The 46,947-nt window shown below is 71.6% G+C and carries 45 protein-coding genes and 1 pseudogene; 24 read left to right on the top strand and 22 right to left on the bottom strand.

Annotation, left to right across the window (positions count from 1 at the left end):
* The first annotated feature begins 78 nt into the window (after window positions 1-78).
* From ACH65_RS15665 to ACH65_RS15650, 4 genes are all read left to right on the top strand, one after another.
* The gene (locus ACH65_RS15665) at window positions 79-1,287 is read left to right on the top strand and encodes a DUF1501 domain-containing protein (protein ID WP_049623552.1); all 1,209 of its coding nucleotides are present in this window, start codon (window positions 79-81) and stop codon (window positions 1,285-1,287) included.
* Window positions 1,288-1,292: 5 nt separating this feature from the next.
* The gene (locus ACH65_RS15660; RefSeq protein ID WP_049623559.1) at window positions 1,293-2,867 is read left to right on the top strand and encodes a DUF1800 domain-containing protein; all 1,575 of its coding nucleotides are present in this window, start codon (window positions 1,293-1,295) and stop codon (window positions 2,865-2,867) included.
* Between the two features lie 128 nt (window positions 2,868-2,995).
* Window positions 2,996-3,382 (top strand): hypothetical protein, encoded by a 387-nt coding sequence (locus tag ACH65_RS15655; RefSeq protein ID WP_082190360.1) that lies wholly within the window; start codon window positions 2,996-2,998, stop codon window positions 3,380-3,382.
* Between the two features lie 664 nt (window positions 3,383-4,046).
* Complete coding sequence (locus tag ACH65_RS15650; protein ID WP_161805619.1) at window positions 4,047-5,201, top strand: glycosyltransferase family 9 protein; 1,155 nt, start codon at window positions 4,047-4,049, stop codon at window positions 5,199-5,201.
* A gap of 164 nt (window positions 5,202-5,365) precedes the next feature.
* On the opposite strand, the gene ACH65_RS15645 is transcribed toward ACH65_RS15650, so the two are convergent.
* Together ACH65_RS15645 and ACH65_RS15640 are read right to left on the bottom strand one after the other, a co-directional pair.
* The gene (locus ACH65_RS15645; RefSeq protein WP_049623550.1) at window positions 5,366-6,289 is read right to left on the bottom strand and encodes a sensor domain-containing protein; all 924 of its coding nucleotides are present in this window, start codon (window positions 6,287-6,289) and stop codon (window positions 5,366-5,368) included.
* Complete coding sequence (locus ACH65_RS15640; RefSeq protein WP_049623549.1) at window positions 6,289-6,651, bottom strand: PadR family transcriptional regulator; 363 nt, start codon at window positions 6,649-6,651, stop codon at window positions 6,289-6,291. Before ACH65_RS15640 ends, ACH65_RS15645 begins: the two co-directional genes overlap by 1 nt.
* Before the next feature lie 252 nt (window positions 6,652-6,903).
* On the opposite strand from ACH65_RS15640, the gene ACH65_RS15635 reads away from it, so the two are divergent.
* On the top strand, window positions 6,904-7,341 hold the full coding sequence (locus ACH65_RS15635; protein ID WP_049623557.1) for a VOC family protein: 438 nt from the start codon (window positions 6,904-6,906) through the stop codon (window positions 7,339-7,341).
* A 104-nt stretch (window positions 7,342-7,445) separates the two neighbouring features.
* Here the strand turns inward: ACH65_RS15635 and ACH65_RS15630 are convergent, their stop codons facing one another.
* Complete coding sequence (locus tag ACH65_RS15630; protein ID WP_049623548.1) at window positions 7,446-7,973, bottom strand: GNAT family N-acetyltransferase; 528 nt, start codon at window positions 7,971-7,973, stop codon at window positions 7,446-7,448.
* Between the two features lie 158 nt (window positions 7,974-8,131).
* Here ACH65_RS15630 and ACH65_RS15625 point away from each other — a divergent pair, with 158 nt between their 5' ends.
* The 6 genes from ACH65_RS15625 (at window position 8,132) to trxC (ending at window position 15,951) form a co-directional block, all read left to right on the top strand.
* On the top strand, window positions 8,132-9,055 hold the full coding sequence (locus ACH65_RS15625; protein WP_049623547.1) for a peptidylprolyl isomerase: 924 nt from the start codon (window positions 8,132-8,134) through the stop codon (window positions 9,053-9,055).
* Window positions 9,056-9,245: 190 nt separating this feature from the next.
* Window positions 9,246-10,172, top strand: a complete 927-nt coding sequence (locus ACH65_RS15620; protein ID WP_049623546.1) for an oxygenase MpaB family protein — start codon at window positions 9,246-9,248, stop codon at window positions 10,170-10,172.
* Between the two features lie 226 nt (window positions 10,173-10,398).
* On the top strand, window positions 10,399-12,276 hold the full coding sequence (locus ACH65_RS15615) for a 3'-5' exonuclease (RefSeq protein WP_049623545.1): 1,878 nt from the start codon (window positions 10,399-10,401) through the stop codon (window positions 12,274-12,276).
* Window positions 12,277-12,595: 319 nt separating this feature from the next.
* Window positions 12,596-14,008, top strand: a complete 1,413-nt coding sequence (locus ACH65_RS15610) for a glycosyltransferase family 2 protein (protein WP_082190358.1) — start codon at window positions 12,596-12,598, stop codon at window positions 14,006-14,008.
* A complete protein-coding gene (locus ACH65_RS15605; RefSeq protein ID WP_049623544.1) occupies window positions 14,005-15,420 on the top strand; it encodes a hypothetical protein in 1,416 nt (471 codons plus the stop codon). The genes ACH65_RS15610 and ACH65_RS15605 overlap by 4 nt, the downstream gene beginning before the upstream one ends.
* Window positions 15,421-15,513: 93 nt before the next feature.
* Complete coding sequence (trxC, locus tag ACH65_RS15600) at window positions 15,514-15,951, top strand: thioredoxin TrxC (RefSeq protein ID WP_049623543.1); 438 nt, start codon at window positions 15,514-15,516, stop codon at window positions 15,949-15,951.
* 363 nt (window positions 15,952-16,314) lie between these two features.
* Here the strand turns inward: trxC and ACH65_RS15595 are convergent, their stop codons facing one another.
* The 3 genes from ACH65_RS15595 to ACH65_RS15585 form a co-directional block, all read right to left on the bottom strand.
* Window positions 16,315-17,880 carry a protein adenylyltransferase SelO gene (locus tag ACH65_RS15595; protein WP_049623542.1) on the bottom strand — a complete coding sequence of 522 codons (1,566 nt, stop codon included), beginning with the start codon at window positions 17,878-17,880 and terminating at the stop codon, window positions 16,315-16,317.
* Window positions 17,881-18,035: 155 nt separating this feature from the next.
* Entirely contained in the window at window positions 18,036-18,743 is a 708-nt protein-coding gene (locus tag ACH65_RS15590; protein WP_049623541.1) for a pseudouridine synthase, read from the bottom strand.
* A complete protein-coding gene (locus ACH65_RS15585; RefSeq protein ID WP_049623540.1) occupies window positions 18,740-19,810 on the bottom strand; it encodes a class I SAM-dependent methyltransferase in 1,071 nt (356 codons plus the stop codon). The genes ACH65_RS15590 and ACH65_RS15585 overlap by 4 nt, the downstream gene beginning before the upstream one ends.
* Window positions 19,811-19,941: 131 nt before the next feature.
* Here ACH65_RS15585 and ACH65_RS15580 point away from each other — a divergent pair, with 131 nt between their 5' ends.
* On the top strand, window positions 19,942-21,129 hold the full coding sequence (locus ACH65_RS15580; RefSeq protein ID WP_049623539.1) for a GGDEF domain-containing protein: 1,188 nt from the start codon (window positions 19,942-19,944) through the stop codon (window positions 21,127-21,129).
* 26 nt (window positions 21,130-21,155) lie between these two features.
* Here ACH65_RS15580 and egtD read toward each other — a convergent pair whose 3' ends face one another.
* Together egtD and egtB are read right to left on the bottom strand one after the other, a co-directional pair.
* The gene (gene egtD / locus ACH65_RS15575; protein WP_049623538.1) at window positions 21,156-22,139 is read right to left on the bottom strand and encodes an L-histidine N(alpha)-methyltransferase; all 984 of its coding nucleotides are present in this window, start codon (window positions 22,137-22,139) and stop codon (window positions 21,156-21,158) included.
* A 16-nt stretch (window positions 22,140-22,155) separates the two neighbouring features.
* Window positions 22,156-23,391 (bottom strand): ergothioneine biosynthesis protein EgtB, encoded by a 1,236-nt coding sequence (gene egtB, locus ACH65_RS15570; RefSeq protein WP_049623537.1) that lies wholly within the window; start codon window positions 23,389-23,391, stop codon window positions 22,156-22,158.
* A 208-nt stretch (window positions 23,392-23,599) separates the two neighbouring features.
* On the opposite strand from egtB, the gene ACH65_RS15565 reads away from it, so the two are divergent.
* Window positions 23,600-24,049 carry a DUF6491 family protein gene (locus ACH65_RS15565; RefSeq protein WP_049623536.1) on the top strand — a complete coding sequence of 150 codons (450 nt, stop codon included), beginning with the start codon at window positions 23,600-23,602 and terminating at the stop codon, window positions 24,047-24,049.
* Between the two features lie 226 nt (window positions 24,050-24,275).
* Here ACH65_RS15565 and ACH65_RS15560 read toward each other — a convergent pair whose 3' ends face one another.
* The 3 genes from ACH65_RS15560 to ACH65_RS15550 form a co-directional block, all read right to left on the bottom strand.
* Entirely contained in the window at window positions 24,276-24,701 is a 426-nt protein-coding gene (locus tag ACH65_RS15560; protein WP_049623535.1) for a hypothetical protein, read from the bottom strand.
* A gap of 65 nt (window positions 24,702-24,766) precedes the next feature.
* Window positions 24,767-26,953: a bifunctional 23S rRNA (guanine(2069)-N(7))-methyltransferase RlmK/23S rRNA (guanine(2445)-N(2))-methyltransferase RlmL gene (gene rlmKL, locus ACH65_RS15555; RefSeq protein WP_049623534.1), complete on the bottom strand. Its 2,187-nt coding sequence runs from the start codon at window positions 26,951-26,953 to the stop codon at window positions 24,767-24,769.
* Window positions 26,950-27,468, bottom strand: coding sequence for an alpha/beta fold hydrolase (locus ACH65_RS15550; RefSeq protein ID WP_049623533.1), 519 nt, complete (start codon window positions 27,466-27,468; stop codon window positions 26,950-26,952). Before ACH65_RS15550 ends, rlmKL begins: the two co-directional genes overlap by 4 nt.
* 66 nt (window positions 27,469-27,534) lie before the next feature.
* Here ACH65_RS15550 and ACH65_RS15545 point away from each other — a divergent pair, with 66 nt between their 5' ends.
* From ACH65_RS15545 to ACH65_RS15530, 4 genes are all read left to right on the top strand, one after another.
* Window positions 27,535-28,101, top strand: coding sequence for an N-acetylmuramoyl-L-alanine amidase (locus ACH65_RS15545; protein WP_049623532.1), 567 nt, complete (start codon window positions 27,535-27,537; stop codon window positions 28,099-28,101).
* A 51-nt stretch (window positions 28,102-28,152) separates the two neighbouring features.
* A complete protein-coding gene (gene tesB / locus ACH65_RS15540) occupies window positions 28,153-29,019 on the top strand; it encodes an acyl-CoA thioesterase II (RefSeq protein WP_049623531.1) in 867 nt (288 codons plus the stop codon).
* 46 nt (window positions 29,020-29,065) lie between these two features.
* Window positions 29,066-29,452 carry a putative signal transducing protein gene (locus tag ACH65_RS15535; RefSeq protein ID WP_049623530.1) on the top strand — a complete coding sequence of 129 codons (387 nt, stop codon included), beginning with the start codon at window positions 29,066-29,068 and terminating at the stop codon, window positions 29,450-29,452.
* Window positions 29,453-29,553: 101 nt separating this feature from the next.
* Entirely contained in the window at window positions 29,554-30,267 is a 714-nt protein-coding gene (locus ACH65_RS15530) for an arginyltransferase (RefSeq protein WP_049623529.1), read from the top strand.
* A 67-nt stretch (window positions 30,268-30,334) separates the two neighbouring features.
* On the opposite strand, the gene ACH65_RS15525 is transcribed toward ACH65_RS15530, so the two are convergent.
* Window positions 30,335-30,568 (bottom strand): hypothetical protein, encoded by a 234-nt coding sequence (locus tag ACH65_RS15525; protein WP_049623528.1) that lies wholly within the window; start codon window positions 30,566-30,568, stop codon window positions 30,335-30,337.
* Window positions 30,569-30,761: 193 nt separating this feature from the next.
* Window positions 30,762-31,943: a formate-dependent phosphoribosylglycinamide formyltransferase gene (gene purT / locus ACH65_RS15520; protein WP_049623527.1), complete on the bottom strand. Its 1,182-nt coding sequence runs from the start codon at window positions 31,941-31,943 to the stop codon at window positions 30,762-30,764.
* A gap of 109 nt (window positions 31,944-32,052) precedes the next feature.
* Here purT and ACH65_RS15515 point away from each other — a divergent pair, with 109 nt between their 5' ends.
* The 3 genes from ACH65_RS15515 (at window position 32,053) to ACH65_RS15505 (ending at window position 34,769) form a co-directional block, all read left to right on the top strand.
* On the top strand, window positions 32,053-33,564 hold the full coding sequence (locus ACH65_RS15515) for a transglutaminase-like domain-containing protein (protein WP_049623526.1): 1,512 nt from the start codon (window positions 32,053-32,055) through the stop codon (window positions 33,562-33,564).
* A gap of 65 nt (window positions 33,565-33,629) precedes the next feature.
* Entirely contained in the window at window positions 33,630-34,490 is an 861-nt protein-coding gene (locus tag ACH65_RS15510) for an SPFH domain-containing protein (RefSeq protein ID WP_049623525.1), read from the top strand.
* A 90-nt stretch (window positions 34,491-34,580) separates the two neighbouring features.
* Window positions 34,581-34,769, top strand: a complete 189-nt coding sequence (locus tag ACH65_RS15505) for a type II toxin-antitoxin system antitoxin (RefSeq protein ID WP_049623524.1) — start codon at window positions 34,581-34,583, stop codon at window positions 34,767-34,769.
* A gap of 248 nt (window positions 34,770-35,017) precedes the next feature.
* Here the strand turns inward: ACH65_RS15505 and ACH65_RS15500 are convergent, their stop codons facing one another.
* Both ACH65_RS15500 and ACH65_RS15495 read right to left on the bottom strand, forming a co-directional pair.
* Window positions 35,018-35,413: a hypothetical protein gene (locus ACH65_RS15500; RefSeq protein WP_053096283.1), complete on the bottom strand. Its 396-nt coding sequence runs from the start codon at window positions 35,411-35,413 to the stop codon at window positions 35,018-35,020.
* Window positions 35,414-35,456: 43 nt separating this feature from the next.
* Window positions 35,457-35,879 carry a DUF423 domain-containing protein gene (locus ACH65_RS15495; RefSeq protein WP_049623523.1) on the bottom strand — a complete coding sequence of 141 codons (423 nt, stop codon included), beginning with the start codon at window positions 35,877-35,879 and terminating at the stop codon, window positions 35,457-35,459.
* Between the two features lie 82 nt (window positions 35,880-35,961).
* On the opposite strand from ACH65_RS15495, the gene ACH65_RS15490 reads away from it, so the two are divergent.
* Window positions 35,962-36,588 carry an SCO family protein gene (locus tag ACH65_RS15490; protein WP_049623522.1) on the top strand — a complete coding sequence of 209 codons (627 nt, stop codon included), beginning with the start codon at window positions 35,962-35,964 and terminating at the stop codon, window positions 36,586-36,588.
* Window positions 36,585-37,043: a copper chaperone PCu(A)C gene (locus ACH65_RS15485; protein ID WP_049623521.1), complete on the top strand. Its 459-nt coding sequence runs from the start codon at window positions 36,585-36,587 to the stop codon at window positions 37,041-37,043. The genes ACH65_RS15490 and ACH65_RS15485 overlap by 4 nt, the downstream gene beginning before the upstream one ends.
* Window positions 37,044-37,141: 98 nt before the next feature.
* Here the strand turns inward: ACH65_RS15485 and ACH65_RS15480 are convergent, their stop codons facing one another.
* From ACH65_RS15480 to ACH65_RS15450, 7 genes are all read right to left on the bottom strand, one after another.
* Window positions 37,142-38,014, bottom strand: a complete 873-nt coding sequence (locus tag ACH65_RS15480) for a cytochrome c oxidase assembly protein (protein ID WP_049623520.1) — start codon at window positions 38,012-38,014, stop codon at window positions 37,142-37,144.
* Between the two features lie 79 nt (window positions 38,015-38,093).
* Window positions 38,094-39,977 carry a GldG family protein gene (locus tag ACH65_RS15475; RefSeq protein ID WP_049623519.1) on the bottom strand — a complete coding sequence of 628 codons (1,884 nt, stop codon included), beginning with the start codon at window positions 39,975-39,977 and terminating at the stop codon, window positions 38,094-38,096.
* Window positions 39,977-40,711 (bottom strand): ABC transporter permease subunit, encoded by a 735-nt coding sequence (locus ACH65_RS15470; protein WP_049623518.1) that lies wholly within the window; start codon window positions 40,709-40,711, stop codon window positions 39,977-39,979. The genes ACH65_RS15475 and ACH65_RS15470 overlap by 1 nt, the downstream gene beginning before the upstream one ends.
* Window positions 40,712-40,853: 142 nt before the next feature.
* On the bottom strand, window positions 40,854-41,792 hold the full coding sequence (locus ACH65_RS15465) for an ABC transporter ATP-binding protein (protein WP_049623517.1): 939 nt from the start codon (window positions 41,790-41,792) through the stop codon (window positions 40,854-40,856).
* Between the two features lie 184 nt (window positions 41,793-41,976).
* On the bottom strand, window positions 41,977-43,371 hold the full coding sequence (locus ACH65_RS15460) for an SRPBCC family protein (RefSeq protein ID WP_049623516.1): 1,395 nt from the start codon (window positions 43,369-43,371) through the stop codon (window positions 41,977-41,979).
* Between the two features lie 365 nt (window positions 43,372-43,736).
* The gene (locus ACH65_RS15455) at window positions 43,737-44,378 is read right to left on the bottom strand and encodes a response regulator (protein WP_049623515.1); all 642 of its coding nucleotides are present in this window, start codon (window positions 44,376-44,378) and stop codon (window positions 43,737-43,739) included.
* 109 nt (window positions 44,379-44,487) lie between these two features.
* The gene (locus tag ACH65_RS15450) at window positions 44,488-45,705 is read right to left on the bottom strand and encodes a sensor histidine kinase (RefSeq protein ID WP_049623554.1); all 1,218 of its coding nucleotides are present in this window, start codon (window positions 45,703-45,705) and stop codon (window positions 44,488-44,490) included.
* A 203-nt stretch (window positions 45,706-45,908) separates the two neighbouring features.
* On the opposite strand from ACH65_RS15450, the gene ACH65_RS15445 reads away from it, so the two are divergent.
* Together ACH65_RS15445 and minC are read left to right on the top strand one after the other, a co-directional pair.
* A complete protein-coding gene (locus tag ACH65_RS15445) occupies window positions 45,909-46,532 on the top strand; it encodes a GNAT family N-acetyltransferase (protein WP_049623514.1) in 624 nt (207 codons plus the stop codon).
* Window positions 46,529-46,947, top strand: a pseudogene (gene minC / locus ACH65_RS15440) (septum site-determining protein MinC); the annotation flags it as partial. The gene ACH65_RS15445 and the pseudogene minC, both read left to right, overlap by 4 nt.

Raw genomic sequence — 46,947 nt, 5'->3', positions numbered from 1 at the left:
CCAAGGCCGCCACGCCGGCGGAGTGGAACACCTACCTGCTCGCCTCGCCCGACTTCAACTACCGCTGAGGGATTTCCCATGAAGCGTCGCCAGTTCCTGCTCGCCGCCGCCAGCGCCGCCGCCCTGCCCGCGCTCTCCTTCTCCGGCCGCCTGTTCGCCGCGCCGGCAGGCTCGCCGCGCTTCCTGTTCGTGTTCCTGCGCGGCGGCTACGACTGCAACAACCTGCTGGTGCCGCACGGCAGCGATTTCTACTACGCCTCGCGGCCCACGCTCGCCATCGCCCGGCCCGCCGCCAACGATCCGAACAGCGCCATCCCGCTCGATGCGAACTGGGGCCTCAACCCGGTGCTGCGCGAGTCGATCTACCCGCTGTGGCAGAAGAAGCAGCTGGCCTTCATCCCCTTCGCCGGCACCGACGATCTCTCGCGCAGCCACTTCGAGACACAGGACGACATCGAGCGCGGCGAGCCGCAGCAGCCGGGCGCCAACTACCGCTCCGGCTTCATGGCGCGACTCTCGGGCCTACTCACCGGCACGCCGGCGATCGCCTTCACCGGCAACCTGCCGCTGAGCTTCCAGGGCAGCGCGCGCGACGTACCCAACATCTCGCTCAAGGGCGACACCAAGGCGCGCTTCGACGAGCGCCAGTCGGCGATCCTGGCCGGCATGTACCAGGGCACGCCGCTGGCCGCCGCCGCCACCGACGGCCTGGCCCTGCGCCGCGCCGTCTCCAGCCACCTGCAAGGGCTGGAGGACGAGATGATGCGCGCCAGCCGCGGCGCGCCCAGCGCGCGCAGCTTCGCCACCGAGACGCGCCGCATCGCCACGCTGATGCGCGACCAGTACCGGCTCGGCTTCGTCGACGTCGGCGGCTGGGACACGCACGTGAACCAGGGCGGCGCCAACGGCCAGCTCTCCAACAACCTGCGCAACCTCGGCGAGGGCCTGGCCGCCTATGCCCAGACGCTGGGGGACGCCTGGAACGACACCACCGTGGTGGTGCTCTCCGAGTTCGGCCGCACCTTCCGCGAGAACGGCGACAAGGGCACCGACCACGGCCACGGCACCGTGCACTGGGTGCTGGGCGGCAAGGTCAACGGCGGGCGCATCGCCGGCGAGCAGGTGGCCGTCACCCAGGCCAACCTGCTGCAGAACCGCGACTACCCGGTGCTCAACAACTACCGCGACGTGCTCGGCGGCCTGCTCGGCCGGCTGTGGGACTTGAACGCCGGCCAGTTGCAGGCGGTGTTCCCGCAGGCCAGGCCGCGCAACCTGCAACTGGTGTGACCACCATGGCATGCAGGAAGCCGGCACGTACGCATGGAGCGCCCACTGCAAAGGCACCGCGCACGCGGCGGCGTGCCGGCCTCGCCCTCGCGCTGGCGCTGCTGCCCCTGCTCGCTAGCGCACGCGGCGACGCGCCGCTCGCGCGCGAGGACATCGCCTGGCTGCGCCGCGACGGCTTCGGCCTGGATGCCGCGGCGGTGGCCCGCTACCACGAACTCGGCCGCAGCCGCCTGCTGGCCGCGCAGCTCGACGACCGCGTGGACGGCGCGCTGCCGCCTGCCATCGCCGCGCTGCTCGCCGGCTATCCCGCGCAAAGCACCTCCGCCGCGCAGCGGCTGGCCGACTTCGCCGCCGCGCAGGCACGCATCAAGGCCATGCCCGACGGCGACGCCAGGCTGGCCGCCCGCAACGACGTGCAGAAGCAGGGCAACCAGCTGATGCAGCAGGCGCAGCAGGCCGCGCTGCTGCACGCCGTCTACGGGCCCAACCAGCTCAAGGAGCAACTGGTGTGGTTCTGGCTCAACCACTTCAGCGTGTACGCGCCCAAGGGCCGCGTGCGCTGGGAGGTAGCCGACTACGCCGAGCGCGCCATCCGCCCGCACGCACTGGGCAAGTTCCGCGACCTGGTGATGGCCACGCTGCAAAGCCCGGCCATGCTGGAGTTCCTCGACAACGCGCAGAACGCCAAGGGCCACGTCAACGAGAACTACGCGCGCGAGCTGATGGAGCTGCACACGCTGGGCGTGAACGGCGGCTACACCCAACAAGACGTGCAGCAGCTGGCCTTGATCCTCACCGGCGTGGGCATCGCGCCGGTGGACGGCAAGCCCGAGCGCTTCAACCCGAAGATGGCGCCGCTGGTGGTGCACGATGGGCTGTTCGAGTTCAACCCCAACCGCCACGACTTCGGCGACAAGACCTTCCTCGGCCACCCGATCAAGGGCAGCGGCTACGACGAGGTGAGGCAGGCGGTGGACCTGATCGTGCGCCAGCCCTCCTGCGCCCAATTCGTCTCGCACCGGCTGGCCGAGTACTTCGTGGCCGACCAGCCGCCGCCGAAGCTGGTGGAACGCATGGCGCGCACGTTCCGGCGCAGCGACGGCGACATCGCCAAGGTGCTGCGCACGCTGTTCGAATCGAAGGAACTGACGGCGGGCGCCGGCGCCAAGTTCAAGGACCCGACCCAGTTCGTGGTCTCGGCCATGCGCCTGGCCTACGACGGCAAGCCCATCGCCAATGCGCTGCCGCTGGTGAACTGGCTCAACCAGCTGGGCGAGCCGCTGTACGGGCGCATCACGCCGGACGGCTGGCCGCTGGACGGTGCCGCCTGGTCCAGTTCCGGGCAGATGGAGGCGCGCTTCGAGATCGCCCGCTCCATCGGCTACGGCAACAACCAGCTCTTCACGCCCCCCGGCGCCACGCAGCAACTGCCCGGCTTCCCGCTGCTCACCACGCGGCTCTACTACGAGGCGGTGGAACCGGGCCTGGGCGACGCCACCCGCAACGGCCTCGCCCAGGCCCGCTCGCAGCAGGAGTGGAACGCCTTCCTGCTGGCCTCGCCGGACTTCAACCACCGCTGAGGCCGCACGGCCGCCTACCGGCCACGGCGCACACCGGCTTGACCGCGCGATGCCGGCGCTCCGAGGATACGGCGCAGGCCGACATCCACGCCGCCGCCCGAGGCGGCGCTGCCCACGGAGCGCATGCCATGAACGCCGACCGGACCGCTGGACGCCGCCGCTTGCCGCCCCTGCTCGCCGCCGCCGCGCTGCTGCTTCCGCTCGCCGCCATCGGCCAGGGCGCGCAGACGCTGGACACCGCCTCCTTCACCGTCCGCATCGTGCCGCACTGCGAGGAGGGCGAGGTGGCCTGCAACCGGGTCGAGTACCTCGGCACCAGCAAGAAGACCGGCAAGTCGCTGCGCCTCGCCGGCAGCACCCGGCACGCCCCCTGCGCCGACGGCGTCACGCCCTGCCGCTTCCTGGGCTACGTGTTCCGCAACCGCGGCGTGACGTACTTCGTCGGCGAGGACGGCCAGCTGCTGGTCACCCGGGGCGACCAGGTGCTGGTGAAGGAGAGCGGGACTTGGCGGTAAAGACGTCCGTCATGTGCCTTGGCATAGCGCCGATGGCGTGCAGGCTTGGGAAGCTTTCTCCCGCCTGGTCGGCGTCGAAGCCAGACAGTGGCCGGGGGGATCGTCGCCGGCTGACGCCTGGCAGGTTCCTGACCAGGACACCGGCGTGGTGGATGTCCGGCGTTCCGGGCGAACCCTCATCCGCCTGCCGGCACCTTCTCCCGGAGGGAGAAGGATTCCAGCCTGGAAGGGTGAGGTCATGAAGGCGCCCGTGGGGCCCGCCCTGCCGAAGCCCCGTCATGCCGGCGCAGGTTGGCATCCAGCGACGGCACACCGAGCGGTAGCGCGAAGTCCCCGCAGCTCTCCGCAGCTCTCCGCAGCTCTCCGCGGCTCTCTGCGCCGCCCCGCACCACCCCGAACCCGACCGCCCTCGAAACCTTCCCACCCGCCGACATCGAGTTAATGAAGATTTCTTCATGCTTTGGCGAAGGGTGGTTTATGGGTCGAGCCCTAGCGTGTCGCAGGGCTTAGCCATGCGTTGGCGACCGTGCCGGCGCCTCGCCGCCGAGCCCGGGCGGCAGGGCGGCTCGGCGCGTCATCCGTCTCGCCGGCATGGATGCCGGCGCCACCGTTCCGGCGCGGCGATTGCGGAGGCCGCATCGGCACGCGACTCAAAGGTCAGGTCATGCGGTTGAATGCTGGGTCCAGGCACTGGCGGCGCGCCATCGAACGGGTGCGCCGGCGCTGGTTGTCGAATCTGTTCGCCGCCCTCTTCCGCGGCGGCGCCGAATCGGAGCGCCTGCCCGGCGCCGGCATCCATCGCATCCTGCTGATCCGCCCGAACCACCGGCTCGGCAACACGCTGCTGCTGACGCCGCTGGTGGACGAGCTGGAGCGCGCCTACCCCGGCGCCGAGATCGACATCCTCACCGCGGGCCCGGCCGCGGCGGACGTTTTCCGCGGATTCGAATCCGTGCGCCATGTCTTCGCGCTGCCGGCCAAGGTGGTGCGCCACCTGCCGCGCCTGTTCGGGTTGCTGCGATACCTTCGCCGCAGCCGCTACGACCTGGCGATCGACCCCAGCAAGGGTTCCGGCAGCAGCCGCCTGCTGCTGCTCTTCGCCAGGGCGAACCACAAGCTCGGCTTCGTCGGCGCGCGGACGTATGGACGTCTGACCTGCGGCATCGCCGCGCCCGGGCATCCGCAGCACATGGCGCAGCAGGCGGTGTACCTGCTGCGCGCGGCGCGCGGCGAGGGCGTCGAGGGCCGTTTCCCGCGCCTGGACATCCGCCTGTCGGGGGCCGAGCGCTGCCAGGGCCAGGAACGCCTGCGGCACCTGTTCGCCCCCGAAAGTCCGGACGGCCCGGTGATCGGCCTCTACGGCACCGCCACCGGCGCCAAGGCCTACGGCCCGGCATGGTGGACGGCGCTCATCGAGTACCTGGCCGCGGCCCTGCCCGCGGCGCGCTTCGTCGAGATGGTGCCGGCCGACGGCGTCTCCCGCTTTGGCGACCGCTTTCCGGCCTACTTCTCCACCTCGGTGCGCGCCATGGCCGGCGTGATGGCGGCCATGGACTGCGTGGTGAGCGCGGACTGCGGCGTGATGCACCTCGCCTGCGCCTCCGGCGCCACCACCGTCGGCGCCTTCAAGGTCACCGACAGCCAGCGCTACGGGCCCTACGGCGACGGCAACGTCGCGATCGACGCCGACGACCGCTCGGCACAAGCCGTGGCCGAGGCGGCCCTGCACGCGCTGCACAGCCCCGCGCAACGCACGGACCCGGCCCCGGACACCACCCGGCTCACCGCCGGCACCCGACCGACCGGCCGCCTCCGCTGAAAACCGCGACGCCGCATTGCCGGCGTCGCGCAACGCGTGACGATCAAGGAGCGCGGCGTGGACGAAGGCGGCGCAACGCGGCGAGCGGAGCGCCTGGAAGACCTCGGGATGCGTCCGCGCCTCGACGCCCCACGGCGGACCACGCCGCATGCCTTCACCGCGCCTCACACCGCCGCGCTGCGCACCAGCAGGTGCTTGGCGAACAGGCCGTGCAGCTTGCCCAGGCCCCGCACCAGGTGCAGCGTGGCGAACAGCAGCGCGATGCCGAGCAGGCACGATGCGATCGCCTCGATCCAACCCGGCTCATGCGATCCCGTGCCCCAATTGACCAGGAACGTGCCGCCCACGAAGGCATCCCCCAGGCCGGCGCCGTGCAGCGCCACCACCACGGGCAGGCCGATCAGGCCGAGCGACGTGGCGAGCAGGGTCACCGCGATGCTGAAGTACGCCACGCCCAGCGGCAGCATCAGCAGCATGTAGAGCAGCGTGGTCCAGGTGCGCGCGTCGGTGAACATCGCCCCGATGCGCTTGAGCAGCGGCAGGCTCTTCGCCGGATACGGCGGCCGCCGCGGCATGCGCACGCCGAGCATCGCCTCCACCAGCCGCCCCTCCAGCAGCGACAGCGCGCGCACCGTGGCGAAGAACAGCACGATGAAGGGAATGCCGACGATCAGCACCGACAAGCCCGCCGACAGGCTGAGCCCGGCCACCACCCAGGTGAAGTAGACGATGCCGGTGCCGAGCCCGAACAGCATGTAGAACAGCGCGCCCCAGGTGTGGGCGTCGGCCGCCACGCCGAAGAAGCGGCCCAGCGCGGAATGGCGCCTGGGCGGCGGCGGCGGGCGCAGCGCGCGCTGGATCTTGATCTCCTGGTCGCGGTAGATGTCCGCCACCTCTTCCGGCGCGCCGTAGCTGCCCACCACGCGGGCCAGCATCTCGGCCTCGCTGCGACCGGGCTGTTCGGCAAGCTCGGCGCGCAGGTGTTCCTCCGCGTCGTAGAGCGCGTCCTGCACCAGTGCGGGGTCGGCCCCGCGCAGCGCGGTGCGCAGCTGCTCCAGGTATTGGGCAATCGTGCGTGGCGTGTCCATCACACCCCTCCTCTGAGAACCTTGTCGACGGAATCGCGGGTGGCTGCCCAGGCCGCGCGCCATGCGCGCAGCGCCTCGCGGCCCGCCCTGGTGATGCGGTAGTAGCGGCGCGGCGGGCCGCTCACCGAGGGCTCCACCTCGCTGGCCAGCAGGCCCGCGCCCTCCAGGTTGCGCAGCACCGGATACAGCGCGCTCTGCTTGCCCGCCAGCGCGCCCTCCCCCTCCGCCTCCAGCCGCTTGGCGATCTGGTAGCCGTACATCGGCTGCCGCGCCTGCCCGAGCACCGCCAGCAGCACCAGCGACACGGTGCCGGCCGACAGCTCCTTCTGGAATTTCTTCAGCTGGGCATCGAGCTCGTCCACGCGCTGGCCTGCACTGCCATCTGTATAGGCATGCACAGTAGTGCCAAGTTATGCATAGTGCATGGGCAGGAAGTCACGCCGGCGGGCTGGGCCATGCGCGGGCACGACGTTCCCCCGCTTACGCCTGATCGAACCAGGCAAGCCAGCGATGAGCGATGCAATAGCCAGGTAGAGCCCTGCGTTGACACGGCTTTTGAACGGCTCCCCCGGTCCGTTGTCAGAATGATGGCCACCTGCAGGTTGGACACACCCATGGCGCTCAAGCGGATGGACAACGTGGGAATCGTCGTCGATGACCTCGAAGCGACGATCGCTTTCTTTCGCGAACTCGGCCTCGACCTCGAAGGGCGGGCCATGATCGAAGGAGAATGGGCTGGACGTGTCACTGGACTGGGCGACCAGCGCGTCGAGATTGCCATGATGCGCACGCCGGACGGCCACGGCCGGCTCGAGCTTTCCCGGTTTCTCGCGCCGCCTGCCGTCGCCGATCACCGGAACGCTCCGGTGAACGCTCTGGGCTACCTGCGCATCATGTTCGCCGTGGACGACATCGACGAGACGCTCGAGAGGCTCCGCAAGCGCGGCGCGCAGCTCGTGGGCGAAGTGGTTCAGTACAAAGACACCTATCGGCTCTGCTACGTCCGCAGCCCTGAAGGACTTCTCATCGGACTCGCCCAAGAACTCGGATGAGGGCCGGCTCTGACGGAGGCGTTCGCCGGCGATGCCGGCCCGCGCTGACCAGGAAGCTACCCGGCCGCGTCATCGCCCCATCGATCCGCCACCGGCGACGCGGCTCACAGGTGCTTGTAGAAGAACGTGGTCGAGCAGTACGCGCCGTCGGGCATCAGCGCGTACCACGGCACGTCGCCTGCGCGCTGCCAGCCGTGGCGGGCGTAGAGCCGCGCGGCGTCGCCGCCGGTCACGGCGTCGAGCACCAGCACGCTGCGGCCTTCCTCGCGCGCCACGGCTTCGAGGGCCGACAGCAGCCGCGCGGCGAGGCCGCGGCGGCGGGCGCGGCGGTGCACCAGCATCTTGGCGACGTCGGCGCGATGGGGCTGATTGTCGGGCAGCGCCAGGATCAGCTGCACCGTGCCGAGGAGGCGGCCCTCGCCGTCCTCGGCCACCAGCAAGGCGCGTTCGCCGCGCGCGACGCCCTGGGCCACGCCCTGCCAGAAAGCCACGGCCCGGGCGCGCGGCAGCGGCCGCATGAAGCCCACCGAGGCGCCGCCTTCGACGCAGTCGATCAGCACCTCGGCCAGCGCCTCGACGCGATCGGCCGCCTCGGCGGCATCGAGACGACGCACAGTCGTCGCAGTACCCATCAAGCTTTTCCTCGTCAGCCCCAAAGACGGCGTGACCAGCACCGCCAGGTTGCTCGCCGGCCTGCGTGGCGGAACACATTGGAGCATGGCGAGGCAGTCGCCAACACTGCGCTCTGCTAAGTTGGCGGCCAGCCGCGCCACCATTCGAAGGGGAAACCATGCTCCGCCACCGCCTCGCCGCCTGCGCGCTGCTCGCCGGCGCCCTCGCCCTGCCCGCCTTCGCCGAGGAAGCCAAGACGCCGACACCGAAGGAGCTGCTGGCGAAATCCACACCTGCCGAATGGCGCACGCCCGACCCGCGCAACCTGCTGGTGATGACCCTGCCCGCCGGCCGCGTGCTGATCGAATTGGCGAGCGACTACACCCCGCTGCACGCGGCCAACCTGCGCACGCTGGCGCACGAGCATTACTTCGACGGGCTCTCGATCAACCGCGTGCAGGACAACTTCGTCACCCAATGGGACGACCCGGCCTCCGACAGCGACCCGGTGGACGAGAGCAAGCTCAAGCCGCTGGGCTCGGCCAGGAAAACGCTGCCGCCGGAATTCACCCGCGCCATCGACCCCAAGCTGCCGTGGACCCGGCTACCCGACGGCGACATCTACGCGCCCGAGGTCGGCTTCTCCGAAGGCTTCCCCGCCGCGCGCGATCCCAAGCGCGGACAGACCTGGCTCGCCCACTGCTACGGTGCGGTGGGCGTGGCGCGCGACATCGGCGCCCAAAGCGGCAACGGCAGCGCGCTCTACGCCATCATCGGCCAGGCGCCGCGCGGGCTGGACCGCAACCTCGCCGTGGCCGGCCGGGTGATCGAGGGCATGGAGCGGCTCTCCGCGCTGCCGCGCGGCCCCGCGCCGATGGGCTTCTACACCGATCCCGGGCAGCGCGTGCCGATCACCTCGGTGCATCTGGCCGCGGACCTGCCCGAGGCCGAGCGCCCGCGCGTGGAGGTGCTGCGCACCGACAGCGCCACCTTCGCCGCGCTGATCGAGGCCAAGCGCAACCGCCGCGATGCCTTCTACACCGTGCCGGCCGGCAAGATCGACCTGTGCAGCATCGGCATTCCGGTGCGGGAGAAGAAGTAGCGCACGCGGCGGCAGGCGCGCGGGCATCCGGCGTCGACCGCGGGCGCGCCGCGGCCGGCTCGTGGCCGCGTCGTCACCGGGCACGCAGGGGCGCATCGCCTCACGGGGCTTCGCGTCATGCGTCGCCTCGCTGCCCTGCCGCCGGCGCCGGACGCCGAAGCGGAGCCGCGCGACCCGCTACACTCGCCGCATGCCTCCGCCGTTCGTCGATCTGCTCGCCCGGCCGGCCGTCCGGGCCGTGCGCCGCTGGGTGCTCGGCGCCTTCCCGCGCGAGCACGGCCTGGCCGACTACGACGCGCCGGCCGGCGATGCGGGCCTGTTCGGGCCGGACAGCGTCACCTGGCGCATCCACGCCGACTTCCCCGGCATGCTCGCCGGCGGGCTGGCCGCGCTGATGCTGCAGACCCTGCACCCGCTGGCGCTAGCCGGGGTGTGGGACCACTCCAACTTCCGCGAGGACCTGGTGGGCCGCCTGCGCCGCACCACCCGCTTCGTCGGCGCCACTACCTATGCGCCGCAGGCGATGGCGCAGGCGCTGATCGGACACGTCAAGGCGATCCACGCGCAGGTGCACGGCGTGGCCGAGGACGGCCGCCCCTACCGCGCGGACGATCCGGCCCTGCTGACCTGGGTGCACGTCACCGAGGCCTACAGTTTTCTCCAGGGCTTTCGCCGCTACAGCCACCGCGCGGTGCCCGAGGCGATCGCCGACCGCTACTACGACGAGGCGCGCCGCGTGGCCGAGGCGCTGGGCGCGCGTGGGGTGCCGCGCTCGCAGGCCGAGGTGGCGGCGTATTTCCGCCGCGTGCAGCCGCAGCTGCGCTACGACCACCGCTCGCGCGAGGTGCTGGGCGTGCTCACCACGGTGCGCCTGCCGGTGCCGGCGGCGGGGCTGTCGCGCGACCTGTTCCTGCATGCGGGCGCCGCCTTGCTGCCGGACTGGGCCAGCGAGCGCCTCGAACGCACGCCGGCACAACGGCGGCAGGACCGGCTGGCGGCGCGCACGCTGTGGCTGCTGGCGCCGGCGTTCCGCGCCGCGCTCCGCGACGGCCTGGTCGCGCATGCCTGCCGCCGCATGGGCGTGGCGCCGGAGCGGATGCTGCGCTGGCCGGCGTAGCGCCGGCCCGTCGTCCCTCGCCGCCGGTTACGTCCAGATCGAACACCGGCTCGGCCGACACGGCCGCCCCCGTGCTCACGCCGATCCACGCCCTCGCCCGCCCCATCCACATCGTCGTCCCCGGCCGTCCGCATCCCTCGTCCCGCCACCCGCCGGCATCGCCGCAGCGTTGACAGCCCCTGCCGTTCCGCTACTTTCGCCCATTGGGGAACTACACGGACGCTGGATGGCCACCCTCATTCCTTCCCGCAGCAGCTGCCTGCCGCGCATGACCGGCGGCGAGAAGCGCGTATCCGAACGGCTGGAGCAGAAGCTCGAGGACGACTACCTGCTGTGGTACGACGTGCCCATCGGCCCCAAGCAGCGCCAGCCGGACTTCGTGGTGTTCCACCCGCGCCGCGGCGTGCTGGTGCTGGAGGTGAAGGACTGGAAGGCCGAGACCATCCAGCACGCCGACAAGACCCAGTTCACCCTGGTCACCGACCGCGGCCTCGCCGTGGCCACCAACCCGCTGCTGCAGGCGCGCGCCTACGCGCTGGAGATCGTGGTGGCGCTGGAGCGCGACCCGGCGCTGCGCTACCCGGATGGCCACCGCCTCGCCGGCAAGCTGGCGATGCCCTGGAGCTACGGCGTGGTGCTGGCCAACATCACCCGCAGGCAGTTCGACGAGGGCGGGCTCGAATCGGTGCTGCCGGCCCATCTCGTGCTGTGCCGCGACGAGCTGTACGAGACGGTGGACGCCGAGCGTTTGCAGGAGCAGCTGTGGGCGATGTTCCCGCAGGTGTTCCCCACCGCCATGACGCTGCCGCAGATCGACCGCGTGCGCTGGCACCTGTTCCCCGAGTTGCGGGTGGAGCCGGGCAGCGGCCAGTTCGGCCTGTTCGCGCCCGGCGCGGCGAGCGAGAGCAAGGCGCTGGAGATTCCCGACATCGTGAAGGTGATGGACGCGCAGCAGGAGCAGCTGGCGCGCTCGCTGGGCGACGAGCACCGCATCATCCACGGCGTGGCCGGCTCGGGCAAGACGATGATCCTGGGCTTCCGCGCGCTGCAGCTGGCGCGCGCGCTGGCCAAGCCGATCCTGGTGCTCTGCTACAACAAGACGCTGGCCGCGCGGCTGGAGCAGTTGATGGGCGAGCGCGGCCTGGCCGACAAGGTGCAGGTGTACAACTTCCACCGCTGGTGCCGGCAGATGCTCGGCGCCTACCACGTGCCGCTGCCGCCCGGGAAGGGCGCCTCCTTCACCGACGCGCTGCCGCCGGCGGTGATCGCGGGCGTGGACCGCGGCCAGATCCCGCGCTTCCAGTACGGCGCGGTGCTGATCGACGAAGGCCACGACTTCGAGCCGGACTGGTACAGGCTGATCGTGCAGATGATCGACCCGGACACCAACTCGCTGCTGGTGCTCTACGACGACGCGCAGAACATCTACGGCCAGCCCGGCCGCCGCCGCGTGAGCTGGAAGAGCCTGGGCGTGCAGGCGCAGGGCCGCACCACCATCCTCAGGCTCAACTACCGCAACACGCTGGAGATCCTCGCCGTGGCCCGCCGCTTCGCGCAGGAGCTGCTGGCCTCGCGCGTCGAGGACGACGACGGCATCCCGCTGATCGCCCCCGAGAGCGCCGGCCGGCGCGGCGCCCTGCCCGAGCTGATCCGCACCGACACCGCCGCGGCGCAGCTGGACGTGCTGATCCAGCGCCTGCGCGACGAGCACGCCGGCGGCCGCCCCTGGTCGGACATGGCGGTGATCTTCCGCAACCAGTGGGAGGGCGAGAAGCTGCAGCAGGCGCTGGCCCGCGCCGACATCCCCAGCCGCCTCGCCGAGGGCGAGGGCAAGCGCGCGCTGTTCGTGGTGGAGGACAGCGTGAAGCTGCTCACCATGCATTCCAGCAAGGGCCTGGAATTCCCGCTGGTGATCGTCCCCGGCCTCGGCTCGCTGCCCAAGCCCGGCAAGGACGAGGCGGAGGAAGCACGCCTGCTCTACGTCGCCATGACCCGCGCCACCGAGCGGCTGCTGCTCATCCACCACGACGACTCGGTGTTCAGCCAGCGCATCCGCGCCTCGATCAACGAGGTGCAGGGGCAGCTGGCGCGGGCGGCCGACTAGGCGTCCGCCCGACCTCTCCTGGCCGGGCGCAACGCCCGGCCGCGCGGACATACGCCCGCCCCGGCGTGTCGTTTTGTGCCCAAGCGCGTCGTACCGGATGCGCCGGCGGCGCGCCATGCGGGCCCGGCGCGCGTGCCGGCGCGTGCGGCGCGGCCGTGCGCGGCGTTCTGTCGCACATGGCACGCTTAATGCCCTCCTCAGCACGAACGCCAGGACCTGTTGCACCAAGGAGCCGTGCACCTATTCCCGGCGTAGGGGCCGCCGGAACCGATCCCGCCCGACGACGTGTCCGAGCACCGGACCACGGGGAGGCAGCGCAATGAAATCGCGTGAACACGCCGCGCCGCACAGCGCGGTGCAGAAGGAATCGAGCGCACCCGGCAACCCGCTGGCGCGCGCCCTGCTCGACGACACCCTGGTGATTCGGGGCTTGCGGCTCTACGTGCCGGTGCGGGTGAAGTTCGCCGTCACCCTCGTGCTGGCGCTGGCCTGGGCGGCCTTCTCCTACCACCTCGCCGGGCGCTGGCTGGCCGATCTCTCGCAGCTGGCGGGCCCGGTGCCGGCGCACTTGGTCATCTTCGGCGTCGCCATCCTGCCCGGCTTCATGAACGCCTTCCTGGTGGTGGGCCTGCTGCTGGACCGCCGCCCGCCGCGCACCGAGATCACCGCCTTCCCCGGCGTCACCGTGCTGGTGGCCGCCTACAACGAGGAGGAGTCGATCCTCGCCACCCTCTCCAGCCTGGCCCGGCAGGACTACCCGGCGCCGATGGAGGTGCTGGTGATCAACGACGGCTCCACCGACAACACCCTGGTCCGGCTGCACAGCGTCTCCTACCCGTGGCTGCGGGTGATCGACCTGCCGCGCAACAGCGGCAAGGCCAATGCGCTCAACGAGGGGCTCAAGCTCGCCAGCCACCCGCTCACCGTCACCCTGGACGGCGACTCCTACCTCTACCGCAACGCGCTGCGCCACCTGGTCGGCCGCTTCCTCAGCGACCCGCCGAACACCGCCGCCGTGGCCGGCGCCGTGCTGCTGCGCAATTCGCGCCTGAACCTGGTGACCAAGATGCAGGAGTGGGACTATTTCCACGGCATCGCCGCCGTCAAGCGCCTGCAGAGCCTGTTCCAGGGCACCCTGGTGGCGCAGGGCGCCTTCTCGCTCTACCGCACCGAGGTGCTGCACGAGGTGGGCGGCTGGCCCGAATGTGTGGGCGAGGACATCGTGCTTACCTGGGCCATCCTCGACCGCGGCTACCGCGTGGGCTACTGCGAGGACGCGGTGAGCTTCACCAACGCGCCCACCAGCTTCCGCCAGTTCATCCGCCAGCGCCAGCGCTGGTCGCGCGGGCTGATCGAGGCCTTCAAGGCCTACGGCAGCCTGCTGTTCCACTGGCGCATGAGCACGCTCTTCGTGTGGTGGAATCTGCTGTTCCCGTACATGGACCTGGTCTACACGCTGGTCTTCATTCCCGGCCTGCTGCTGGCCTGCTTCGGCATCTACTGGCTGGCCGGGCCGATGACCCTGCTGGTGCTGCCGCTGGCGCTGCTGGTGAACTACCTGATGTTCATGGTGCAGTCGCGCATGTTCCGCGCGCAGGGCCTCAAGGTGCGGCGCAACCCGGTCGGCTTCCTGGTCTACGCCCTGTTCTACGGCATCGTGCTGCAGCCCGGCTGCGTGCTGGGCTACTTCGCCGAGCTGCTCCGCCTGCGCAAGCGCTGGGGGACCAAATGAAACGCCCGCTGCCCCTGCTCGCGCTGGCGCTGCTGCCGCTCGCTGCCGCCCATGCGCAGACGGACCCGGCGAGCGAGATCCGCGCCGGCCGCGCCGCCCTGGTCGATGCCCACCCGCGCGAGGCGCGCGAGCGCTTCGCCGCCGCGCTCGCGCAGCCTGGCCTGCCCCGCGCCGAACGCTACGCGGCCGCGCTCGGCCTCGGCCGCGCCGCGCTGTGGCTGGGCGACTACGCGGCCGCCGCCGGCGCCTTCCAGCTCGCCCGCGAGCAGGCCGAGGACGAGGCCGCGCGCCAGGCCGCCACCACCGGCCTCGCCCAGGCCCTCAACGCCCAGGACTACCCGCGCCAGGCCTATGCACTGGTGGCGCCCTACGCCAAGGGCGAGGCGCGCCCCACGCTGGAGCTGCTGCGCGCGGCGCAGGCCGTGGGCTGGCAGGACAAGAGCCCCGGCTACCTCGCGGCGGCGACACCGCCGGCGGAACAAGGGTATCTGGGCACGCAGTACCGCCTGTCCACCGACGACATGCGCTACGCGCTGGCCCCGCGCGTGGACGCCGGCACCGACTTCAGCCACGACAGCGAGAACCTCGACACCTGGCGCGTGGGCGCCGCCTTCCTCGGCGCCCCCATCGCCCGCGACGGGCTGGTGCAGCGCTGGGGCGCCAGCGCCGACACCACCCACGTCGACGACGACGGCCGCTCGCGCCGGGTCAACGATGCCGCCCTGCTGGCGCAGCTGCGCGCCGGCGACAGCCACTACTTCGACCTCGCCCTCGGCGCCGGCCGCAGCGGCAGCTGGACCTTCCTGCAAGGCTATGCGCGCTGGACCCTGCAGCCGAACGACCGCTTCAGCGTCTCCGCCGCCGCCGAGCGCGCGCCGATCCTGTCCGCGCCGGCCATCGACCACCGCCTCGCCTACGACACCTACAGCGTGAGCACCAGCCTGCGCCCGGCCACCCACCTGTACGTGCTGCCCACCTACTACCGGCAGACCTTCAGCGACGGCAACCGCCGCGACGGCGGCACCCTGCGCGTGGTGCTCAGCCCCTACGACATCCCCGACACCCGCGCCGCGCTCGGCGCCGAGCTGTCCGGGCGCATCTACCACAGCGACCAGCCCAGCCGCGGCGTGTACTTCAACCCGGCCAACTACCGCTCCGCGCAGGTCGGCCTGATCGGCGTGTACAGCCTCACCCCGGCCTGGCGGCTGCACGCGGTGGCCAGCACCGGGCGGCAGGTCATCAACGGCACCGGCGCGCGCATCTACACCCTGGGCCTCACCCTGGACGGGCGCCTGCCGCACAACGGCCGTCTGCAGCTGCGGCTGGGCCGCAGCTCGGTGGCCGGCATCAACCAGGGCGGCAGCGGCTACTGGAACAACACCGTGGGCCTGTCGATCAGCTATCCGCTCTGAACGCTGCGTTCCGAACGCGGCGGCGCCGCCCGCTTGCATCGCCGGCCCGCGCCGCCATGTTCCGGGGCAACAGCCCTTCACCCCGGAACCGCCATGAGCACGCCGCTGACCGTCCCCTGCCCGCATTGCCACGCCCTCAACCGCGTGCCGGCCGAACGCATGGGCCAGCACCCCAGCTGCGGCCGCTGCAAGCGCGCGCTGTTCGAGGGCCTGCCGGTGGCCCTGGACGACACCAACTTCGACGCCGTGGCCGGGCGCGGCGACCTGCCGGTGCTGGTAGACGTCTGGGCCGCCTGGTGCGGCCCCTGCCGCGCCTTCGCCCCGGTGTTCGCCGAAGCCGCGCGCCAGTTCGAGCCGCGCCTGCGGCTGGCGAAGGTGGACGCCGACGCCAGCCCGAAACTCTCCCAGCGCTACGGCATCCGCAGCATCCCCACCCTGCTCCTGCTGCGCGACGGGCGCGAGGTCGCGCGGCAGTCGGGGGCGCTCAATCCCGCGCAGCTCAGGCAGTTCGTGGAGGGCGCGCTGCGCTGAGCTTTGCTTGCTCTCTCCAACGGGGATAGGGATCAAGCCGCGGCGAGCTTGAGCGCGCTTGCCTTGCTTCCTCTCCCCGCCGGGGAGAGGACTGAGGTGAGGGGCGGGTGCTCGCGGGAACGCTCGCCCGAAGCGGGGCTGTCGCGACCGTGCCCCCTCACCCCAACCCTCTCCCCAGCGGGGAGAGGGAGCAGGTTGTGGCGCGCTTTGAGCAGGCGCGCCTTGCTCCTCTCCCCACTGGGGAGATGACCGAGGTGAGGGGCGGGTGCTCGCGGGAACGCTCGCCCGAAGCGGGGCTGTCGCGGCCGCCCCCCCATCCCCCTCCCCCTCGACCACTTGCAGCCTGCCGCCTTACCCGCGCCCTTACGAACTGCAAGAAAGCATCGAACACCCCGCCTTGCGCACTGCCCACTCCGGCCGCTTCCGTGCATAGGCCTCGCGGCCGGGCTGCTCTCCGTAGGGATCGCGCAGTACGTCGAGCAGTTCGTGGACGCCGGCGTAGTCGCCCTGCTCGGCGCGGTCGATGGCCTGCTGGGCGAGGTAGTTGCGCGGCACGTAGAGCGGGTTGACGGCGTGCATCGCGCGGCGCCGCTCGCCAGCGGGTCGCGGATCGCCGGCGAGGCGGGCGGCGTAGCGGCGCAGCCAGTCGGCGAGCCCCGGCGCGGCGGCGCGGAAGCAGGCCTCGTCGTAGGCCAGTTCGCGGAACGTTTCCGGCGTGGCCGTCTGGACGTCCATCTCACCGAGCGTGCGGAAGGTCAGCGTCATGTCCAGCGACGCCTGCTGCATCGCCTCCTGCAGGGACTGCATCAACGCCAGGTCCCCCTCGCGCTCCACGCCCAGGCCGAGCTTGGCCACGGCGTTGGCGCGCTCGTGGCCGGCGTAAAGCTCGGCATAGCGCTCCAGGCTCGCGCGCAACGGCGCCACGTCGCCGAACAGCGGCGCCAGCGCGCCGGCGAGGCAGGAGAGGTTCCACCACGCCACGTTGGGCTGCTGGCCGTAGCGGTAGCGGCGGCGCTGCGCGTCGGTGGTGTTGGGGGTCCACTCCGGGTCGTAGTCGTCGATCCAGCCGTAGGGGCCGTAGTCGAGGGTGAGGCCGAGGATGGACATGTTGTCGGTGTTCATCACTCCATGCACGAAGCCCACGCGCATCCAGTGCGCCATCAGGGACGCGGTGCGGGCGCACACCTCGTCGAACCAGTCCGCGTAGCGCGCCTCGCCCCGCCCGGCGAGATGCGGGAAATCGCGGGCGAGGGTGAAGTCGGCCAATTGGCGCAACAGGGCGACGTCGCCGCGCGAGGTGGGCAGCTCGAACTGGCCGAAGCGGATGAAGGACGGCGCCACGCGGCACACGATGGCGCCCGGCTCCGCGCGCGGATGGCCGTCGTAGAACATGTCGCGCACCACCGGCTCGCCGGTGGCGACCAGGCAGAGCGCGCGCGTGGTCGGCACGCCGAGGTGGTGCATGGCCTCGCTGCACACGAACTCGCGGATCGAGGAGCGCAGCACCGCGCGGCCGTCGGCGCCGCGCGAATACGGCGTAGGGCCGGCGCCCTTGAGCTGCAGCTCCCAGCGCCCGCCGGCCGCGGTCAGCGCCTCGCCCAGCGAGATCGCGCGCCCGTCGCCCAGTTGCCCGGCCCACACGCCGAACTGGTGGCCGCCGTAGTTGGCCGCCCAGGGCTGCATGTCCTCGCGCAGCGCGTTGCCGCCGAACAGGTCGGCGAACTCGGCGCTGGCGAGGTCGGCGGGCGTGAGGCCCAGCGTCTCGGCCATCTCGGCCGAATAGGCCACCAGCCGTGGCGCGGGCACCGGCGTCGGCTCGATGAGGGAATACGCCGCGCCCTCGACCTGGCGTACGCCGGGCCCCTGTTGCGGGTCGCCGGGCAGGTCGCGCACGAAGCGGTTGTCGAAGCGGAGGGTGTCGAGGCTCATGCCCCCGATATTCGGGCATGAGGGCGGTGATGCAAGCGTGCCCGGTACGCCGTCGACAGCATCGGATTCGGCATCCCCCCGCCCTCGTGTAAGGAGCGCGCTTGCGCGCGACCGGCTTTTCTCACCGCATACGCCGGTCGCGCGCTAGCGCGCTCCTACAAAGGCGCGGCGAAGATCTGCGCCACCTCGTCGGCCGCCAGCGCCCGCCACTGGCCGGGCGGCAGGTCGCCCAGCGTGAGGTCGCCGACCGCGATGCGCGCGAGCGTCTCCACCCGGTTGCCGGTGGCGGCGAACATGCGCCGCACCTGGTGGTAGCGGCCTTCGGTGAGGACGAGGCGCACGTGGCGCGGCGCCAGCACCTCCAACTGCGCGGGCGCCAGCGGCGTGGTCTCCGATTCCAGCAGCAGCGTGCCGCTGGCGAAGAGTTCGGCCTCGTGCCCGCGCAGGTCTTCCGCCAGCGTGGCCTCGTACACCTTGGGCACGTGGGTGCGCGGGGAGATGATCCGGTGCAGCAGCGCGCCGTCGTCGGTGAACAGCAGCAGGCCGGCGGTGTCGCGGTCGAGCCGGCCCACGGTGGAGAGCGCCGGCTCGCGCAGGCGGTAGCGCGGCGGCAGCAGGTCGTAGACCACGCGGCCCTGGTCCTTGCGCGAGCAGGTGACGCCGAGCGGCTTGTTGAGCACCAGCACCAAACCCGGCGGCGGATCGAGCGGCTCGCCGTCGAGCAGGATGCGCTCGTGCGGCAGCTTGTCGTCGGCGTAGAGCACCTCGCCGTCGAGGTCGGTGACGCGGCCTTCGCGGAACATCCAGGCCACCTCCTTGCGACTGCCGTAGCCGAGGTTGGCGATCAGCCTGACCAGTTTCATCGGCGCACCTCGCCGGCCTCGATCACCTTGAAGCCCTCCTGCACCACCAGCACGCGCACCGCGGCGAAGCGCGCCGCCAGCGTGGCCTCGTACGGCAGGTGCCGGTTCGCCACCAGCCACAGCCGGCCGTGCGGCGCGAGCGACGCGGCCGCCGCGGCGATGAAGGCGCGGCCGAGGTCCGGCAGGTCGGCACGGCCCTGGTGGAACGGCGGGTTGCTGACGATGGCGTCGTAGCGCTGCGGCAGGCCGGTGGTGACGTCGTGCCAGTGCGCGCCGACGGCCACCGCGCGCCCGCTCTCGCGCACCGCGCGCTCCAGGTTGCGCCGCGCCGGCTCCAGCGCGCCTCCCTCGGCCTCGTAGAGATCGATCGCCGTAACCTTCGGGCAATGCGCGACCACCTGCGCGGCGAGGTAGCCATAGCCGGCGCCGAGGTCGGCAACGCGGCCATGCAGGTCGCGCGGCAGCTGTGCGGCCAGCAGCGCCGAGGCGGCATCGACGCGGTCCCAGGCGAACAGGCCGGGACGGCTGAAGTAGCCCGCCGCGTTCTCGCGCACCGCGTCCAGAGCCAGCCACGCATCGCGCAGCGCCGGCGCGGCGCCGGCTTCCGTCACCGCGCCCCAGAACACCCGGCACTTGTGCTTGGAGAGGCTCGCGAGCGGGCCGAGCAGCTGGGCGAGATCGGCCTCCGCCGACTTCGCGCCCTCCGCGTTCGGCACGCAGGCCAGCACGATGCCGCCGGGCAGCGCTGCGCGCACGGCGCGGGCGAACACCGCGCGCCGCTCGTCGCGCTGGCGCGGCGGCAGCACCAATACCTGCGGGTAGCGCTCGTCCTCGCCCGGCTCGCCCACGCGCAGGCCGCCGCGCCGCAGCGCATCGGCGAAGGGCCGGAAGCTCTGCTCGCACAGCCATGACGGGCCGGCCAGCTCGCGCAAACGCCAACCATCGCGCGCGTTGAGGCACAGCACGCGCCCGTCCGCCGGCCAGCGCAGGTGGCCGGCGTCGAACGGAACGAACAAGGCGTCGAGCGCCGCGTCCGGCGCGGGCGCAGAGAAACCGGCAAGCGTCACATCAGACCTTCAACGGAAATCGAGGCACGCATTGTAGTGGGGAGCGCGCGCCGTGCGCCGCGCGCTACGATGGAACGTCCATCGCCGTGCCGCCGCAAGCATGGAACGCCCCGCCACCGACACGCCCCCGCATGCACCTGGACATCCGCACGCTCGCCATCCTCGGCTTCCTGGTCGGCGTGGTGCTGTCGCTGGGCTTCACCCTGCTCGGCGCGGTGTTGCGCGAGCGCCGGGTGCTGTACTGCTGGGCCGCGGGCTACTGGCTGGCCACGCTGGGCGCGCTGCTCTACGCGCTGCGCGGGCCCATCGCCGAGTGGATCTCGGTAATGGGCGGCAACGCGGCGCTGGCCTTCTCCAGCGCGCTGATGCTGCGCGGTGTGGCCCTGCACCTGGGCATGGCGCCGCGCTGGCGCTGGCCGCTGGCCTTGATCGCGGCCATGCTCGCGCTGTTCGCCTGGTACGAATTCGCCGACCGCGACCTGGTGGCGCGCATGCGCGTGTTCAGCGCGCAATGCGTGATCTGGGACGGCTGGACCATCGCGCTGCTGCTGCACCGCGCGCCGCGCGACATCCGCCGCAGCGCCCGCATCGCCGCCGCCTGCTTCGCCATGGACGCGGTCTTCTACCTGGTGCGGCTGTTCCTGCCCATCCAGGTGCTCAGCCAGGACGTGAACCAGGCCGGCGCGCCGGTGGCCGCGGCCTACGTGCTGGCCATCCTGCTCAACCTGGGCATGAACTTCGCCCTGCTCCTGCTGCTGGTGGAGCGGCTGGTGATCGATCTCGGCAAGCAGGCGCGCACCGACGGGCTCACCGGCCTGCTCAACCGCACTGCGCTGCTGGCGGAGGGCGCGCGGGCGCTGGAGGCCTGCCGCCGCCAGCGCCAGCCGTGCGCGCTGCTGCTGTTCGACCTCGACCACTTCAAGGCGATCAACGACAGCCACGGCCACGAGGGCGGCGACCGCGTGCTGCGCCATTTCGCGGCGCTGGTGCTCGCCGACGGGCGCCGCGACGCGGACCTCTTCGGCCGCTACGGCGGCGAGGAGTTCCTGCTGGTGCTGCCCGGCCTCGACGAGACCGGGGCATGGCAGCAGGCCGAACGCCTGTGCCGCCGGCTGGCCGCCTCGCCGCTGGCCTTCGAGGGCGCGACCATCGCGCTCACCGCCAGCATCGGCCTGACCGCTGCCCGCGACGGCGCCGACCTGCCGCAGCTCATCCGCGAGGCGGACGCGGCGCTCTACCGCGCCAAGGCGGCGGGCCGCAACCGGGTGGCGGCATGGAGCCGCCTTGGCCTCGCCGCCGAAAGCCTCGCGACGTCCTGAAGGCGCCTGCTCCGGCGCGCCGCGCTTCAGCGCGCCTGCGCGCCGCCGCGCACCAGGTACTGCACGCTGAACATGCCTTCCGGGTCGGTCCACAGGCGCGCCACCTCGAGCCCGGCCCTGGCCGCCAGCGCGGCGAAGTCCGCCGGCGAATACTTGCAGCTGTATTCCACCTGCATCGCCTCGTCCTCGGCGAAGTGGTAGGGCTGCCGCCCCACGTGCACGTACTGCGCGCGCGTGCTGACCAGCGCGGTTTCCACGCGCCCGGCCATCGGGTTGTAGCGGGCGCGATGGCCGAAGGCGTCGAGGTCGAAATCGCTGCCCAGCTCGCGGTTGAGCCGCGCCAGCAGGTTCAGGGTGAAGGCCGCGGTGACGCCGGCGCGGTCGTTGTAGGCCGCCTCGATCAGCGCCGGGTCCTTCTTCAAATCCACGCCCACCAGCACGCCGCCGTTCTCGCCCATCTCGCCGCGCATCTTGCGCAGCAGCTCCACCGCCTCGCGCGCCTCGAAGTTGCCGATGGTGGAGCCGGGGAAGTACAGCACCGTGCGGCGCAGCGCGCGCGGCGGGATCGGCAGTCGCAGCGGGCGCGTGAAGTCGGCGCGCAGCGGCTGCACCGGCAGCTGCGGGAACAGCGCGGACATCTGCCGCACGCTGGCCTCCAGCGCGGTCGCGGAAAGCTCCACCGGCACCCAGCACACCGGCGCGTGCAGCCGCTCCAGCAAGAGGCGCGTCTTGGCCGCGTTGCCGCTGCCGTATTCGACCAGCCGCACGTCGGGGCCGAGCGTGTCGGCGATCTCGCCGGCATGCGCCTGGAGCAGCGCCATCTCGCAGCGGGTGAGGTAGTACTCCGGCTGCTCGCAGATGCTCTCGAACAGCTGCGAGCCGCGGCGGTCGTAGAACAGCCACGAAGGCAGGCGCTTGGCGCGCGCGCCCAGGCCGCGCTGCACGATGCCGAGCAACACGGCGGGCGGTGGGTACAGTTCGCTCTCGAAGTCGTAGGGCTGGGTGCTCATGTCGTCGGTCTCGTCGCTATCGATCCTGGGCCAGGCGCAGCCCGGCGAACTGCCAGCGCGCGTGGGGCGGGAAGAAGTTGCGGTAGCTGGCGCGGATGTGCTCGCGCGGCGTGGCGCAGGAGCCGCCGCGCAGCACCCACTGCCCGTTCATGAACTTGCCGTTGTATTCGCCGAGCGAGCCTGACAGCGGACGGAAGCCCGGGTAGCCCACGTAGGGCGAGGCGGTCCATTCCCACAGGTCGCCGTAGAGCTGCTGCAGGCCCTCGCCCTGCGCGGCCGCCGGCAGCTTCGGCGCCTGGTCCAGCAGGTTGCCAGCCACCGGCAGTGGCTCGGCGGCGCTCTCCCATTCCGCCTCGGTGGGCAGCCGCGCGCCGGCCCAGCGTGCGAAGGCGTCGGCCTCGAAATAGCTCAGGTGCGCGACCGGCGCATGCGGGTCGATGGCGCGCACGCCGGCCACGGTGAATTCGCTGGCGAGGTCCGCTTCCCAATACAGCGGGCGCGCCCAGCCCTCGCGCTGCACCGCGGCCCAGCCGTCGGACAGCCACAGCGAGGGCTCGCGGTAGCCGCCGTCGTGCACGAAGGCCGCGTACTCGGCATTGGTGACCAACCGGTTCGCCAGCGCATGCGGCGCGAGCCACACGCGGTGGCGCGGTGTCTCGTTGTCGTAGGCGAAGCCCGCGCCGAGGTGACCGATGCCGGCCACGCCCTCGCGGCCAGCGACGTAGCGCAGCGGCAGCGAGGCGCCCGCCCCGCCCTCGCCCGCCGAAGGCGCGCAGGCCGGCTTCAGCGGGTTGCACCAGAAGGCGTGCTTGATGTCGGTCAGCAGCAGCTCCTGGTGCTGCTGCTCGTGCTGCAGGCCGAGCTCGACCAACGGCGCCATGTCCTGCGCGGCGTCGCCGTCCAGCAGGGCGGACAGCGCCTCGTCCACCTGCCGGCGATAGTCGAGCACCTCGTCCAGCGACGGTCTCGACAGCAGGCCACGCTCCGGCCGCGCATGCATCGGACCCACGCTCTGGTAGTAGGAGTTGAACAGGTAATGCCACGCCGGGCGGTACGGCCGGTAGCCGGCCTTTCGGCCTAGTACGAACTGCTCGAAGAACCAGGTGGTGTGGGCCAGGTGCCACTTCGCCGGGCTGGCGTCGGGCATCGACTGCACCATCATGTCTTCCGCGCTGAGCCCCCCGCACAGCGCCAGGGTGCGCCGACGGATGCCGCGATAGCGTTCACTGGGCGCAACCGGCCGCGTGCTCATCGGCGCATGCCCCGGCGGCGTATCCGGCGCCCGGCCCCGACGGCCGATGCGCATGCGCGGCAAGGGAAACGGTTCGCAAACATGCGCGGAGGATGCCGCAGCCGTCGTTCAGTGCGCGTGATATACAGATGGCAACGGTCTGACAGTCGCCCGCCGCGGCGCATGCCGCGCGACGCCGTCGCCGCCCATTCCCCCAGAGGTGTCGACCATGAAACGCACACTCTTCCTGCTTCCGCTGGCCGCGCTGCTGAGCTGCGCCGCGCACGCCGCCGGGCCGCAGCAGACCGCACGCACGCCGCTGCGCCCCATCTCCGCGTGCATCCGCCTCGACCAGATCAACGAATGGCACGTGGTCGACCCGCGCACCGCACTGGTGCGCACCGGGCCCTACCGTTACCAGGTGAAGCTGCAGAACGACTGCCCGCGGCTGGGCATCGGCGTGCCTGGCCTGCTGTTCCGCCCCAATGAGTCGAACAAGCTGGTAGGCCAGAGCCGCATCTGCGGCGAGGTGGGCGAGACGGTGCAGGCGCGCAACCAGCCGCCGTGCGCGATCGCCTCGGTGAGCAAGATCGACAAGGCCCAGTTCGACAGCCTGAGCAAGCAGGCCCCGCGCCACGGCAGCGCCGCCGACATGCCCACGACGTCGCCGCCCAAGTGAGGCGGCAGGCTCGCTGACACGCAGCCATCCACACATGCCGGCGATGGCGACGCACCGCGCCGGCACGTCCGGCGCGTGACGTAACGCGACGTGACGCGACGTGACGTGCGGCACCCAGGCGTCAACGCGCAGGTGTCAACGCGCACCGCTCGACGCGAAGCCCGGATCACCCAACGCAAGAAGCCCGGCCAAGGCCGGGCTTCTTCGTCTCAACGCCGCGCGGCGATCAATAGCCGTCGTCGCGGATGTAGCGCGTTTCGTAGGGATCGTCGTAGACCACCGTGCGGGTGGTGACCACGCGGCGCGTCACCGGCGCCTCCTCGTAGACCACCGTGGACGGCTGGCGATAGACCACGGCCGGGGGCGCGCCGTAGTAGACCGGGGCCGGGCGCAGGGCGTTGTTCACCAGCGCCGCGGTGGCGCCGACGACCACCGCGCCGGCGATCCAGCGGCCGCCGCTCCAGTAGCCGCCGCCATGATGGCGATAGCCGCCGCCGTAGTAGCCGCCGTGATAACCGCCGTGATAGCCGCCACCCCAGCCGCCGCCGCGACCCCAGCCGTGTGCGGAAGCCGCCATGGGCGCCGCGACCATGGCCGCCACGGCCACGCCAGCAGCGAAGATCTTGCCGAGACTGCGCGAACGCTTGTTCATGACATACCTCCGATCAGTTGCGAGGCAGATGCTCGGGCCGGCGCACTTAATGTGCACTGAAGGGTTCACTTTTTAACGCGGGCATTACGCCAGGGGTCGTCGTCGCCGGGCGCGACGGGGCGGCGCAGCAGCCAGCAGCCGTGGATGTCGGCGCGGCGGGCGAAGTCGAACGGGATGCTGGGCGCGCTCCAGTCCTCGATGGCGAAATGCGGTTCCAGCGCCTCGCGGTCGAGCTTGAAGCGGCGGAAGTTGTTGGAGAACACGATCACCCCGCCGTCCGCCAGCCGCTCGCCGCAGGCCGCGAGCAGGGCGGCGTGGTCGCGCTGCACGTCGAAGTCCTCGGCGCGCTTGGAGTTGGAGAAGGTCGGCGGGTCCACGTAGATCAAGCCGTAGCGCTCGCGGGTCTGCTTCAGAAAGGCCAGCGCGTCGGCCTGCACCAGCCGGTGCCTCTCGCCGGTGAATCGATTGAGCGCGAGGTTGCGCGAGGCCCATTCGAGGTAGGTGGCCGAGAGGTCCACGCTGGTGGTGTCGCGCGCGCCGCCCGCCGCCGCGTACACGCTGGCGGTGGCGGTGTAGGCGAAGAGGTTCAAGAAGCGCCGGCCCTCGGCCAGCTCACGCAGCTTGGCGCGCACCAGGCGATGGTCGAGGAACAGGCCCGTGTCGAGGTAGTCGGTGAGGTTGACCAGGAATTTCAGCCCGCCCTCCCCCACCTCGACGAACTCGCCGCGCTGGTCGAACTGGCCGTACTTGGAGCCACCCTTGCCGCGCTCGCGGGTCTTCAGCGCAATGCGCTCGCGCGGCACGCCGAACACCTCGCCGGCCACGCGCGCGATCTCGCGCAATCGCGTGCGCGCGACGTCGGCGGGGACCTCCGCCGGCGCCCGGTATTCCTGCACGTGCAGCCATGTCGCACCGGCGGCGTTGCCGTAGACGTCGATGGCGGCGGCGTACTCGGGCAGGTCCTGGTCGTAGGCGCGCCAGCAGTGGATGCCCTCGCGCGCCAACCGCTTGCGCAGGTGGCGCAGGTTCTTCTCCAGCCGGTTCTTGAGCATCTGCGCGCCGGGCGACAGCGGCTTGGGCTCGCGCGGAGCCGTGTCGCGCGCATGCAGCTCGAAGATCAGCAACTGGGTTTCCAGCGGGCCGTTGTAGAGCACGTACTTCTTGTCCGCGCGCAGCGGCATCGCGTGGCCCAGTTCCAGGTCGCCGGCCAGCACCGCCGCGCGCCAGCCGGCGAAGCGCTCGCGCAGCGCCTCGCCCAGCGCGCGGTACAGCCGCGGCATCTCGGCGCGCTCGCCCAGGCGCTCGCCGTAGGGCGGGTTGGTGATGACCAGGCCGCGCGCGTAGCCGGGCGGCGGCGCCACCTGCAAGGCATCGCGGCGGTCCAGCGTGAGGAAGCCGGCCACGCCGGCGGCCTGCGCGTTGCGCTTGGCCGTCTGCACCATGCGCGGGTCGCTGTCGGAGCCGAAGAACGCGGCGCGCAGCGCGCGCAGGCCGGCGTCGGCCCGCTGCTGCGCCTCGTCCAGCAGGCCGCGCCACAGCGCGAGGTCGTGCTGGCCCCAGCCGAGGAAGCCGTAGTACTCGCGACGCAGGCCGGGCGCCACGTCGGCGGCCATCAGCGCGCCCTCGATCAGCAGGGTGCCCGAGCCGCACATCGGGTCGAGCAGCGCGCCGCCCTCGGCGTAGAGCTCCGGCCAGCGCGCGCGCAGCAGCATCGCCGCGGCGAGGTTCTCCTTCAGCGGCGCCTCGCCCTGTTGCTCGCGCCAGCCGCGCTGGTGCAGCGGCGCGCCGGCCAGGTCCAGCGACAGCGTGGCGCGGTCGCGCTTGAGGCGCAGGTTGAGGCGCAGGTCGGGCTCCTCCAGGTCCACGTCCGGGCGCGCGCCCGCGTTCAGGCGGAACTGGTCCACCACCGCGTCCTTCACCCGCTGCGCCGCGAACTGGCTGTGCGAGAGCTTGCTCTGCGTGGTGTGGGCGTCCACCGCCAGCGTGCCGTGCGCGGCCAGGTGCCGCGACCAGTCGATGGCCTGCACGCCCGCATACAGCGCCGACTCGTCGGCCGCGTCGAACTCGGCAAGCGGCAGCAGCACGCGGCTGGCCAGGCGCGACCACAGGCAGGCGCGATAGGCCGTCTCCAGCGTGCCGGCGAAATGCACGCCGGCCAGCGCCTCGCGCACGTCGGCGGCGCCTAGCGCGATCAGCTCGTCCTTGAGCAGGTATTCGAGGCCCTTGGGGCAGGAGGCGAAGAAGGCCTTCATGCCAGTCCCTCGAGGAACAACCGGAACTGCGCGGCGACGGCGTCCACGCTGGCGCCGAGGCGATGGTCGTCGTCCAGCACCAGCAGCGGCACGCGGCGCTCGCCGGCGAAGGCGTGGATGGCCTCGAGCGGGCACACCTCGTCGCGCCAGCCGTGGATCAGCAGGCTCGGCACGCCCGCGCGCAGGTCGAAGGACGAGGCGAAGCCGGGGATCGCCGCCGGCGTGGCGAGCAGGAACAGCCCGGCCACCGGCCGCTCCAGCGACACCAGCCCGGAGACGAAGGCGCCCATGCTCGAACCCACCAGCACCGGCGGTGCCGGCTGCGCGTCCACCGCGTCGCGCAGGCGCGCCACCCGCGGCGCCACGCTGCCGGCGTGGCCGAGCACGTCGTCGGCGCGGTAGTCCGGCCGGTGCGTGGACCAGCCGAGCGACTCGGCCAGCGCGGCCAGCACGCTGACCTTGGTGGCGTCCGGGCCGGAATCCGAGCCATGCGAAAGAAGGATGTGGCCGCGCATCGCGCAACTCCGGAAGAAAAAGGGAATGCACGCATGATAGCCGGCCGCCGTGCGAGACTGCCGGGCATGAGCGCGCCGACCATCCACGACCACCTGCTGCCCTATGTCGACAAGCTGCCCGAACGCCACGCCGAAGCGGTGGAGCTGGTGGTGATCCACTGCACCGAACTGCCCGACCTCGCCATCGCCCGCGAGTACGGCGAGCGCGTGGTGCACGCATCGGGCACCGGCAACAGCGGGCATTACTACATCGACCGTGACGGCAGCATCTGGCGCTATGTGCCCGGCACGCGCATCGCCCATCACGTGCGCGGCCACAACCCGCACTCGATCGGCATCGAGCTGGTGAACCTCGGCCGCTACCCGCACTGGTGGCACGCCGGCCACCAGACCATGACCGAGCCCTACCCGCCGGCGCAGATCGCCGCGCTGAAGGCACTGCTGGCGCAATTGCGGCAGGAGTTTCCCCGGCTGCGCCGCATCGCCGGCCACGAGGAGCTGGACACCGCGCGCGTGCCCGCCACCGACGATCCGTCCGTGGAAGTGCCGCGCAAGCTCGACCCCGGCCCGCTGTTCCCTTGGGCCCAGGTGCTCGCCGGCGGCGGCCTGGCGCGCCTCGCCGCCCCGCTATAATCGCCCTCCGCCATCGCCCCCCCCGACCACGCCGGACAAGACGCTACCCGCATGCGCGAAACCCACGTCAGCGAGCTGGTCGAGCTGCTCCAGCTCGAACGCCTGGAAGACAACCTGTTCCGCGGCCAGAGCCGCGACATCGGCACCAAGTACGTATTCGGCGGCCAGGTGCTGGGCCAGGCGCTGGCGGCGGCGCAGCAGACGGTGGACCCGGTGCGCGCGGCGCACTCGCTGCACGCCTACTTCCTGCGCGCCGGCGACATCGACGCGCCGATCGTCTACAGCGTGGAGCGCGCCCGCGACGGCGGCACGTTCTCCTCGCGGCGGGTGGTGGCGATCCAGCACGGCCAGCCGATCTTGAACGGCTCGATCTCCTTCCAGGTGCCGGAGCCGGGCTTCGAGCACCAGAGCGCGATGCCCGAGGTGCCGCGCCCGGAAGACATCGAGCCGCTGCAGCCACTGCCGCCCGAGCGGCTGGCCAGACTGCCGGAGAAGATCCAGCGCTGGCTGGGCGTGGACGCGCCGGTGGAGTTCCGCCACGTGTGGCCGCAGGACAAGCTCAACCCGGTCAAGCGCCCGCCCTACCAGCACATCTGGTTCCGCATCGCCGCGCCGGTGGGCGACGACCCCGCGCTGCACCGCGCCCTGCTCGCCTACGCCTCGGACTTCAACCTGATCGGCACCGCCACGCTGCCGCACGGCATCTCCTACTACTCGCACAACGTGCAGATGGCGAGCCTGGACCACGCGCTGTGGTTCCACCGCCCGTTCCGCGCCGACGAGTGGCTGCTGTACTCCTTCGACAGCCCCACCGCCCAGGCCGGGCGCGGCCTGGCGCGCGGGCAGATCTTCAGCCGCGACGGCCGGCTGGTGGCCTCCACCGCGCAGGAAGGGCTGATCCGCCTGCGCGGGGATTGAACCGCGAACGGGCGCCGGCCGGCGCCCGAGGCATTACACTTGCCGCATGCGCCTGCTCTACACCTCGCCCCGCCAGGACAATGTCGACCGCGTGATCGCGCTGATGGCCGAACACGGCATCGAGACCCGCGTCACCAACCGTTCCAACTGGAACAAGCCGAGCTACCAGCGCGCCAGCTACCAGTCGCGCAACACCAACCGCGACAGCTGGCCGCAGGTGTGGGTGGTGCACGCCGACGACCACACCCGTGCCCGCGAACTGCTGCGCGAGCTGGGCGTCGAGCCGGCGGTGCGCTTCGCCGAGGAGCTCGGCATCGAGCGCAGCCCGGCGGTGCGGCGGCAGAGCGTGGCCGTGCGCATCCGCCGCATCGTGCTGGTCGCGCTGGCCGCCGCGTTCCTGATCCTGATGCTGCGCTACCTGGGCAAGATCTGATCCGCGCCGCCGTCTGCGCACGGGCCCGCTTCGCGGCGGCGCCCCGCCTGCGGCGAGACGGTGGCTGACACCACCCGCCGCCGCGGGCATAGAATCGGGCCATGCGCTCCGAACGTGTCCGCCTGTTCCAGACTCTGCCGCACACCTGCGGCTACTACGCCGAACGCACGGCGCAGAACCTGGTGATCGATCCGGCCGCGCCGCAGCTGGACCGGCTGTACGGGCCGGCGCTGGAACACGGTTTCCGCCGCGCGGGCGGGCACCTGTATTTTCCGCAGTGCCCGCAGTGCCGCGCCTGCACGCCGTGCCGCATCGACGTGGAGCATTTCCGCCCCGACCGCGCGCAGCGGCGCTGCCTGCGCCGCAACGCCGACCTCAGCGTGGTCGAGTGCATGGCCGGCTACAACGCCGAGCGCCACACGCTGTACCAGCACTACCTGCGCAGCCGCCATGCCGGCGGCGGCATGGACGAGGCCGACGCCAGCGACTTCCGCCGCTTCCTCACCGCGCCGTGGAGCCCTACGCTGTTCCTGGAGTTCCGCCTCGGCACCCGCCTGCTCGGCGTGGCGGTGACCGACGTCTGCCTCACCGGCCTTTCGGCCGTCTATACGTTCTTCGATCCGGACGAGAGTGCACGCAGCCTGGGCACCTTCGCCATCCTGCAGCAGGTGGACCTGGCCCGCCGGCGCGGCATTCCCTGGCTGTACCTGGGCTTCTGGATCGAAGGCCACCCGAAGATGGACTACAAGCGCCGCTTCCGCCCGCTGGAAGTGCGCACCGCCGAAGGCTGGACGAGGCTGGAGCCGGACGGCTGACGCCCCCGCTACACCCGTGCGACGACGCGCGGCATCGGATGGATCTCGAAGCCGAAGCCGGCGCGGATCACCGGGTCGTCCTCCGCCAGGCGCTGCGGATCGGCGCCCTCCTCCAGCGAGAGAATGCCGATGCCGTAGGCGCCGCGCGGATCGGCACGGGCCCGAAGGCGATCGCCCGGCCCTGCTGCACCAGAGCGGACCAGTAGGCCACGTGCTCGCGCATCGCGCCCGCCTCCGCCTCGGTCATGTCGCCCGGAAAACCCGGACGCGGCGGGAGCAGCTTGAACAGGAAGCAGGCCATGTTCCCTCCAGGTCGTCGCCCAGCATCACCCCCGGCGGTGAGCAGCGGCTCGCCCCGGCCGTTCGCCGCCTCGTCGCCTGGATCGGCGACGCCAGGGCCGCGAGGGTTTCAAACGGCGCCATCGGCTTGCGCGTGGCCATGCCCAATGTGCATGGCCGCCTGCGCAACGCCGCTCACGCGGCCACGGACGCGGCTACAGTTCCACCTTCAGCCGCTGCGCCGCGCGGATCGCCTTGGCCTTGGCCGCCTCCACGTCCGCGTCGCGCGCCAGCGTCACCGCCATGCGCCGGCGGCCCTTCACCGTCGGCTTGCCGAACAGGCGCAGCTGGGTGTCCGGCTCGGCCAGCGCCTCGGCCACGCCGTGGTAGCGCGGCGCGCTACCTTCGCCCTCGGCCAGCACCGCGCACGAGGCCGCCGGGCCGAACTGGCGGATCGCCGGCACCGGCAGGCCGAGGATGGCGCGTGCGTGCAGGGCGAACTCGGAGAGATCCTGCGAGATCAGCGTGACCAGGCCGGTGTCGTGCGGGCGCGGGCTCACCTCGGAGAAGATCACCGCGTCGCCCTTCACGAAGCACTCCACGCCGAACACGCCCCAGCCGCCCAGCGCGGCGGTGATCGCCGCCGCCTGCCGCTCGGCCTCGGCCAGCGCCACCTCGCTCATCGGCTGCGGCTGCCAGGACTCGCGGTAGTCGCCATCCTCCTGGCGATGGCCGATGGGCGCGCAGAAGCGGGTGCCGTCCTTGTGGCGCACGGTGAGCAGGGTGATCTCGTAGTCGAAATCGACGAAGCCCTCCACGATCACCCGGCCCTGCCCCGCGCGGCCGCCGGATTGCGCGTAGTTCCAGGCCGGCTCGAGCTGCGAGGCGTCGCGCACCACGCTCTGCCCCTTGCCCGAGGAGCTCATCACCGGCTTCACCACGAACGGGTAGCCGAGCGCGGCGGCGGCCTCGCGGTATGCCGCCTCGCTGTCGCAGAAGCGGTAGGGCGAAGTGGGCAGGCCCAGTTCCTCGGCGGCCAGGCGGCGGATGCCCTCGCGGTTCATGGTGAGCCAGGCAGCGCGCGCGGTGGGCACCACCTTGAGGCCGCCCTGCTCCAGCTCGACCAGGGTGGGCGTGTGGATGGCCTCGATCTCGGGCACCACCAGGTCCGGCCGCTCCTGCTCGATCAGCGCGCGCAGCGCGGCGCCGTCGAGCATGTCGATCACATGGCTACGATGGGCCACCTGCATCGCCGGCGCATCGGCGTAGCGATCCACCGCCACCACCTCCACCGCCAGGCGCTGCAGCTCGATCGCCACCTCCTTGCCGAGCTCGCCCGAGCCGAGCAGCAGCACGCGCAGGGTGTGGTCGGAATGGGGCGTGCCGAACGGCTTCATGGGGTTCTCCGGGCGCGACAAAAACGCCATTGTACGGTGCGATGCACTGCGCATTGACGAACGGCGCGGCGGGGATTCCACTGCGCCTGTCCCCGACCGGAATCGCCGCATGCTTCGCCGGATCGCCACGCTGCTGGTGCTCGCCTGCCTCGCTCTCGCTCCGGTCGCCCCCGCCGCCGAACCGGACAGCGAGACGATCTGGATGAGCGTGCTGCTCAGCGGGCGCAAGATCGGCTCGCTCCAGATCGAGCGCCGGCGCGAAGGCGACGCCGTCACCACCACCCAGACGCTGATCCTCGAACTCAACCGCGTCGGCACCACGCTCAGGCTCGGCAGCATGAGCCGCACGGTGGAGGGCCTGGACGGCTCGCCGCGCGGCTTCGCCGCCAGCAACACACTGTCGGCCGCCGCCAACAGCACGGAAGGCCGGCTGCTCGCGCCGGGCCGCTTCGCGGTCACCACCAGCGTGGCCGGCCTGTCGCGCAGCACCGAACTGGCCCTGCCCGCCGACGCGCTGATGTTCGAGGGCCTGCGCCGCGCCATGCAGGCCGCCGGCCGCCGCCCCGGCACCCGTTACAGCGTGCGCCAGTTCGACCCGGGCAGCCAGCAGGTGGTCACGGTGGACACCGAGGTGCTGGGCGAAGAGCGGGTCGCGCTGCCCGACGGCCCCGAGACGCTCAGCCACCAGCGGCAGCATCTGATGCTGGCCGGCGGCATGCAGACGGTGGAAGTGTGGCTCGACGATCGCGGCATCGCCCGCAAGGGTCGCATGGCGATGGTCGGCCAGCCGCTGGAGATGCTCGCCTGCAGCCGCGCCTGCGCGCAGGCGCCGACGCAGCGGGTGGACATGTTCCGCGCCGCGATGGTCGGCTCGCCGCGCCCGCTCACACCCAACCTGCGCGCCGTGCCGCTCAGCTACCGCATGCACGTGCGCGGCGACCTCCCGCAGCCGTTCGTGGCGACCGACGAGCAGCGGGTGGTGCCGCTGGGCGACGGCCAGTGGCTGCTGCACATCGGCCATGCGCGGCGCGGCAGCGAATCGCCGCCCACCGCGCTGGACCGCCAGCCCACCGACTGGCTGCAGTCCGACGCCCCCGAGATCCGCCAGCTGGCGATCCAGGCCGCCGGCAAGGCGCGCGACGACCGCAACCGCATGCGGCGGCTGCGCAGCTTCGTCAGCGACTACATCACCGAATACGGCCTGGACGTCGGCTACGCCTCCGCGCTGGAGGTGGCGCGCACCCGCAAGGGCGACTGCACCGAATACGCCGTGCTGCTCGCCGCGCTCGGCCGCGCCGCGGGCGTGCCCACGCGCGTGGTCAGCGGCATGGTCTACGCCGACCGCTACAGCGGCGTGCTGCGCGTGTTCGTGCCGCACGCCTGGGTGCAGGCCTGGGTGGACGGGCGCTGGGAGAGCTACGACGCCGCCCTGCGCCGCTTCGACGCCACCCACATCGCGCTGGCTGTCGGCGACGGCGACCCGGCCCGCTTCTTCGCCGCGGCGCGGATGTTCGGCAACCTGCGCATCGACCGCGTCGCGCCCAGCGCGGACCTGATGGACACCCTCGGCACCGCGCCGGCCGTCGCGGCGCCTTCCGGAGCCGGCGCCGCCGGCCCCTGAAAGCGGCACTTGAAAATTGATATCTTTTTGATATCTAATTTGCGCTCTTCAGGGAGACGGACACCATGAACGAGCGCAACGGTTTTTCGATTCCCGGCATTCCTTTCGTGCTGGCCTGCCTGGCGTTGGCCGCATTGGGAGCGTGGCTGGTGATCACCGCCGGCGAGGCCATCTGGCACCTCGCCGCCGGCGTGGTCGTGCTGGGCCTCGCCGGCTTCGCGCTAAAAGGCTTCTTCCAGGTCGCGCCCAACGAGGGCCAGGTGCTGCAGCTGTTCGGCAAGTACGCCGGCACCGCCCGCGCGGAGGGCCTGCGCTGGACCAACCCGTTCTACAGCAAGCAGCGCCTCTCGCTGCGCGTGCGCAACTTCGAGAGCGGCAAGCTCAAGGTGAACGACAGCGACGGCAACCCGATCGAGATCGCCGCGGTGGTGGTGTGGCAGGTGTTCGACAGCGCCGAGGCGGTGTTCTGCGTGGACGACTACGAGAACTTCGTGCACATCCAGAGCGAGTCGGCGTTGCGGCAGATGGCGCAGAGCTACCCCTACGACGCCCGCGACGAGGGCCTGCCCGCGCTGCGCAGCCACGGCGAGGCGATCAACGACCACCTGCGCGACGAGATCCAGGCCCGGTTGCAGAAGGCCGGCGTGCAGGTGATCGAGGCGCGCATCAGCCACCTCGCCTACGCGCAGGAGATCGCCCAGGCCATGCTGCAGCGCCAGCAGGCCGGCGCCATCGTGGCCGCGCGCGAACGCATCGTGGAGGGCGCGGTGGGCATGGTCGGCATGGCGCTGGAGCGGTTGCGCGCGCAGGGCGTGGTGCAGCTGGACGAGGAACGCAAGGCGGCGATGGTCAGCAACCTGCTGGTGGTGCTGTGCGGCGACCGCAGCACCCAGCCGGTGGTCAACGCCGGCACGCTCTACCACTGAAGGAGGCTGCGCATGACCGCCGGAACCGTTGCCGTGATCATCGCCATCATCGCCGCCGCGATGCGTCGGCGCCGCGCCCACTGAGTACGCATGGCGGCCGAGAAAAAAGCCTACCCGCTGCGCATCAGCGCGGCCGTGCTGGAAGCCATGCAGCGCTGGTCCGAAGACGAGCTGCGCAGCCTCAACGCGCAGATCGAATACGTGCTGCGCGAGGCGCTGCGCAAGAACGGGCGGCTGAAACCCGGCCAGTCGGCGCCGGTGGAGGACGACAAGGACTGAGCGCCGCTCCACGCCACGTCATCCCGTGAAAGCCCTCGGCAGAAGGCCATCCCGCGCGCGCTTTCTTTCTTCCAGCTCTTCGCTCTTCGAGGGGTCCCCTACCCAGACATGCGGCACCGGGTGACTCGCTTCGCTCGCCCCTGCGGGGCCATCCTTCGAACGTTCTGTGCGCTTGTCCGGCCTGCACTGGAACGATGAGCAAGCGCAGTGAGGCAAGCATGTTCTGCGCTCGCGCGAACACCGCCTCCTCAGCGCGCGGCCACCGCAACCTCCAACTGCGGCAGCCGCACCACTCGGGGCCGGTCACGCCCCAGCACCAGCAAGCCACGGTCCCGCAGCACCACGCGCTCCACGTCCGCCAGCCCGGCCTCGCGCCCCAACCGGCGCAGCGGACGGCCGTCGGCGGCATCGTAGACCACCACCTCGTCGGTATCGGCAGCCGCCACCAGCAGCCAGTCGTAGCCGGCGTCGCGCCAGTGCACGACGGGGCGGAACGACACCGCCTCGTCCTGCCCGCCCGCGGACGCCCAGGCCAAGGTCGTGCCCGCCCCCGCCGCCAGCTCGAACGCGAGCGCGAGCGCACTCCCCCACCGCCACGGCGACGGCAGGCGCAACCTCGAACGATCGGGAAACAGGCCTCGCATGCCGGCATCCTCCCCGGCCGCGATGACGGCGCGATGACAGCGCTCAATCCGCCCGGCGCACCGCCCCGAGCCCCAGCGCGATCCAGCCGACGATGAAGGCGATGCCGCCGAACGGCGTGACGAGGCCCGTCCAGCGCGGTGCGCCCAATGCCAAGGCATAAAGGCTGCCGCTGAACAGCACGATGCCCAGCGCGAGGGCCACGACGGCCACGCGCCCGGCGCGCCCGCGCGCGCCGAGCACGGCGAGCGCCAGGGCCAGCGCGTGCCAGAAGTGGTACTGCACCGCGGTGTGCCACAACTCGCGGTGGGCGTCGTCCAGCGTGCCGCGCAAGGCGTGCGCGCCGAAGGCGCCGAGCAGCACGGCGCTGGCGCCCGCGGCGGCGACCAGCAGGCGCTGGCGGTTGCCGGGAGTGGCCGGGCCGGAAGTGGACGGGCCGGAAGTCGATGAACGGGGAGTCGATGGCATCGCTTGTCGCCACGCCCCGCGCGCGCGGTTCCAGCGGCAGGGCTGTCGTATGCTGGTGGAGGTACTCCCCGCCGATTCTCGCATGAAGCCGTTCCAGCGATCTGCCCGCCTCCTGTCCGTCGCGCTGCTGCTGGCGCTCGCGCTGCTGCTCGCCGCCTGCCAGCGCGAGGCCGCCCCGTGGCGGCTGATCGACATCGGCGGCCACATGCCCGACCTCGACTTCGCGCTCACCGACGACCAGGGCAAGGCCGCCACCGGCGCCGACTACCGCGGCAAGGTGGTGCTGCTGTACTTCGGCTACACGCACTGCCCGGACGTGTGCCCGCTCACCCTGGCCCAGCTGCACGTGACGATGCAGCGCCTGGGGCCGCTGGCCGACGGCGCGCGCATCCTGTTCGTGAGCGTGGACCCGGCGCGCGACACGCCGCCGGTGATGCACGCCTACGTCTCCGCGTTCGACCCGCGCGCGGTGGGCCTCACCGGCACGCCACGTGCGATCGAGGCGCTGAGCAAGCGCTACCGCTCCGCCTTCACCCGCGAGCCGGACCAGGGCGAGGGCCGCTACGAGGTCAGCCACAGCTCGGCCATCTACGTGTTCGACCGCGCCGGCAAGGCGCGCCTGATCGCCACCCCGTCCACGCCGCAGGACGACCTGGTGCACGACCTGCACCTGCTGCTCGCCACCACCGGAGCCGGAGCCCGACCATGATCCGACGCGCCCTGCCCGCACTGCTCGCTGGCCTGCTCGGCGCCGGCGGCGCGCACGCCGCCCAGGCCGACCACGTGCATGCCGGGGGCGCCTGGATCCGCCTGCTTCCCGCCGGCCTGCCCGCGGGCGGCTACGTCGTCCTGCGCAACGATGCCGACCGGCCTGTCGTGCTGCGCGAGGCCAGCAGCCCCGCCTACGGCCACGTGATGCTGCACCGGAGCACCAGCGAGACCGGCATGGCGCGGATGAACGCGGTGGCGTCGCTGGACATTCCCGCCCACGGCACGGTCGCGCTGGCCCCCGGCGGCTATCACCTGATGCTGATGGAGGCGACGCAGCCGGTGCAGGCCGGCCAGACGGTGACGATCCGCCTGCACTTCGCCGACGGCAGCACGCTCGACGCGGGCTTCCTCGCCCGCCCGGCGAATGCGACGGGGCCCGCCGACGGCGGTTGAGCGTGTCGATCCCATGATCGACCGGCACGGCCGCCACGCACGACGCCACCCCTCAGGACTTCGGGCCGCATGGCAGCAGGCCGCCCGCGGCCTGGCGCTCAGCGGTGCCTCGCCGCCCCGGCGGCCCCGCCCGTCCGGGGTGGCCCGGCGCGCTTGCGCAAGCGCCCGTTGCGCGAGAGCCGCAGCCAGTTGCGCAGCGCCAGCAGCGCGCCGGACACCTCGACCAGGGCCGCCGGCACCCAGATGATCAGGCCGCCGAGCAGCTGTCCGGTGAGCACGTTGAAGTCGAAGGCGCGGCCGCAGATCTCGAAGATCGGGTAGAGGTCGGCCCTGGCGAAGGTGATGTAGGCGCCGGCGAGGATCTGCGGCGTCATCGTGATGCCGGGCGAGAGCACGCGCATGCCTACCGCCATGCGGCCGGGCGGATGCGGCCGGTGGTCGAGCGTCAGCGACCAGTAGGCGAAGCCGCTGGCCAGCATCGACCCGTTCATCAGCCGGTAGATGCGCCAGTCCAGCATCGCCAGCGTCTGCATCGCGGGGAGCAGCCATACCAGCACGAAGGCCACGAACAGCAGCGTGACCAGCGCCGGGTTCAGCAGCACGCCCGTTGCCATGCGCCACGGCCACGCGCGCGCCAGCGGCCGCAGCGCGCGCGCGCGCCAGGCCAGCGGCAGGCCCGCGCGCAGCACCGTGCCCGGATAGGAGGCCACGATCACCAGCGGCGCCAGGTGATGCAGCAGCACCTGCTGGATGCGGTGCATGAAGAATTCGTGCTCGGCGTAGTAGTCGAAATAGGTGTGCAGGGTGAGGTAGACCGTCGCCATGCCGGCCCAGAACGCGAACCGCCGCCCGGCGCTCACCGCGAGCCGGCGGCTGCCGCGCCAGTACAGCACGCAGGCCGGCAGGAACACGGCCAGGAACGTCCAGGAGAATTCCCACGGCACGATCCACTTGAGCAACGCGGCGATCATCGGCCCGACCCGCGCGGGCGCCGCGGTGCGGCCAGCCGGCCCGGCGACCCGATGCGGCGCCGGCGGCGGGCCGCCGCGGTCATGGCCGCTGGCGGCGGCTTCGGCGGGTGCGCCGCCAGCCGTAGAGCAGGCCGGCCAGGGCCACCAGCACCGGCACCAGCACGATGTTGAGCACCTTCAGCTGCGTGCCCAGCGCGTCGATCTCCGCATTGAGCTGGTGCTGCACGTCGCGCAGCTCCTTGTTGATCGCCAGCCGGCGCTGTTGGAACTGCTCGACCTCCCGCTTCTGTTCCACGGTCATGCCCGAGCCGCGCCCCGCCTTGCCCGACTGCAGCTCGTCCAGCCGGCTGCGCGTCTCGGCCAGCTCGTGCTCCAGCTCCTGCTCCTTGAGCAGGAACTTGCGGTCGGCCGCCGCGCGCAGGCCCTGCACGCGGGTGAACGGCCGCTGCGAGGTGTAGCGCGCGCCGATCGACAGCAGCGCGGAGGAGCCGCTCAGGTTGTCCACCAGGTTGGTGACGAAGTCGCCGTTGTTGGCGAAGGCGCTCAGCATCGACTGGCCGAGAAAGCTCTGCGACTCCACCCACAGGCGGTCGCTGAGCAGGTCGGTGTCGGCGATCAGGATCACCTCGGCGTTCGGCCCCGAGCGGGCCAGGTGGCCGGCCGTGCCGGCGCGCTCGGGAAAGGCGCTGGCGAAGGGGCCGCGCAGGCGGGCGGCGATCACGTCGTGGGTCTGCGCCGGGCGGTAGTCCCGCAGCAGCACGCCCGGATCGCTGGCTGCCTCCAGCACGCGCTGCACCGGCACGCGCTGCGCCTCGGTGCTGCTCTGCATCAGCGGCAGCAGTCGCGTGGTGGCGGTAGGCAGGAGGTCGAAGCTGCCGGCGGTGGAGACGTTGATGCGCTGCAGGCTCGAGGTGACGACGTCGCTGCGGTTGAGCTCCTGCGCGCCCAGGCCGAGCATCGCCGGGTGACTCAGGCTGCTGCCGGCCAGCTCGATCTGCAAGGCGCGCGAGCGGTCCAGCACCACCTGCCGCGGGTCGTAGGCCACGCCCCAGGCGCCGAACAGCCGGGGCAGGTTCGAGTCGTGGTCGTCGGTGACGCCCTTGCTGTCCACGTAGGGCGCGTTGTCGAGCTCCGCGTCCGGGTCGACGAACACCACCAGGTGCCCGCCGCGCAGCACGTACTGGTCGAGCGCGTACTGCGCCTCGTCCGACAGCCGCTTGGGATGGATCAGCAGCAGCACCTGGATGTCGTCGCCCACGCGCCGGAGGCCCGCGGGGTCGATCATGTGCACCTCGAACTGCTGCTCCAGCTGGCGGAACACGGTCCAGGGCTGCTCGCCGATCAGCGGATTGCCGTTCACCGGCAGCGAGCTGACCACGCCGATGTGCGGCTTGGTCGGCTCGCCCAGCTCGTACAGCAGCTTGGCGATGTCGTATTCGAGGAAGGCCTCGCGGGCGGGGTCGAAGAACGGGATCGCCAGCGAGCGCGCGTCGCGCCCGTCGTCCGGCTCGCCGCTGGGGCGCAGCGTGGTGCCGATCAGCCCGAAGAACACCCGCTCGCCGTTGCTGCCGCCGTTGATCGGGCTGAGGCCGCCGCCTTCGGCGCTGGCCTCGTCGTCCGAGTACGGCACCGGGTCGACCACGCTCAGGCGGATGCGCCCGCGCGAGCGCGCCACCATCTCCAGCAGCATCTCGCGCACGCGCTGCTCGTAGCTGCGCAGCTGCGGCAGGTCGCGGGTGGCGTGGTCGGAGAAATACAGCGTGAGCCGGAGCGGCCGGCGCATGCCGTCGACGATGGTGAGCGTGCCCGGCGTCAGCGTGTAGAGCTTGTCGGCGGTGAGATCCATGCGCGCCGAGCGCAGCCAGCGGCCGCTGGCCAGCGCGAGGCCGACGAAGACCAGCACCAGCAGGGCCAGCGCGGCGTACAGCAGGGTGCGGCGGGGCGGCGTGCGCAGGCGCAGCATCAGCGGACCCGCTTCAGGTCGAGCACCAGGATGCCGGCGAGGAGCCAGGCGAGGATGGTGAGCAGGAAATAGACCAGGTCGCGCACGTCGAGCACGCCGCGCGCGATCGCCTCGAAGTGGCGCAGCATCGACAGCTGCGCCACGCCGCTCACCAGCTTGCGCGGCAGCGCGCCGTGGAAGAAGTCCAGCACCTGCGGCTGGCCGGCGAGGATCAGCAGCACGCACACCATCATGGTGAGGATGAAGGCCACCACCTGGCTCTGCGTCAGCGCCGACAGGCAGGCGCCGATGGCCAGGAAGGCACCGGCCATCAGCCAGCTGCCGAGGTAGCCGGCCAGGATCACGCCGTTGTCAGGCGAGCCCAGGTAGTTCACGGTGAGCCAGAGCGGAAAGGTCAGCACCAGGGCCAGGCCGAGGAACAGCCACGCGGCGAGGAACTTGCCCAGCATCGCCTCGTGCAGGTTGACCGGCAGCGTGAGCAGCAGCTCCAGCGTGCCGCCCTTGGCCTCCTCCGCCCACATCCGCATCGACACCGCCGGCGCCAGGATCAGGTAGAGCCACGGGTGCATGGCGAAGAACGGCTGCAGGTCGGCCACGCCGCGCTCGTAGAAGTCGCCGGCGTAGAAGGTGAGGATGCCGGCGAGCACCAGGAAGATCACCAGGAACACGTATGCCATCGGCGTCACGAAATAGCTGCGCAGCTCGCGCCGCGCGATGGCCATGACGGGGGTCATCGGTGCGTCTCGTGGCGCCGGGAAGCGGGAATCGGCAAGCGGGCATCGAAACCTGCCCATGGCGGGAAACGGAGCGTGGGCCGAAGCGCCGCGCTCGCCGCTTTCCCCATGCCTTGCGCTCCGCTTCTTGCGTCCACGCCCATCACGCCCTGCCCTCTGCGCCGTTGCCGGTGGTGATCTGCCGGAACACTTCGTCCAGGCGGCCGCGTTCGAGCTGGATCTCGGACACCTCCAGGCCCTGCTGGCGCAGCAGGTTCTCCACCGGTTCCAGGATCCGTGCGCCCGGCTTGGGGAAGACGGTGATGCGCCCGTCCAGCGGGTCCACCTCGATGCCCGCCACTTGCGGCAGGCGGCCGAGCATCTCCTGGGCGATGCCGCTGCCGGGCGCGCTGAAGGACACCGCGCCGTGGTAGCGCGAGCGCTGCTCCAGCTCCGCCGGCGTCGCGTCGGCCAGCAGGCGGCCGCGGGCGATGATCACCACGCGATTGCACAGCGCGTGCACCTCTTCGAGCAGGTGAGTGGATATCAGGATGGTGCGCTCGCGCGCCATCGCGTCGATCAGCTGGCGCACCGCGTGCTTCTGGTTGGGATCGAGGCCGTCGGTGGGCTCGTCCAGCATCAGCACCGGCGGGTCGTGCACGATCGCCTGGGCCAGGCCCACGCGGCGGCGCAGGCCCTTGGAGAGCGTGTCGATCGGGCTTTCCAGCACGTCCTCCAGTTCCAGCCGCGCCACCACGTCCTCGAAGCGCCGCCGGCCGAGATCCACGGCCAGGCCGCGCATGCGCATGATGAAGAGCAGGAACTCGCGCACCGTCATTTCGCCGTAGCCGGGCGCGCCCTCGGGCAGGTAGCCCAGCGCGCGCCGCGCGGCGACCGGCTCGCGCGCCACGTCGTGGCCGCAGACTCGCGCGGTGCCCGAGGTCGGCGCCAGAAAGCCGGCGATCATGCGCATCGCGGTGGTCTTGCCCGCGCCGTTGGGACCGAGCAGCCCCAGCACCTGGCCCGGCTCGGCGCGGATGGACAGGGCGTCCACCGCGGTGAGGTGGCCGTAGCAGCGGGTGAGTCGGTCGGTCTCGATCATGCTCTGTAGGGTTTCGGCGACGCGCGCCGCTCGGGGCAATGTACCGCAGTGCCGCGCAAAGGTTCCCGCAGCGGCCCGCCCATGGGCCAATGGGTTTGGCCGGCGCCGGCGGCGCGGGAGCGGGCCCACAAAAAAACCCTGCCTGCGGCCGCAGGCAGGGTCTTCGGGAACCGCGGGGCGTTGTTTACTCGCCGCCGGCCGGGGCCGCCGCGGAACCCGCCGGGGCGGGCGCCGAGGAGGACGAGGCCGGGGCCTCTTCCAGCGACGGCGGCTTGATGCCGGCTTCCTGCTCCGGCGTCTGCGCCGGCACGTCGCCGGCGAGCGGCAGGTAGACGTCGAAGCGGGCGTAGCTGGTCACCTCGTCGCCCTTCTTCTCCTCCGGCTTGGCGAGGATGTCGTACAGGCGGTTGACCACCTCGTCGAACTTGTAACCGTGGGTCTGCGCATAGGCCTTGAGCATGTCGCGGGTCTGCGGCACGCCGGCCGCGGTGCCGCTCCACGAGGCCTTGAGCGCCGGGCCGCCGAAGGCGAGCACGCCACGCACGTTGCTGTCGATCACCAGGCGGCCGAAGCGGTCGTGGTCGCCCGGCGCCAGCTTGGCGTCGGCGGCCGGCGCCGCGGCGGTGCTGGCCTCGGCCGGGGCGCTGCCGGCGGCGGCCGGGGCGCTGCCGGCGGCGGCCGGGTTGGCCTCGTCCAGCTTCGGCGCCTGCGCGGCGGCGAGCTCCTGGCTCTGGCCGTTCACGGTCAGGCTGGTGGCGTCGATCGGCAACGCCACGTCGAAGTCGTAGTTCTGGTCGCCGTAGTTGGTGGTGAAGACGATGCGCGGGCCTACCACGTTCACGCCCAGCTTCTTGGCCGCGGTGCGGATCTCGCCCTCGGCCTTGGCGGTAGCCTGGTCCAGCGCGTCCAGACCGCCCTTGCGCTCGATGGTGGTCGGCACCACCAGCAGCGGCGTCGGCTTGGTCTGCTCGATGTACGGGATCAGCTTGCCGTAGTCGATGTTCGGCACCGTCGCCATCGCGGTCTGCAGATTGTTCAGGCTGAACTGGATGAACGAGTCCGGATCGCCGTGGATGTACAGGTTGGAGTAGCGGCTGACCAGGTTGAAGCCGTACGACACGTCGTACGACCAGGTCACCTGGGTCAGCTGGCCACGGTTGCCCTGGCGCTCGAGGGCCAGCGTGAAGTGCTTGTCGTCGCCGCGCCAGCCGTTGTCGATGCTCCACACGATGGTGGCGGTCTTGGCGGTGCCGTCGACCTTGTCGAAGCTCGGCTCGGCGCTGGCGATGGCGAGCTTGCCGTTGCCCACCTTGCTGTCGCTGCTGGACCAGCTCAGCTCGGCGCCGGGGCCATAGGCCTTGCCGGACAGGCTGTACTGGACCTTCGCGTCGTAGGTGCGCAGCACCGAGTAGTCGGGGAAGCGGCGGAAGTTGCTGAGCACGTCGTAGACCTGGCGCATGTCCTTGCCGATGACCTGCTGCCGCTCCACATGGCCGCTGCTGGGCATCGCCACGCCCACTACGACACCGACGATGGCCACGATCAGCACGGCCACGAGAAATTCAAGAACACGCATCATTACCAAGGTTCTCCAGAGCGTTTGCACGCAGCGCTTGAAGGTTTCGTCCGGCCGCACATATCCCGGGACCCCTGTCCCGGAACATTGGCACCCCTGGAGGCGGCACGGACCGAAGCTCTGGATGTTACTTGCTCGCCGACAGGAACGCTATCCGCTCCGCAGCATCCCTTCCCGGCCTCGCGGAAAGCGCCGCAAGCCGCGCCGCGGCGCCGTTTCGGGCCCGCGCCCGACGCCCCGGCGCCGCGCGCGAAAGCACGCTGCGACAAGTCGTCGGTGAAGATTGGACGGCTATTCCCTCGGCCCGGCCGCACTTCCCCCAAGGCCCAAGGAACGAGGCGCGTGCTCCCCGCACAGCGCCTTGCCGATCAGACGATGCCCAGCTCCAGCGCCTTGAGCACCGCCCGCGTGCGGTCGCGCACGCCCAGCTTGGAGAGGATGTTGGAGACGTGGTTCTTCACCGTGCCCTCGGCCACCTTGAGCGAGTTGGCGATCTCCTTGTTGCTGTAGCCGCCGGAGAGCAGGCGCAGTATCTCGGTCTCGCGCTCGGTCAGCGGGTCGGGCTGCTCCAGGCTGGTGAACTGGTTCTGCATGCGCCCGACGCCGGCCAGCAGACGCTGGGTCACCATCGGCGCCACCAGCGAGCCGCCCGCGGCCACCGTGCGCACCGCCTCCACCAGTTGCTCCAGCGAGACGTCCTTGAGCAGGTAGCCGCGCGCGCCGGCCTTGAGGCCCTGCAGCACCAACTGGTCGTCGTCGAAGGTGGTGAGGATGATGGTGGCCGGCAGCTCGTTGCGCGCCGACAGCGTCTGCAGCACCTCCAGCCCGCTCATGTTGGGCATGCGCAGGTCCAGCAGCACCACGTCGGGCTTGATGCGCGGGATCTCCAGCACCGCCTGGGCGCCGTCGGCGCATTCGGCCACCACCTGGATGTTCTCGGCCAGGCCGAGCAGCGAGCGGATACCCTGGCGCACCAGGTTCTGGTCGTCGACGAGACAGACGGAAATCATCGTGAACCCTCGGAGACAGGAATGACACGGGCATGCCGGCGGCCCGGCGCGGCCCTGCGTCGCCGGCCATTCTGGCACGCGACGGCGGGTGGGGAAGCGGGCGCCGCGTTCATGGCACGCTGATCGCCGGCGGCTCGAGCCGCGAGGGCGTGTGCGGCAAGGTCAGCACCTCGCCCAGCGGCAACTGCACGGTAAGCGCGAAGCCCTGCCCGACGGCGGACTCCACCACCACCTGGCCGCCGTACTCGCGCAGCCGCTCGCGCATGCCGGAGAGGCCGTTGCCCGGGTGGAACTGCGCCGCGCCGCGGCCGTCGTCGCGGGCATACAGCTGCAGCAGGTTGGCGTCGAGGTAGTCGAACTTCAGCCACAGGTTGCGCGCGCCGGCGTGGCGGGCCGTGTTGGTGATGATCTCCTGCGCGCAGCGCAGCAGCACCTGGGCCCGGCCGGGATCCTCCACCCCGAAGCGCGGCGGCGTGTTCACGTGCACGGCCAGGCCCGGCACGCCCTCGATCAGGCTGCGCAGCGCCTGGGTGAGGTCGACCGCATCGTCCTGGCGCAGCTCGCTGACCACCTCGCGCACGTCCGACAGCAGGTGCTTGGCGGTGGCCTGCGCCTTGCGCACGTGCTCGGCCGCCTCCGCGTTGGCCAGGTGGCTGGCCACTTCCAGGTTCAGGCTGAGCGCGGTGAGGTGGTGCCCCACCAGGTCGTGCAGATCGCGCGCGATGCGCATGCGCTCGGCGATGCGGGTGGACTCGGCCAGCAGCGCGCGGGTGGCGCGCAGCTCGGAGTTGAGCTGGCGCTGCACCTCGCGCGCCTCGGCCTGCTGGCGGGCGACGGTGGAGGTGAAGAAGGTGATCGCCGAAATGCCCAGGTACATGCAGACCTGCAGCGCTGCCGTCACCACCGTCCAGTTGGGGTAGTTGGCGATGATCGGGATCAGCAGCAGGTTCTGCACCAGCATCCAGACCAGTGCGGCCGACAGGGGCAGCAGCCACGGCAGCACGACCGAGATCACCACCATGAGCATGGCGGACAGGCCCGACTGGCTGCACCAGCCCACGACGATGGCCGAGACCGTCATCACCACCAGCCCGGCCATCTTGAGAAGGCTCGGCCGCGCCTGGAGGTCGGCGGTCAACCCGAGGTAGCTGACGCCGAACAGCACATAGCTGATCGCCCACCCCACCAGCGCGGGGCTCTGGCTCCACGGGCTGCTGACCGCGGCCAGCCCCCAGTCCCCCTGCAGCAACGGCACGCCCACGCAGATGTAGGTGAACAGGCCGACGTAACGCAGCAGTCGGATGTGGTTAAAGTTGGTCCAGGCCATGCCCGGCATGATAGGCCAGCGCAAGGCCTCCGCCATGCGCGAGAAGTCATTGTCGACCCCGTGCCGGAAGCCATGCAGCGTCGCGATTTACAAAGGTTTTACATCGTCGCCCCGGGTGTGCCGCCCGCCCGCGCATGCCATAATGCCGCCCGTGCAGGCCGCCAGTCGGGCCTGGTCCGATTCCTCATCATGCGGAGCTACGAATGGCCCTAGCCATCCGAGACGTGCGCGAGCACGACCTGGATGCCGTACTGGCGCTCAACAACACCGCCGGCCGCTCCATCCTCGCCCTCAACGCCACGCAGCTGCGTTATTTCTACGAGCACGCCGACTATTTCCGCGTGGCCGAGATCGACGGCGAGATCGCCGGCTTCCTGATCGCCATGCGCGAAGGCCGCGACTACGGCAGCCCCAACTACCGCTGGTTCCGCGAGCACTACCCGTCGTTCGTCTACATCGACCGCATCGTGATCGCCAACGCCTACCGGCGCCACGGCCTGGGCCGCATCTTCTATTGCGACGCCACCAGCTACGCCGAGGTGCGCGTGCCGCTGCTCACCTGCGAGGTGTTCCTGGAGCCGCGCGACGACGTGGTGGTGTTGTTCCACGGCACCTACGGCTTCCAGGAAGTGGGCCAGCAGCGCATGGGCGAGGACGGCCCGCAGGTCAGCCTGCTGGCTAAGGACCTGCCGAGCTTCGCCTACGTGCGCGAAACCTATCTCGAGCACGGCGGCCTGCCCGCCGAGGCCTGGCTGGCGGAGCGCCTCGGGCCGGCGTCCGACGACCCACAACAACAACGCCGCCTCGCCGGGGAGCGGCTGCCATGAATGCCACGATGGATACCACTGATGCCTGCGACCTGCGCTTCGGCCAGGTCGGCATGGCCTGCGTGCGCCTGCGCCGCGTCGACGCCGCCGCGCTGTGCGAGGAACTGGAGCGCCGCGTGCGCTCCTCCCCGCAGCTGTTCGCCCGCGCCGCCGTGGTGCTGGACTTGAGCTACCTGCCCGCGCTGCCCGACGACGGCACCGTGGACGCCCTGCTCGAAGCCATCCGCAGCGCCGGCATGCTGCCGGTGGGCCTGGCCTACGGCACCAGCGCCACCGAGGCGCTGGCCGAACGCATGGGCCTGCCGCTGATCGCCAAGTTCCGCGCCGCCTACGAACCGGCCGCCGGCCAGCCGGCCGCGACGCCCGCCCCGGCGCCGGCGCCCGCGCGGCAGGCCGAGCCGCCGGCGCCCGAGCC

This window comes from Frateuria defendens, from assembly GCF_001182895.1.
GTDB classification, from domain to species: Bacteria; Pseudomonadota; Gammaproteobacteria; order Xanthomonadales; family Rhodanobacteraceae; genus Frateuria_B; species Frateuria_B defendens.
This window is presented reverse-complemented; position numbering and strand designations above follow the sequence as displayed.

Bases quoted from the DNA above. Each gene is read 5' to 3' on its own strand.
- ACH65_RS15515 (WP_049623526.1), top strand. From the start codon at position 32,053: ATGCTTCGCCGGATCGCCACGCTGCTGGTGCTCGCCTGCCTCGCTCTC.
- ACH65_RS15460 (WP_049623516.1), bottom strand. From the start codon at position 43,371: ATGATGCGTGTTCTTGAATTTCTCGTGGCCGTGCTGATCGTGGCCATC.
- ACH65_RS15665 (WP_049623552.1), top strand. From the start codon at position 79: ATGAAGCGTCGCCAGTTCCTGCTCGCCGCCGCCAGCGCCGCCGCCCTG.
- ACH65_RS15530 (WP_049623529.1), top strand. From the start codon at position 29,554: ATGCGCTCCGAACGTGTCCGCCTGTTCCAGACTCTGCCGCACACCTGC.
- ACH65_RS15535 (WP_049623530.1), top strand. From the start codon at position 29,066: ATGCGCCTGCTCTACACCTCGCCCCGCCAGGACAATGTCGACCGCGTG.
- egtD (WP_049623538.1), bottom strand. From the start codon at position 22,139: ATGAGCACCCAGCCCTACGACTTCGAGAGCGAACTGTACCCACCGCCC.
- ACH65_RS15445 (WP_049623514.1), top strand. From the start codon at position 45,909: ATGGCCCTAGCCATCCGAGACGTGCGCGAGCACGACCTGGATGCCGTA.
- ACH65_RS15500 (WP_053096283.1), bottom strand. From the start codon at position 35,413: ATGCGAGGCCTGTTTCCCGATCGTTCGAGGTTGCGCCTGCCGTCGCCG.
- ACH65_RS15615 (WP_049623545.1), top strand. From the start codon at position 10,399: ATGGCCACCCTCATTCCTTCCCGCAGCAGCTGCCTGCCGCGCATGACC.
- ACH65_RS15625 (WP_049623547.1), top strand. From the start codon at position 8,132: ATGCTCCGCCACCGCCTCGCCGCCTGCGCGCTGCTCGCCGGCGCCCTC.
- ACH65_RS15595 (WP_049623542.1), bottom strand. From the start codon at position 17,880: ATGAGCCTCGACACCCTCCGCTTCGACAACCGCTTCGTGCGCGACCTG.
- ACH65_RS15635 (WP_049623557.1), top strand. From the start codon at position 6,904: ATGGCGCTCAAGCGGATGGACAACGTGGGAATCGTCGTCGATGACCTC.
- egtB (WP_049623537.1), bottom strand. From the start codon at position 23,391: ATGAGCACGCGGCCGGTTGCGCCCAGTGAACGCTATCGCGGCATCCGT.
- ACH65_RS15545 (WP_049623532.1), top strand. From the start codon at position 27,535: ATGAGCGCGCCGACCATCCACGACCACCTGCTGCCCTATGTCGACAAG.
- ACH65_RS15465 (WP_049623517.1), bottom strand. From the start codon at position 41,792: ATGATCGAGACCGACCGACTCACCCGCTGCTACGGCCACCTCACCGCG.
- ACH65_RS15505 (WP_049623524.1), top strand. From the start codon at position 34,581: ATGGCGGCCGAGAAAAAAGCCTACCCGCTGCGCATCAGCGCGGCCGTG.
- ACH65_RS15525 (WP_049623528.1), bottom strand. From the start codon at position 30,568: ATGGCCTGCTTCCTGTTCAAGCTGCTCCCGCCGCGTCCGGGTTTTCCG.
- ACH65_RS15655 (WP_082190360.1), top strand. From the start codon at position 2,996: ATGAACGCCGACCGGACCGCTGGACGCCGCCGCTTGCCGCCCCTGCTC.
- ACH65_RS15660 (WP_049623559.1), top strand. From the start codon at position 1,293: ATGGCATGCAGGAAGCCGGCACGTACGCATGGAGCGCCCACTGCAAAG.
- ACH65_RS15620 (WP_049623546.1), top strand. From the start codon at position 9,246: ATGCCTCCGCCGTTCGTCGATCTGCTCGCCCGGCCGGCCGTCCGGGCC.
- ACH65_RS15560 (WP_049623535.1), bottom strand. From the start codon at position 24,701: ATGAACAAGCGTTCGCGCAGTCTCGGCAAGATCTTCGCTGCTGGCGTG.
- ACH65_RS15450 (WP_049623554.1), bottom strand. From the start codon at position 45,705: ATGGCCTGGACCAACTTTAACCACATCCGACTGCTGCGTTACGTCGGC.
- ACH65_RS15475 (WP_049623519.1), bottom strand. From the start codon at position 39,977: ATGCTGCGCCTGCGCACGCCGCCCCGCCGCACCCTGCTGTACGCCGCG.
- purT (WP_049623527.1), bottom strand. From the start codon at position 31,943: ATGAAGCCGTTCGGCACGCCCCATTCCGACCACACCCTGCGCGTGCTG.
- ACH65_RS15470 (WP_049623518.1), bottom strand. From the start codon at position 40,711: ATGACCCCCGTCATGGCCATCGCGCGGCGCGAGCTGCGCAGCTATTTC.
- ACH65_RS15485 (WP_049623521.1), top strand. From the start codon at position 36,585: ATGATCCGACGCGCCCTGCCCGCACTGCTCGCTGGCCTGCTCGGCGCC.
- ACH65_RS15550 (WP_049623533.1), bottom strand. From the start codon at position 27,468: ATGCGCGGCCACATCCTTCTTTCGCATGGCTCGGATTCCGGCCCGGAC.
- ACH65_RS15580 (WP_049623539.1), top strand. From the start codon at position 19,942: ATGCACCTGGACATCCGCACGCTCGCCATCCTCGGCTTCCTGGTCGGC.
- ACH65_RS15495 (WP_049623523.1), bottom strand. From the start codon at position 35,879: ATGCCATCGACTCCCCGTTCATCGACTTCCGGCCCGTCCACTTCCGGC.
- ACH65_RS15565 (WP_049623536.1), top strand. From the start codon at position 23,600: ATGAAACGCACACTCTTCCTGCTTCCGCTGGCCGCGCTGCTGAGCTGC.
- ACH65_RS15630 (WP_049623548.1), bottom strand. From the start codon at position 7,973: ATGGGTACTGCGACGACTGTGCGTCGTCTCGATGCCGCCGAGGCGGCC.
- rlmKL (WP_049623534.1), bottom strand. From the start codon at position 26,953: ATGAAGGCCTTCTTCGCCTCCTGCCCCAAGGGCCTCGAATACCTGCTC.
- ACH65_RS15645 (WP_049623550.1), bottom strand. From the start codon at position 6,289: ATGGACACGCCACGCACGATTGCCCAATACCTGGAGCAGCTGCGCACC.
- ACH65_RS15490 (WP_049623522.1), top strand. From the start codon at position 35,962: ATGAAGCCGTTCCAGCGATCTGCCCGCCTCCTGTCCGTCGCGCTGCTG.
- ACH65_RS15650 (WP_161805619.1), top strand. From the start codon at position 4,047: ATGCGGTTGAATGCTGGGTCCAGGCACTGGCGGCGCGCCATCGAACGG.
- ACH65_RS15510 (WP_049623525.1), top strand. From the start codon at position 33,630: ATGAACGAGCGCAACGGTTTTTCGATTCCCGGCATTCCTTTCGTGCTG.
- ACH65_RS15590 (WP_049623541.1), bottom strand. From the start codon at position 18,743: ATGAAACTGGTCAGGCTGATCGCCAACCTCGGCTACGGCAGTCGCAAG.
- ACH65_RS15605 (WP_049623544.1), top strand. From the start codon at position 14,005: ATGAAACGCCCGCTGCCCCTGCTCGCGCTGGCGCTGCTGCCGCTCGCT.
- tesB (WP_049623531.1), top strand. From the start codon at position 28,153: ATGCGCGAAACCCACGTCAGCGAGCTGGTCGAGCTGCTCCAGCTCGAA.
- trxC (WP_049623543.1), top strand. From the start codon at position 15,514: ATGAGCACGCCGCTGACCGTCCCCTGCCCGCATTGCCACGCCCTCAAC.
- ACH65_RS15455 (WP_049623515.1), bottom strand. From the start codon at position 44,378: ATGATTTCCGTCTGTCTCGTCGACGACCAGAACCTGGTGCGCCAGGGT.
- ACH65_RS15480 (WP_049623520.1), bottom strand. From the start codon at position 38,014: ATGATCGCCGCGTTGCTCAAGTGGATCGTGCCGTGGGAATTCTCCTGG.
- ACH65_RS15610 (WP_082190358.1), top strand. From the start codon at position 12,596: ATGAAATCGCGTGAACACGCCGCGCCGCACAGCGCGGTGCAGAAGGAA.